This is a genomic window from Chryseobacterium sp. GQ58, assembly GCF_059758895.1.
Genome location: NZ_JCAXEH010000001.1, coordinates 230,686 through 288,356 on the forward strand (window position 1 = coordinate 230,686; position 57,671 = coordinate 288,356).

Below are 57,671 nucleotides of genomic sequence, written 5' to 3' on the forward strand. Positions count from 1 at the left end.
AAATCCCGCTATATTTACATTTATTGCATCTGCTGGAACATCACTTCCATAATGGAAAACTGGAATGCCTGTTTGTCCTTGAAATTCATCTTTGATATTATATGAGTAATTAATATGATAGCACCACGTCATTTGATCATTATAAGGATTACGGATCCCACCACTAACTTTTTTTAATTCATTACGAGACATTTTTTTTAATTTTTTCATAAATCTTTGTTTATTTTTTTCCTACTCTATTGGCTTTTCAGATTCCGCCATAATTATATTTCAAATATAAGAGAAATATTTTTATGATTAAAAAAGAATGATTAAACAATAATTTTAATTAATTGCATGTTTATCAATTAATTAAAATCCTCATCTTCTATCAATTCACTTATAAAATAATAAATATCTTCGCGATCATACTTTTCAGGAAACTGATGTCCGTTTAGCAAAAATATTGGCGTAAAGCTTAATCCTGCTTTATTATTTTCTTGTGACATATTTGCCATCGGACTCAAATCTTCTATTTCTAAAGCTCCGGATTTTTGATGTATTTCGTTTTCGTCTTTATTTTCAAACCAAATTTCTACCGTTTTTAGAAATTCTGATTGAGACTTATTTTTGTAAATATTTGTAAAATCTGAAAGCAGCTGGGTATATTTTTCATTGGTTTTCTCCAGAAAATAGTTGAATCTTAGCTGTGCAGAAATTTCGTCCGGATACTTGGCCAATAAATCTTCCATGATTTTATGAGCACCTTTGCAAAATCCACAATAAGGATTGGAAACCACTGAAATATGAAGTTTCGCAATTTTGTTTCCTAAAAAGAATGTTTGGTTGTCTGTAAATTCAATTTTTGGATTGTCTAAAAGCTCTCTTTTGAAAAGATCATAATTTCTTTTAAATCTGAGGTTTTTAGCATTTGACTTTTTCAGCTCTTCTTTTTGATTCAACAAATTATTAATAAACACAAGACTTAAAAATAACGCCGAAAACAAAATTGCACTTATAAAAATGATTTTTGAAGATAAAATCCAATTAAAATATAATGAGCTTATTGCTATTTGGGATAATAAAATCAAAATAATGACAAGGCAAACACGACAAAGAGCCTTTTCAACAAAAGCCTGGATATATAAAGAATACAAAATAACGGCTATTGAAATCACAGAAATAGTCTGAAGAATAAATTGTGAATCAGGCAACAATAATCCTATTATCGTGATTCCTAAAAAATAGATCAAACTGAAATCTGATAATTTTAAACCTAAAATATCTGTTTTATCTGAAGAAAAAATCTTCGTACACGAACTTTGAGACTGCACATTCGCCGAGCCTCCGCAAATATTACTAACAACAGCAGATACATTTCCGAATTTTTGATTGAAGAGCTCCATCGAAACATATACGCCCAATAATGACAATATATTAAAAACAATTTCGTACCACGCAAGTTCTACAACTGAAAACAACAATATTATTGCAAAAAGAGCATATAAAAATGGCCTAAAATTAAAAAACGAAGAGCTTTTTACAGCTTCCATTTTTTCAAACAAAAGAACAAAATCACCCGAATTTTTGTAAAGTTCATCTTTATTCAGGCTTTTTACTTTATCCGAATAAATCGTATAATAATCTCCTTTTTTCTTGACCAACGAAAAAGAATTATCAACCAAGGCCATAAATTCGTCGGGCAACTCGTCCCAATATTGTTTTTCGAGTTCATAAGCATCATTTTGCAAACCCATAAAATTTAGGGTATCGCTAAAAGCCAATGCAGAAGGGTAATTGGGGTGAGAATTGAACTGGAAATAAAACTCCTGTTTGTCCAGTTTAAAATAGTCTATTAGTTTGTCGAAATTCATGAAACTTATATTATTATTTTATAAAAGCTAATTATTTCAGATTTTTCTCTAAAAAGTCTGATAATTCTTCCGGAGTAATATCTTTTTGGATTATTATTCCCTCTGAATTTAAAAGAAAAGTTGTGGGAAATGTATTGATATTATACTTTTTTGATTCATCTCCATTTTCATCAAGAAAGTTTTGCCAAATTAAGCCATTCTTTTCAATTACTTTCTTCCAATTGTCTATATCTTTCGTTCGATCCGTTGATATATTAATTATCCCGAAACCTTTATTTTTATATTGATCATATAACTTTCTGTATTTTGGAAATTCATTTATACAAGGTGCACAATATGAAAACCAATAATCTATCAATATAAACTTTTTATTTTTTAGACTTTTAAAAAAACCTAAATCACTTTTTATTAATTGAAAAGGAAATTTCTTTGTTACTTGAATTTGTTCAAGTTTATTAATTTTCTCACTAAGCATAATGCCAGCTTTTGTTTTTTGTATCTTTAAAGATAATGCTTGGAATATACTCTTATATTTTGTTGAATAGTCCCAGTCATATGATATTTTATAAATTAGAAACCATAAAACTGAATATGAATCAGGATTATTAACAGTAAAGTTATAAATTTTATGGTTTTTAATTTCTTCATTTGCTTTAATTAACTGTGAAAAATATTTTTTTTCATTTTCAGAAAGACCGTCTTTTGAATCAGTCGCAATTTGGTCTAAAATCTTCTTTTTCTCATTTTCATATGTATACAAGATTTTATTAAATTCTTCTTCAAAATTGGAAAATAAAGAAGTTGGTTTTTCTAAATCATAATTGTAATTTCCTTCCTGCAATATATATATACCATAGTTTTTACCACATTCTTTTGAAGAGAGTCTATAAGCTTGAGGGTAACTAATTATTCCAGAAAATTGAAATTTCTTATTGATCACTTTTATGGATTTGGGGATAAATTCATAATAAATAGAATCACTTACAATTTTATCAAAATTAATTGTTTTACATTGTAAATTAGCAATTTTTCCGGAAAATGTAAAGTTATTATTTTGAGCAAAAAATAAGTATCCAAACAAAATTGAGAGAGCAACAAAACTTTTTTTCATACTTTTTTATTTTTTGATTATTAAATCTTTGTTTCACTATAAAGTTAAAAAAACGTTTAACAGTTTGTTAAACGTTCTCCATATAGCCTATTAGCAAAAGTTAGCTACGGCAGTGAGTCTGCCAACTTCCTTTGTCATCTTGACAATTCATACAACGTGAAGGCCAAATGCATTTTGTATCACATGGAGCTCCACACCATCCACCATCCATACTTTCTAAATATTTTAGACTTCCGATAAGTTCCTTTAATTCATTTCTAGAAAGTTTTTTTAAGTTTTTCATAAAAAAATAATTTTTAAATATTCTGTGTCATTATTGACTCCCTAAACTAAAAAACTATTTTAAACAAAACTACTTAAAATTATTGCTTTTTATAGCCTATAATATGAAAAATATTAAAATTTTTAATATATTTAACAATGAAACACAATAAAAATGAAAAAAGAAAAACTAATTCTTGCCAGAAAGTCAAAGAAAATCTCACAAACTGATGTTTCGGTTTATCTCAAAATCAGCCAGACACAATATCAAAAAAGAGAAGCGGGAAAGATAAAAATTCAGGATCAGGAATGGCAGAGAATTGCACAGCTATTGAATGTTCCTTTTGAAGATATTTATGAAGATCACTACGATCGACCATTCGGGATAAGTTTAAAGGAAGAATTAGAAAATTTAAAAAAAATGATTGCAACTTTAGAACAAAAGGTTGTTTGATTAAAACAATCTCAACTGCTGTTCTCTTGTTCCGGTAAAATTTTCTGTAGAAAGTTTTGGAAATTCTTTACCTTCAAAATATTTTTTTCTTCCTATTTTAAAAATACTATGTATCATTTCTGCAATATTTCCTTCTCCTTTATATCTTTCAAAATATCTTTTTTCGCCGAGTTTTCCGCCGCGCATAGAGCGGATCAGGTTTAAAACTTTTTGAGCTCTGTCGGGGAAGTTGGCTTCGATCCATTTTACAAATACAGGCTCTACCGTGTCATTTAATCTTACCAAAGTATATCCAAAACTTAAAGCTCCCGCGTCTGAAACAGATTTTAAAATAGATAAAGATTCGTCACTCGTCAATCCCGGAATAACAGGAGCAACCATTATATTGACCGGAATTTTATTTTCAGAAAGTATTTCAACCGCTTTGATCTTATTTTTTGCAGAACTTGTGCGTGGCTCCATTTTCCTCCTCACTTCTTCATTCATTGTCGGAATACTTAGCGAAACGGAAACTAAATTTTGTTCCGCCATTGGTTTCAAAATATCCAGATCTCGTAAAACTAAAGCATTTTTTGTAAGAATATTCACCGGATGCCTGTAATCTCTGCAAAGTTCGAGCAGCTTTCTGGTAATTTCAAAGGTTCTTTCGGCCGGCTGATAACAATCTGTATTCCCTGAAAGAAGAATTGGCGCCGGTTTGTATCCTCTTTTCTTAAAAAATTTCTCTAAAAGTTCGGGAGCATTTTTCTTGACCATTATTTTTCTTTCAAAATCAATTCCCGCACTGAAACCCCAATATTCGTGAGTTGGCCGCGCAAAGCAATAAGAACAGCCATGCTCGCATCCTTGATATGGATTCATTGAATATTCCATCGCCAAATCTTCGCTTTTTACGTGATTTACAATGGTTTTAGGAAAAACTTCGGTGAAAGACGTTTTTACAGTTTCGAAATCTTCATCTTCAGGCTCAAAAGTATATCTGTCGAAACGGTTGATTACATTTCGCTGTGCGCCTTGTCCTTTTATGATATTTTCGTTCTGCATTTCTGATGTAAAATTAAAATGCTTTGCTTTAAAAATAATAAGTTTTAACACTAAAGTTTTCCACAAAAAAAATCCAACACCGAAAAAATGGGTGTTGGATTTTTGAAAAAATTTATATTCTTACTATTTATTATTTGAAAGCATAAAACTCTATTCCGTGATCGTCATCGTCATATTTTTTGTCAAAATGTCTGTGGTGATCAGAATAATAATCACTATACTTTTTATGTTTTTTACTCAAAATTTTTTTAACGCCTATAAAACTTAATACTGCCAAAAGACCAATTCCTCCTGCCAGTAAAACTCCTGCTTCTTTTTTCATATCAGATAATTTTTCAAAAAAGGTTAAGCAAATAGTATACCTTTTTTAATTAATGAATTATAAATTTTGTTAGCAAAAGAAATTATTATTAATGATAAAACAATTGAATACTGCAAGAGATTGTGGTTTAAAAATTGTAGTAAAAGTTGTAAATTACAGCTAAATAAATAATATTATGGAAAATTCAGAGAACAACATTGACAGAATGACTACCTTAACGAGCGTGATGGAAACATTAAGACAAAGAGGTATCCACAAAGAATTCAGGATGAATGAAGAATGCGAGATGAAATACGAAGGATCCGATAAAAACTATCGTCCGGAAGAACTTACCATTGTAAAAACCTACCGCTTCGAAGGACCAAGCAATCCTGATGACAATGCCGTTTTGTATATTGTGACAGATAATGAAGGTAATAAAGGAATGATTTTAGATTCTTACGGAGCAGAAAGCAATTATCCCGGTGAAGAGTTTGACACTTTTTTGAGGGATATTCAAATTAAAGAAACTGACGAATTTGATATTTAAATAATAAATTTTCAAGCCTAAAACTACTCGGTTTTAGGCTTTTCTTTTTTGTTGAAAATCCTTTTAAAAAATCCTTTTTTCTTTTCTTCTTTCGGCTTTGGAGGCGAAGTGACAGCAGAAATTTCTTTCGTGGTTTCTTTTACAGCTTCTTTCACTTCTTTTACTGTTTCCACCGTATTTTTTACGCTCTTTTCTGTTTTACCGCTGATTCCGATCAGGGTTTGTTTCAGACCGTCTTCTATACCTTTCCAAAATAAATTAAAGAATGATTTTGTGGGATCTCTTTCCACGCCTTCCACGACAACAGATTCCGGAAATTTATCCGAGTCCGTTTTTACGAAAACATTGGCTACAGCACTCAAAAGCCCTTTTTTCTCTTTACTTTCTTTATCTAAAATTGATATTTTCAGATTTTTATGTTTCAAATTAAAAGTGCCTCCCAAACCTTTTGGATTTCCTTTAAAGTTAAAAAGCATTTGTTGAATCGTTCCCGAAGCAGAAACGCTCAAATACGGAATAATAAAAGCATTCATCGAGGTCGCCGGAATATCTGTCACACTACCTGAAATTACAAAACTGTCACCCCGATCCGCCGTATTGAAATGCCAGTCGACAGAAAGCGGCGAAGTCTTCATAAAATTACAGTCAATTTTAATATTTACCTGAGTCGGCTTTCCTTTCATCTTTGCAGAATTGAGGTTTTTAACGTCCATATTAAAATTGGTGAACGTCAGTTTTCCCGGTCCGTCACTTTGCGGCGTATCTTCTTCATACTCCAAAAGAGAGTTTTTAAGGTGAAGCTGATCAATAAACATCGGGATTTTTATATTTCTCAGCAATCTTGAATAAAGAAGTTTTTCTTTCGGATCATCAGCCGGAAGTTTACTTCTGAAAATATTGGCATCAGCCGATAAGATGGTTACATTTTTTGCATGAAAAAATTTATTTTCCGAAAACAGATCCCAGTTTCCGACGGCAGTTATTTGGCTGGCCTTAAGATTATACAAATCACTTTCCACAGGAATCATTCTGATAAATTGCGCTCTCGAAACAACCGGTTTCATCGCAAATTGATCAATCCGGATTTTATTTTTATTAAATTCTAAAAACCCGGTTGACATATTATAAAATCTGGTTTTGTAAGCCATATTATTGGCGGTCAGCCTGTAATCTTTTACTTTTACAGCCAATCCTTTATTGCCGGGTTTTTCGTTGAGTTCAATATCTTTAATTGTTGCATTCAGATTTTTAAGGCTTAAAGGCTGGCTGCCTTTATCATAAACAATGCTTGAATTCTTCAAAGTCACATTCCTTACTATAATCGGAAACTGAATTCCTTTAAAGTTTGATTTTTTGGTGTTTTTATTTTCTCCGGCTTTGATGGTTCCGTTTACATTATTTACCAAAACATTTTTCACATCAAGATTAAGCTTTTTTTCAACAATTTCCCACTTATTGATATTGAAAGCAATCTGGCTGGCTTTTAGATTCATTGAGTTTTTCCCTGAAGTATTTTTGGGAACAATGCTGATGTTTTTCAGATCACCTTTTTGTGGATTTAATGTAAAGCTTTTGACGCTGTAATCCTGATGATTTGAGTACAGAATTTCCCGTCCGGAAAACTGAAAATCTTTATATCTTATCGGAATTGTTTCTTTCGCAGTCTCTTTGCTGAATTCAAGATGATTGATATTTAAATTGACCTGTTTTGCAGATAAAAGCTTGCTTCCATCGGGTTTGTTTACCAATATTGTTGTGTTATTCAGCTTGATATCATCTAAATTTATTTCGTAATTAAAAGGCTTTTTTACCTCATCAGGAATCGCATTCGTGGTATAAACCAACAAATCCGGATTTTGAAAAACTGCATTGACAAGAGATATTTTATTTTTTTTCAGAACCACATCTTTAAAATCCATTTTCTGAATATTAAAGCGATACAGCTGAGTTTTTTTAGGATATTTACTTTTGAATTCGTCAAAGGTAACCAAAGGAATAAGCTTAAAATCCTCCACGGACATTTGGCCGTTTTCGGTCGTAATTTTACTTATATTTAAGGTATAAATATCATCCGGCTGAAAAAAGAAATTTTCCCCTTTGATGCTGTATTGATCAAAAACAACAGGAAGCTTGTCTTCAACAGATTTTTCGGTCATTTGCAGGTTTTCCACATAAAGATCCAACTGATTGACTGCTAAAAACTTCTGTTTGGTATGCTTGAAAATAGTAATGGTTCCGTCGTTGATTCTTATATTTTCAAAAACGGGCGGATTGGGCTTTTTACCGGTTTTTTCATCGACCGGTTTTGCTAAAATAATATTGAGATTCGGCTTTGATAAAAGCAAATCGGTTGAGCTTATTTTTTTATTAAAAATTGCATCATAAATTCCGAAACGACTTATTTTCAACGTGTCAATTGTACCTTGAAGCCCGACAACATCAATATTTTGCGGATTTTTACTGTTTACGGTAATTCCTGTTGCCAGAATATTTCCTGTTCCCAAATCTACATCCAGCCCTTTATAAGAAACTTTATAATCGGTGTTTTTCTTAATATAATTCGGAAGCTGGTATTTAAGCCAAATATTTAACCCGAAATTGGCAAGCAAAACAATTCCCAGCAAAATCCCGAAAAAAATCACTAATTTTTTAAACCATTTTTTTTTCATCATTGTGTTTAATTATAATTTTATCTCTTCACATTCATCTCAATAAAATAACCTTCATGTCCTCTTACATTCATAAAATTTCCGCCTTCAAATCCTAAATATTGTCCTTTAATTCCTGTTAATCTTCCTGTAAATTCCGGCTTTTTGTCTAAAGTAAAAGACGTTATTTTTTCGGGCTTGTCAAACGGATAATCGAATTTCCACAAATTTTCACCTTCCGAATAAAACTTCTGAAAATCATCAGGGAAATATTCTTTAATTTTTTGCTGAAAATCTGCCAAATCAACTTCATCTTCAAAATCGTCCTGAAGCATTTTTCTCCAGTTGGTTTTATCGGGAAGATGATTTTTTAAAGCAACTTCTATCATTCCCGCTTCATATCGATTCTCGGTTCTGGCGATGGGTAAAGCAAATGTCGCGCCCTGATCGATCCAACGTGTCGGAATCTGTGTATTTCTTGTCACGCCTACTTTCACGTCTCCCGTATACGCTAAATATACGGTATGCGGCTGTAATTGGATTTCTTTTTCTACATCAAGATCGCGCTCGCCAAGTCCCAAATGTGCTGTTGAAAGCTCCGGACGAATGATTGTATCGCTTGCGTAAGGACTTTCAAAAAAACAGCTTTTGCAGAATCCCATTCTATAAATCGTTTTGTCCAAATTACAATTCACACACTGAAATCCTGTATGCTTAATGCTTATTTCTTTCCCAAACAATTCGTTCATATGAATCAGATCGCCGGAAAGATTGAGATAATATTGTATCGGCTGATCATTGAAAGTTGTCATTTTTAAAATTTGTCCCTGAAACTGCATAATATATTTTTGTTACTTTTTAAAGTAAATTTAATCAAATATACATTTCAAAAGCTTAAATTTATACTTTTGTGCTATTAAAAAAACATTGATGACTTATCTTATAACCGGAGGAAGCGGATTTATTGGTTCTCACTTAGTTGAAGAGCTCCTAAAAAATGGACATTCTGTCATAAATGTTGACAATTTTGATGATTTTTATGATTATAAAATTAAAATTAAAAATACATTAGAAACTGTAGGAATTACTGATGATTTTGTGTTCACCAATGATAAAGAAATCGACATCAAAAAACTTATTAACAATTCAGAATCAAACAATTACAGTCTTCATTATTTGGATATTAGAAATAAGTCCGGTTTAAAAAATATTTTTGAAAATCATAAGATTGAGTTAGTAATACATCTTGCAGCGCTTGCCGGCGTTCGTCCTTCTATAGAAAGGCCTTTAGAATATGAAGAAGTTAACGTACGCGGCACAATGAATCTTTGGGAATTATGTAAAGAATTCAATATTAATAAATTTATTTGCGCCTCATCTTCAAGTATTTACGGAAATAATAAGAAAATACCTTTTTCGGAGACAGATAATGTAGATCACCCGATTTCTCCTTATGCAGCCACCAAAAGATGCGGAGAGATTTTAGGCCATGTTTATTACAGTTTATATGAAATCGATATGATTCAGCTGAGGTTTTTCACCGTTTACGGGCCGAGACAAAGACCTGATTTGGCGATACATAAATTCACAAAACTTATTTCTGAAAATCAGGAAATCCCTTTCTATGGCGATGGAAATACAGCAAGAGATTATACTTATATTGACGATATAATCGAAGGAATTATAAAATCTATACACTATTTAGAAGCCAATTCTAAAGTATATGAAATCATCAATCTTGGAGAAAATGAAGTAATAAGGCTTTCCGAAATGCTTTCTTTCATTGAAAAATATCTGAATAAAAAAGCAAAAAAGAAGCTGCTTCCCATGCAACCCGGTGATGTACATAAAACCTGCGCAGATATTACAAAAGCAAAAAGTTTAATTGGTTACCAGCCAACCACTGACTTCCAAAATGGCATAAAAAAATTTGTGGAATGGTTTTTGAGAAAATGACAGCAATATCCTGCAATTATGCTTAGAAAAGCATGCATAGTCAGCGATAGATAAAATTTTATAAAAAGAATTGAAAATCAAGTGATAAAAAAAGTTTATAATATAACCTATTTTTATACTTTTGCAAAAAAAATAAAATTATGTACTGGACATTAGAATTAGCTTCATATTTAAGTGACGCACCTTGGCCGATGACAAAGGCAGAGCTTATCGATTATGCAATCAGAACTGGTGCACCGATGGAAGTGGTAGAAAACCTTCAGGCGATTGAGGATGAAGGAGAGGTTTATGATGCAATTGATGAGATTTGGAGTGACTATCCAACAGATGAAGATTACCTTTGGAATGAAGACGAATATTAAGTAAAACATTGAGCTTTAAGCATAGCTTAGAGCTTTTTTAAATATTATTTTTGCGCAATTGGCGCATATTAAAAACGCTTAAAGTTTTCTTTAAGCATAAAGCAAAAAATTTATGAGTTTTTTAAACAAAGTTCTTAAAGGGTTTTTGGGAGACAAAAAAGCGCAGGACCTAAAGGAAGTAAAAAAAGTTGTAACAAAAATCAAAGCTGTTGAGCCAAGCATTCAGCAATTGTCTGATGATGGTTTAAGAGAAAAGACTGCTGAGTTTAAAAATAAAATAGAATCAGCAACAAGTAACATTACTTCTCAGATAGAAGAAATCAAAGAGCAGATCAAAAATTCAAAAAATGTTGATGAAAAGGAAGCTCTTTTTTCTAAAATAGAATCTTTGAAAAAAGACTCTTACGATATTGAAGAAAAAGTTCTTGCTGAGATCCTTCCGGAAGCTTTTGCACTGATCAAAGAAACATCCAGAAGATGGGCAGAAAACGGTGAAATCCGCGTAACTGCAACTGAAATGGATAAAGAACTTGCTGCTACCAGAGATTTCGTAGAAATCCAGGGAGATCAGGCCGTTTGGAAAAACTCATGGAATGCCGCCGGAACTCCTATCGTTTGGGACATGGTGCATTATGATGTTCAGTTTATCGGAGGAGTTATTCTTCACAGCGGAAAAATTGCCGAGATGGCAACCGGTGAAGGTAAAACTTTGGTAGGAACATTGCCTATTTACTTAAATGCTCTTCCCGGAAGAGGCGTTCACGTGGTAACAGTGAATGATTACCTTGCAAAAAGAGACTCCGCTTGGATGGGGCCATTGTATCAATTCCACGGAATGTCGATCGATTGTATCGACAATCATCAGCCGAATTCAGACGGAAGAAGAAAAGCATATAATTCAGATATTACTTACGGAACAAACAACGAATTTGGTTTTGATTATCTGAGAGACAACATGGTGACTTCACCTTCAGAATTGGTGCAGAGAGAATTAAACTTTGCGATTGTGGATGAGGTTGACTCTGTATTGGTGGATGATGCAAGAACTCCATTAATTATTTCGGGACCTGTTCCTCAAGGTGACAGACAGGAATTTGACCTTCTTAAACCTTCAATCGACAGAATTGTTGAGGTTCAGAAAAAAACAGTTTCTGCAATTTTTAATGAAGCTAAAAAATTAATTGCTGCCGGAAATACTAAAGAAGGAGGATTCAAATTGCTTCAGGCTTACAGAGGTTTGCCAAAAAACAGACAATTAATTAAATTCTTATCGGAAAGCGGAAACAGAGCATTGCTTCAAAAAACTGAAGCGCAATATATGCAGGACAACAACCGCGATATGCCGATTGTAGATAAAGATCTTTATTTCGTAATCGAAGAAAAAAACAATCAGGTTGATTTGACAGACAAAGGTGTTGATTACATGTCTCAAGGAAATTCTGATAACAACTTCTTCGTTTTACCGGACATCGGAACAGAAATCGCTGAATTGGAAGCTAAAAATTTATCTAAAGAAGAAGAATTTGAAGCTAAAGAAAAATTATTCTCTGATTTTGCAGAAAAGTCTGAAAGAGTTCACACCATGAGCCAATTGCTGAAAGCATACACATTATTTGAGAAAGATGATGAATATGTGGTAATTGACGGTGAAGTAAAAATCGTTGACGAGCAAACCGGCCGTATCATGGAAGGAAGACGTTATTCAGACGGTCTTCACCAGGCGATTGAAGCTAAAGAAAATGTAAAAATCGAAGCTGCAACACAAACTTTTGCAACTGTTACGCTTCAAAATTATTTCCGTATGTACAACAAACTTGCGGGGATGACGGGTACAGCGGAAACAGAAGCGGGAGAACTTTGGCAGATTTACAAATTAGACGTTGTGGTAATTCCTACCAACCGTCCTATTCAGAGACACGACAGACAGGACTTGGTTTTCAAAACCAACAGAGAAAAATATAATGCCGTAATTGAAGAAATCGAAAAATTAACAGCAGCCGGAAGACCTGTATTGGTGGGAACTACTTCTGTTGAGATTTCACAATTGCTTTCAAAAGCACTTCAATTAAGAAAAATTCAGCATCAGGTATTGAACGCGAAGCTTCACAAAAAAGAAGCAGAAATCGTTGCCGGAGCCGGTCAGCCAGGAGTTGTAACTATTGCAACCAACATGGCGGGTCGTGGTACCGACATTAAGCTTTCTAAAGAAGTAAAAGAAGCGGGTGGTTTGGCAATCATCGGAACCGAAAGACACGATTCTAGACGTGTTGACAGACAGTTGAGAGGTAGAGCGGGACGTCAGGGAGATCCGGGAAGTTCGCAATTCTATGTTTCTTTGGAAGATAACTTGATGCGTTTGTTCGGTTCTGAAAGAATTGCAAAAATGATGGACAGAATGGGCCATAAAGAAGGCGAAGTAATTCAGCATTCTATGATCAGCAAGTCTATCGAAAGAGCTCAGAAAAAAGTAGAAGAAAACAACTTCGGGGTAAGAAAAAGATTGCTTGAATATGATGATGTGATGAATAAGCAGCGTGACGTTATTTATAAAAGAAGAAAGAACGCATTATTCGGAGACCATTTGAAGTATGACATTACCAATATGATCTTTGATGTTTCAAATTCTATTGTGGCTAAAGGTAAAGCAACCGGAAGCTATAAGGATTTTGAATTTGAAATCATTAAAAATTTCACAATGGAATCTCCTATTTCTGAAAACGATTTTAAAAATAAGCAAATTCCGGAGCTTACAAATATGCTTTTCAAAGCGGCTCAGGATGATTATAACATGAAACTGAACCTTTTAAAGGAAAAATCATTCCCTATTATTGAGAATGTTTATCAAAATCAAGGTTCGATGTTTAAAATGATTCAGGTACCTTTCACGGACGGAACGAAAACATTAACGATCGTTACAGATTTAAAAGAGGCTTTTGAAACTCAATGTGACAGCCTGATCAATGATTTTGAAAAGAATATTACTTTATCTATCATCGACGAAAACTGGAAACTTCACCTTCGTGAAATGGATGATCTGAGAAAATCTTCTCAGGGTGCCGTTTATGAGCAGAAAGATCCGTTGGTAATTTACAAGCAAGAATCTTTCCACCTTTTCAGCGAAATGGTAGACAAAATGAACAAAGAAATTATTTCTTTCTTATACAGAGGAGAAATTCCTGCATAAAAAAATCAATTTAAAATATTGTAAAAAACCACTTCAAATGAAGTGGTTTTTTGTTATTTAATGAATAAGAATAGTAAAATAATATGACAAATATCAATTCGTTATTTTATTTAGAATAATTAAAAAGAATATATTTGCAAAAAAAATTATTTTCATGAATAAATTATTGATTTGCGCTTCAATGTTGGGAACTATGTTGACGCTGGCTCAGGAAAGAGATACTATAAAATCTGATAATATTGAAGAAGTTGTTATCAACGGGAAATATTATAAAAAATATGTAGAAAAAGAAGGCTCTTCTTCCATGCGTTTAGATGAAGCTTTAATCAAGATTCCTCAGAATGTTTCCATTATTACCAACAGAGCTTTAGAAGATCAACAGGTGACGACTTTAAGCGACGGTGTTCTTCGAAATGTTGCCGGAGCTCAAAGGCTGGAACATTGGGGTGATATGTACACAAGAGTAAATATGCGCGGCTCAAGAGCAGCAGCGTTCATGAACGGTGTAAATGTGACTTCAAACTGGGGCCCATTAAGTGAAGATATGAGTTTTGTAGATCATATCGAATTTATCAAAGGTCCTTCAGGATTCTTAATGTCAAATGGAGAGCCGAGCGGTATTTATAACATTGTTACAAAAAAACCTACAGGAAATGCTTTAAATGGTACAGCCAGAGTGACTTTAGGAAGTTTCGATATGTACAGAGGTGAAACCGATATTGATACAAAAATCACCGACAAAGTGGCTTTCAGATTGAATTTAATGGCTCAAAACAAAAAAAGTTTCAGAGATTATGAATTCAACGACAGATATATAATTAATCCATCATTAAAAGTAAATCTTTCTGATAAAACAACTTTAACAGCGGAATATATCTACCAAAAAGCAAAAATGTCTGAAGTAGGTTCTGCTTATGTTTTCAGCTATGACGGTTATGCGACGAAGCCTGTAGAATATACTATGACTGATCCTGGTATAGATCCGACAAATGTTGACAACAATACTGTAAACGTTAATTTACAACACAAATTTAATGATAACTGGAAACTAACAACTCAATTAAGTTATATCAACGAATATACATTAGGGAGTGATATTTGGCCTTCATCATTTTCACCAAATGGCGAAATGATCAGAACACTTTACTTTTGGGAAGCAAGCAATGTCATGAAATTTGGGCAGGCGTTTTTAAACGGATATGTTAGAACGGGATCTGTATCTCACAAAATATTAACTGGACTAGATTTGGGTTCAAAAAAATATCTTGCAGATTGGAACCAAAGCCATGATTTAGATACTGAAGAAAATCCATTTAATATAAATTCTACTACATATACTCCTCCAAGTAATGGGTATGCAAATTTTGACACGAGCACTTCTTTACTTCAAAGGGCAACACCATTTGGTACCATTGAACAAAATTACACCGGCTTATATGTACAAGATGAGCTTGGTTTCTTTAATGATGCTTTAAGATTAACACTTGCGGCGCGCTATACCAACATTAAAGAAAATTCCTATGGTACGGTAGCCGAAGCAGAAAAGATAACGCCAAGAGTTGGAATTAGCTATTCTATTGATGATAATACTTCTGTTTACGGGCTATATGATCAAGCATTTGTTCCTCAAACAGGCTTATTCAGAGACGGCAGTACGGCAAAGCCATTGACCGGTAATAATTTTGAAGTAGGTTTTAAAAAAGATTGGTTTGCAGGAAAGTGGAATACGACTTTATCATTATATAATATTAATAAAAATAATGCTATTACAGGAGATCCAGACCAAACTGATAATCCTAATGGAAGATATTCCATCTTGCTTGGGAAAACAAGAGTACAAGGAGTGGAGTTTGATCTAAAAGGGGAAATTGTAAAAGGGTTTAACGCTATCATCAATTATGCGTTCACAGAAAATAAATTTACAGAAACCACTGCCGTGAGCAATGAAGGGGATAGAGTTCCGGGATACGCAAAACATACAGCAAACGGATGGTTAAATTACACATTTACAGATAACATTTTAGAAGGTTTCGGACTAAGCTTCGGAGGCACATATCTTGCCGACAGAAGCAGCTGGGATTGGGGTGGAAGCAATACCCAACAAATGAATGATTATGTAAAATTCGATGCCGGTGCTTCATGGGAAAATTCAAAATTCAGGGTAAACTTTAATGTATTTAATGTTTTCAACAGATATTTATATTCAGGATCGCCTTACGGAGAATATTACTATTATCAAGCGGAAGCTCCAAGAAACTTCAGGTTATCAATAGGATATAAATTTTAAATAAACAAAAGTTAGCCGTAAAGGTTAACTTTTTGATATGAAGAAAAAGCATCATCATAAGAAGAAGCCTTCATTTACAAAAAAATGGTCTGCCAAGCTGCATTTGTGGTTTGGCTTGTCCATTGGTATCATTGTTTTCATTGTTTCCTTAACGGGGACTATGTATGTTTTTAAAGATGAAATACAAAATGTGCTTCGAAAAGATGCAATTTATTTAAATCAAGAAACAGTAAACGATAAACCTTTATCAATAAATATTCTTCAGGAAAAAGTTTCTTTGGTTCTTCAGGAAAAATTTCCGGTAAGTTCTGTTGAGATCCCTTTAGATAAATCAAAATCCTATAAATTTTTATATTACGAAAAAGATAAAAAAGCCTGGAATTATTTTGATGAAGTAAAAATCAACAAATTAGTTTTTGTCAATCAATATACAGGAGAAATAATCGCGGTTTATAATGAAAAATATGATCTCTTCCCTATTTTAAAATCCATTCATTGGAGTTTATTGCTAAAAGCGGGTTGGGGAAAATATGTAATCGGAATTCCTGTTGTTTTATTCATTATTATGCTGATCACCGGAATTGTACTTTGGTGGCCAAAAAATAAAAAAGGACGAAGAGGACGTCTCACTTTCGACTGGAAAAACGTAAAAACATGGAAGCGCAAAAATTATGATCTCCACAATATTTTAGGTTTTTATGCTTCATTTATTGCTTTATTAATGAGCCTTTCGGGAATTTATTTTGCTTATCCTTGGGTAAAAAACACTTTTAATCTTGCTTTATCCGGCGCGATAGATTTACCGAAAGAAAAGGAAATAAAATCTACGGATTCACTTTTAGCAAAAACCAATTCTGTATTTGATCTTGCGGCATTTGAAACAAGAAAATTATATTCAAACTCTTCAAGTTTCAGAATTCAGCTCAACGGAAAAAATAAAAAAGGAAAAGAACTGAAAAATATCCCGGTAACGGTTTATGGAAAAGACGGAAGATACAGTGAAAGAAACCAGGTGATTTTCGATAAATATTCAGGAAAATTACTGGCAAATAAACCTCATCAAAAACTTAACAACGCAGAAAAATATGCCAATGCCAATTATGACATTCACACAGGGTCATATTTCGGGTTATTCGGAAAAACAATTTGGTTCATCACCGGATTAGTCTGTACATCATTGCCCGTGACAGGTTTTTTGGTATGGCTGGGAAAACAAAAGAAAAAGAAACTAAGGATATAATGAAAAGAATAACTCTATCTGTAGCCTGTTTGGCTGCCATTTCAACATTTGGGCAGCAAAAAGACAGCATCAACACAAAAGAAGTAGAAGAAGTTGTATTGACGGCTTCTAGAAAAAAAGAAAATATCAAAGAAGTTCCAAGCTCGATCACAATTGTTGGTGAGAAGCAGGTTCAGTCACAATTAACGGTTAATTCAGATATTACAAGCATTTTACAATATACGGTTCCCAGTTTGGGAACAAGCTCCGGGCAGACTTCAAATACCGGACAAACTCTTCGCGGACGCCAGGTTTTGGTATTAATTGACGGTATTCCGCAGTCTACTCCACTTCGAAACGGAGCAAGAGATTTAAGAGTGATCGATCCTTCCGCTATTGAAAGAATTGAAGTCATAAAAGGAGCTTCATCCATCTACGGAAACGGCGCAGACGGAGGTATTATCAATTATATTACACGAAGAAGCAAATCTGACAAAAAAATATCGGGTATTTCGCAGGTTGGAATCACAGGCCAGCAATATGGTGGAACTTTAGGTTTCAGAGCGAGTCAGCTTTTATCGGGTAAGGTTAATAAATTTGATTATGTCCTTTCATTGGCATATGAAAAAACAGGCTACATGAAAGATGCGGACGGCGTTTACATGAGCCCGACATACAGCACAGCCAAAATGAATAATTACAACGGAATGTTGAAATTAGGCTACAATATTAATGAAAACCAAAGAGTTGAAGCATCTTACATCGGTTACGCAACAAAATCTGATTTAAATTTAGGTTTAAAAACTGGAAAGTACGGCGTAACACCGACAATCGGTGAAGGTGAAGGAAAAAACCTTGAAACAACTCCGCAGGGAACACCAAGAAATCATAATTTCAAGGTAAGTTATGATAACCAAAATCTGTGGAAAGGAACCTCTTTCAACGCCAATCTTTATTTACAGGATTTCAGAACGGTTTATGGATATAGCGATACTTTTTTCAACGGCGGTCAATCGAATGTAATTTCTAAAAAATCCGGAGCCAGAGCCAATTTCGATACTCAATTATGGAATGCTGAAAATTCTCAAGGTGAAATTATTTATGGTTTGGATGTTCTGAACGATCAAACGGTTCAAAAGCTGGAAGATGGCCGTTTCTGGACTCCCGATATGAATATGACCAATATTGCGCCTTTCCTTTTGGTTAAAATCGATTTAATGAAAAAATTAACGATAAAAGGAGGACTTCGTTATGAAAATATCTCGGTCGATGTCGGAGATTTCAATACACTTTCCACCATCAAAAGTGACGGAACTTTTACTCAAAGTATTTTTGTTACGGGTGGAAATCTAAAATACAATGCATTAGTTGGAAACATCGGAGTTCGCTATAATATTGAAAATTATATTAATCTTTTCGGAAGCTTTTCACAAGCCTACTCTATCAATGAATTAGGAAGAATCTTAAGAAACTCAACAGAAGGAACAATACAGAATCTTGAAACAAAACCAATTATTGTTAATAATTATGAATTGGGAGCAACAGGACAAATTGCTAAATGGATCAATTATGAAATCACGTCTTATGTAAGCACTTCAAAATTGGGAGCGACTTTCGTACAAAGTGCAGACCGCGCATTAACCATTCAAAGATCACCTGAAGTAGTGTATGGTGTGGAAGGATTTTTACATTTTACTCCAAAAAAATGGATCAATTTCGGAGGAAGCTACAGTTGGATGGAAGGAATCACTTCTGTAAAAGACGACGGAGATTATTCAACAAAAATCAACAACAGCAGAATTTCTGCCCCGAAAATTTTGGCGTATGTTCAGGTGAGGCCAATCGAGGCTTTATCAATTGGCTTAGACATGCTTCATTCTTTTAGTCAGGACAGATTTTCGCCAAATGCAAAAGGATTGTACGCTTATGGAGAAGGTAAAGTTCCGGAATTCACTGTTTTTAACCTAAAATCCAGCTACGAATTTGATCAAAACTGGAAATTGTCTTTAGGAATTGAAAACTTATTTAATAAGAAATATCAGCCAGCAATTGCTTGGTGGGCAGCAAGAGACAGCGACTTTACCAACTCTTTGGGAATGAGAGGAACGTTTATGATTGAGTATAAATTTTAATAAATAAATAAAAAGTAAACCATAATTTGCAAAACTTTCTCTAAAACATGAAGAAAAAACATCATTATAAAAAGAAGCCAAGTCTTTTCAAAAAATGGACCGGAAAGCTGCACCTTTGGTTGGGATTGTCAATCGGACTGATCATCTTTATTGTTTCCGTAACGGGCGCTTTGTATGTTTTCAAAGATGAAATTGAAAATATTACCCGAAAAGACGTCATTTATCATCACGAAAAAAATATCGAACAGAAGCAGGTGCTTCCGATTCGTGTTTTAGAAAGATCAGTTGACGCTCAGGTAAAGGAAAACTATAAGATTCATTGGGTAAATGTGCCTATTGACAAGGCAATGTCTTACCAGTTTTATTGGTATGAACACAATACCGATGCGTGGAATTATTTTGATGAATTTCCTATTTATAAAGTCGCTTACGTAAATCCTTACGATGGAAAAGTTTTAAGGACTTATGACGAAAAAAACGGTTTTTTCAACATTGTAAAAATGATTCACTGGAGCTTTTTATTAAAGCAGGATTGGGGGAAATATGTGGTGGGAATTCCTGTGATTATATTTATCATCATGCTTATTTCAGGGATTATTTTGTGGTGGCCAAAAAACAGAGCTGCAAGAAAGCAGCGTTTTTCATTCAAATGGAAAAACATCAAAAGCTGGAAAAGAAAGAATTATGACCTTCATAATGTTTTAGGCTTTTATGCTTCAATATTTGCTTTGATTTTCTCAATTACAGGCTTATTTTATGCTTTTTTTATTGTTCAGGCGATGATTTATGTTGTTTTTTCAGGCGGAAATACGGTTTATCCGGACTTTTCTCACATTACAACCAAAGCGCCGATAGAAGCCCGTACGGAAAGCACATTGGATAAAGTAATCAATACCGTTCACTTAAAATATCCAAACTCTTTCGGATTTTCTGTTGATTTGGGGCATCCTCATATGGACGATCACGAGCATCCGAATTTTTCAGTTTTCGTAAAGCATTTATCTTATTCTTATCATAAAAACAGCAGCCTTATTTTTGATGAAAACTCCGGAGAGCTTTTGCATACACGGGATCATAAAGATAAAGACCTTGGTGAAAAAGCTGTAGCAGCCAATTATGACGTTCATGTCGGATCAATTTTAGGTTTGCCGACAAAAATTATTGCCTTTATTGTGAGCCTTATTTGTGCCTCACTTCCGTTAACAGGATTTTTGATCTGGTGGGGAAGAAGAAAGAAAGCTAAAAAAACAGTGCGCTCCATTTAAATATTATTTGATTAATCCTTATTAATACAATCTTTTTTATAAATTTATTGCCTCGAAATTATACAATAAGAAAATGTCAGTAGTAGATTTGTCAAAACAGGTTGCATTAGGTATCGATATCGGTGGGACCAATACTAAATTCGGTTTAGTAAATCATAGAGGCGAAATTTTAGTAAAAGGCTCTTTGCCAACCGATCAGTTTGAAAGTCCTGAAGCATTTGTTGATGCTCTTCATGAAAATATTCAGCCTTTGATCGACGAACATTGCGAAGGAAAGCAAATCAAAGGAATCGGCGTGGGCGCTCCAAACGCAAATTACTACAGAGGCACCATCGAATTGGCTCCTAACCTGCCCTGGAAAGGCGTTATCAATTTTGCTGAATTAATGACTGCGAAATTCGGGCTGCGTTGCAAAATGACCAATGATGCCAATGCCGCCGCTCTTGGTGAGATGATGTATGGCGCCGCAAGAGGCATGAAAGATTTTATCATGATTACTTTAGGAACCGGTGTAGGAAGTGGAATTGTTTCCGGCGGAAATTTAATTTACGGTCATGACGGTTTTGCAGGAGAATTGGGCCACACTATTGTAAAGCCCGGCGGAAGAAAACACTGGAGCACAGGCTCAGAAGGAAGCCTTGAAGCTTATGCATCGGCAACGGGAATTGCCATTACAGCAAAAAAAATGAGAGCAGAATTTCCAGATTCTATGCTTAATCAATATCCTGAAGAAAAAATAGACTCTAAAACAGTTTTTGAATGTGCTGTAAAAGAAGATCCTGTAGCAATAGAAGTTTTCAGATACACGGGACAGAAATTGGGCGAAGCGCTGGCCAACTTCGTCATGTTTTCTTCACCTGAAGCTATTTTATTATTTGGCGGAGTTATCAAAGCCGGAGATTTTATTTTAAAACCCGCCAAGCTTCATATGGAAAGGAACCTTCTTCCAATTTTCAGAAGCAAAGTAAGACTGGTTTTCAGCGAGCTGGATGAAGCTGATGCCGCAATTCTCGGAGCAAGTGCTTTGGTCTGGGAAAATCAATAAGAAATTTAAAAATAATTATTAAGCATCCTTTTCTGGATGCTTTTTTACTTAAATCAATTTTAAAAGCCAAGAATTAAAATTATAAATAGAATGAACAACAATAATTTGGAAACAATAATTTTCGGAGGCGGATGTTTTTGGTGTGTTGAAAGCTGTTTCAATATGCTGAAAGGTATTGAAACAGCAATTTCAGGTTATTCCGGCGGCCACAAAGACTATCCCACTTACGAAGAAGTTTGTACAGGTGAAACAGGACATGCAGAAGTGGTACAGATTACCTATGATCCACAAATAATTTCTTACGATCAATTAATGGATGTATTCTTTTTTCTTCATGATCCGACACAGCTAAACAGACAAGGAAACGACATCGGAACGCAATACCGCTCAGTAATTTATTATAAAGATGATGTTGAAAAAGAAAAGGCGGAAGATGCCATCAAAAAATCTCAGGAATCCGGAAAATGGCAAGGAACATATGTTACAGAATTAACAAAATTCGAGAAATTCTGGCCTGCCGAACAATATCATCAGGGATATTATAACGAAAATCCTACGCAGCCTTATTGCAGCGCAGTTGTAGGTCCTAAAATTCAGAAATTTAAAAAATATTTCGAGGAATTGGGAATGCTGAATCCTGATTCAGAATAAGCAAGCGGAGAGAAATCTTCGCTTTTATTTATTATTCCTTTTGAAGTCCTGCGTAATTGTTTAATATTCTTTCAGTTACGTCTCTTAATGCTTTTCCGTTTTCGGGATGTTTGCCATAACTCGTAAAAAATTCTACATTATTATTACTCTTGTCATACCATACTTTCCCTATCGCTTTTTCGGGTGTAAGCGTATCTGTTCGGGTTATTTTTTTTAAATTTCTTAATGTGAATTCGTGGATTGCAATTAATTCATGCTGAGGATTATTTTCATCACAAAAAGCAGCCTTATATTCGATACCATTCCAATACATACATTCTTTTTTCTTTTTATAAGCCGGTGGAATCGTTTCTTTTGAAAGGTCTTTATGAGTTTCCTGTTTCAACTTTAAATCTGCAAATCCTACAGGAACTGTCGATTCACTACCTTTTCTTTCAGAAGTTTGAATAATATTTTCGTTTCGTGTAATTTCATTCTGATTACTAACCACTTTATTTCCGGCCCAAACTCCACAAAATAAAAGAATTCCCAAAATTCCCAAACTGCTTTGTTTGGTCAATTGAGGCATTGTAAAAATAGGTTTGTTGACAACTGTTATTACAAGTTTAGAGAGTGCCTGATTGATTTGATATTCAAAGCTTTTCCAACCAGAACAGTAATCGCTAAAGCTGTCGAATCCTAAATATCTGCTCAGATTATCCAAGATTGGTGTTTTAATCTTATAATCTTCATCATTTTCCACTAAAGCCTTATAATAATTTTCAAAGGTTTTGTAACTAAGTGCCTCAAAATCATCTTTTAATACTTGCTCAAGATGAAGTAATATTCCACTAAAGGATGTTTCCGGTGTTTCGTTTGAGGCTTTTTCAAAAACCTCTTCTAACAGCTTTTTTTTCTGAGGTAAAAATTTTGACATAATCATGCATATTATTGTGAAAAATAAGAAGTTTTTATAAAAGACCATTACGGTTTTCCGTATTTCAAAGCAAAAAAAACTTTCCAAAAACTTTCCAGAAACTTTCTAACCCTTGCTCTGTTTTGCGTCGTTAATTTGCCATAGAAATCAGTGACAAACAAACAATTACAAAAACAGATTTACGAAACTGATTTCAAAATCACCTGATAAAACGGAAGTAAATATCCGGGTTGGGAAGCAGATGTTTCTCTTCCGTTTTTGAAGGTTCACTTCCCAAAAAATTAAGAAGCGCTTCGAAATTTTATGTGTACAGCTCGGGATCTATATCTGCGAGAGGAAGAAAAACAATTTCAACTTCAAAAATTTAAAGGAAATGATCCAATTAATATTGATGCTATTAGGTTTAGCATTCTCAAACAACAATGCAAATACAACAGATAATAACAACGGAAATCCGATAACAACTCAAAACGATCCGGGAGAAGGTGTCGATCCGGGAACGGGAACCGGCGGAGGAGACGGAGATACGGGAGGAAATACAGGGCAATTACCTCCACCATTTACAAATCCATAATTGGTAGAAAGGGCAGATTTTATTAATCTGTCCTTTTTTATTACTTTGCAGTAAACTATTATCATGAAAATTTTCCTAATTCTTATTTCACTCTTTACATTAATTCATTGTAAAAAAAATAATATTCCAGATGCTATTGTTACATCAAATTCGAGTTTCGAAAAAGCAAAAAATTTCAAAAACACAAATTTAGATTCAGCTTTTACTTATTTTAATTTAGCTAAAAATGATTTTCTCACTAAAAATGATTCTGTTGGAGCAGCAAGATCATTGGTGAATATGGCAATAATACAATCTGACACAGGTGATTTTTACGGAAGCATTGAAACTTCTTTGGAAGCTGATAAATATTTGAAAACAGCTATAAAAAACGAATTTGTTAACAACTTGTATTCGTCAAACTATAATAATCTTGCAATCTCTTCTAAATCACTAAAAAACTATAATGACGCTGAAAAATATTATCAAAAAGCATTAGAAACAACAAAAAAAGAAGATTATAAATCAGTAATCAATAACAATATTGGTGATGTATTGATTTTGCAAAATAAAACAGATTCAGCAATAAAATTTTTAGAAAAGCTTAAACACACAAAAGACAGTATTGATTATGCCCGAGTTTTAAATAATTTGGCAAAAGCGAAATTTTTAAGTAATGCAAATTATTATGCATTACCAGAATTAGAGGAAGCATTAAGAATTAGAAAGGCACAAAAAGATTCTTTGGGACTAAATTCAAGTTTTGCAACTATTGCAGATTTTTTCAGCAATAAAGACAAAAATAAATCTTTGTTTTACTCAAAACTTATGCTAGACAGGGCAAGACAAAACAAAAGCCCTGACGACGAACTTGAGGCATTGCAGAAAATAATTAATCATGACAAAGAAAATTATTTAAAGTTTTTTACAAGATTTCAAAAGCTAAATGACAGCGTACAAACCTCAAGAAACAAGGCAAAAAACCAATTTGCCATAATCAGATACGATGTTGAGAAATTAACAGCTGACAATGCAAAAAGAGAAGTTCAGGTTTTGCAGCGAAATATTGGTTTAGGTGCTTTAGCAATAATCTTAATAACCGGCTTTTTCTGGAATGAAAGAAGAAAGAAAAACATCAGACGTGAAAAAGAACAGGAAAAACAACTCGAAGTAAAAAATACAGAACTTAAATATTCCAAAAAAGTACATGACGTTGTCGCAAACGGACTTTATCATTTGATGACAGATATAGAAAATAATCCGGAAATCAATAAAATAAAAATTCTCAATGATATAGAAAAGATGTACGAAGAATCCAGAGATATTTCGCACGAAAAAACTTTTGAAAAAGACTTTTATGTTCAATTCGGCAATATGATTTCTTCTTATTCCACGCCCGGACAAAAGATTGTGCCAGTAAAATACTTGGAAAATATTTGGGAAAACATCCCTCAAAATGTACAATCAGAATTATTTTATATTGTAAGAGAAATTTTAGTAAATATGAAAAAACACAGCCAGGCAGAACTTGTTTTTTTAAAATATGAAAAAAATGATACCGCTTTAACAATAAAATATACAGATAATGGCGTAGGAATTAAAAATTTAGAAACTCAAAAAGGAGCCGGAATTCATAATACGGAAAACCGTATTGCTACAATCGGAGGAGATATTACTTTTGAAGAAAATCCTAAAGGCGGATTGATGATCCAAATTACTGTTCCTATAAATTTTAATTATGTTTAAAAAAATTATCATTGCCGAAGACCACGAAGTTAGAAATCTAGGCGTTATAAATGCTCTTACAGAATTGCAGGTTTCTGCTTTCGATTTTGTAACTTATTGTGATGAAGCATTGCAAAAAATAAAAAATGCAGCTGCAGAAAACAATCCTTACGATTTGCTAATTACAGATTTATCTTTTGATAAAGACCATATAAAGCAGGTAATAAAATCCGGACAAGAATTGATAACCGAAGCCAGAAAAATACAGCCAAATCTGAAAGTTATCGCTTTTTCCATTGAAAACAGAGCAAAAGTAATTAATGATCTTTATGAAATAAACGAAATCAATGGCTTTGTAAGTAAAGGAAGAAACGACGGAAAAGAGCTTAGAAATACCATGAATAAAGTTTTCAAAGGTGAAAAAGTTATTCCGCAAGAAATTTTAAACTCGATCAGAAATATATCTTTCGAAATTAAAGAATCTGATGAATTGCTTTTAAAACTGCTCGCTAAAGGCTTTACTCAAAACGAAATAGAAGATCATTTTAAACAAAACAACATTACCCCGAATAGCAAAAGCGCGATCGAAAAAAGATTAAATGAACTTCGTGAAAACCTTAATGCCAAAAATAATATTGAAATGATTGTAATCTGCAAAGACTACGGCATTATATAAACTTATCAATTTAGATTAAGTCAAACCTTTCAAATATTGAAAGGTTTTTTGTTTTTACGGTTTTCCGTAAGGATTGGTTTTGAAAGGGTTATACTTTTGGAATATTAAATAATAATCAAAATTTTCAGAAAAAGTTTAAACAAAATATTATTATGGGAAAATTTATAATCTCTCAAAGAGTAAACAAAGAGTATCAATTCAACCTAAAAGCCGACAACGGAGAAATCATTTTAATGAGCGAAGGATACATTCAGAAAGCATCTTGTCACAAAGGAATAGAATCTGTCCGTGTAAACTCAGAAGATGATTCCAGATACGAAAGAAAAATTGCGGTGAACAGCAAAGATTATTTTGTCTTAAAAGCAAAAAACGGAGAAATCATCGGAAAAAGCCAATTGTACAGTTCAAAATCTTCTATGGAAGTTGGGATTTCATCTGTTAAAACCAACGCTCCGACAGCTGAAATCGTTGATGAAACTCTTTAAAAAACTTAATTATGGATCTTAAAATTAAACTTGAACAGTTGCATCAAAGAGTTGTCGGCCTAAAAGACCAGATCGGAACCGAAGAAGCTACGAAAAATGCTTTTGTAATGCCTTTTATTCAGATTTTGGGTTACGACATTTTCAATCCGACCGAAGTAATTCCAGAACATATTTGTGATATCGGAACCAAAAAAGGTGAAAAAATAGATTATGTCATCAGAAAAGATGATGAGCCTATTCTTATTATCGAATGCAAACATTGGAAAGAAAGTGCAGACGCTCACAATTCTCAACTTCACCGTTATTTTCATGTTTCAAAATCACGGTTTGGAGTTCTTACAAACGGCATTGTTTACAATTTTTATACTGATCTTGAAAAGCCTAATATTATGGACGAAAAGCCTTTTTTTACCATAAATATTGATGACCTGAAAGACAGCTCGATCAAAATCCTTGAAAATTTTACAAAAAAAGGCTACAATCTGGAAAGCATCCTCGATTCTGCCGAAGCATTAAAATATATAAAAGCGATAAGAAAAGAATTTGAAAAGGAAATCGAAAACCCTTCCGATGAACTGGTAAAACTTTTGGTGAACCGCTTTTTTGAAAAGCCTTTAACGGCAAACCGGATGATTTCTTTTAAAGAATATGCCAAAAAGGCTTTGTCAACTTCTATTAACGAATCTATAAGTTTCAGATTAAAATCTGCTTTAAGCATTAATGAGCAGATCGTAAAACAGGAAAATGACATCAAAACTTCGCAGCCGGTCGATGAAAACAATGATTCTAAAACCATAACTACTGAAGAAGAACTGGAAGCTTTTCAGATTGTAAAAGCAATTCTAAGAGAAAAAATCCCTTCTGAAAGGATCGCGCACAGAGATACTTTGTCATATTTCGGAGTTTTGCTTGATGACAACAACAGGAAGCCACTTTGCAGATTCCATTTTAATACTTCAAATAAATATTTAGAAATTTTTCACAACGGAAAAGATGCAGGAGAAAGGGTTTTATTAAACAGCCTTGATGATATCTATAATTTTAGAAATGAATTACATCAAACATTAGAAAACTATAACTAAATTTCTAAAAAACTAAACACAATCTTATATAATAAAAAGGCGAAGCTTTATTCTTCGTCTTTTGATATGAAATAGGCCAGCCAAACATTTACAATCTTTTTCCTATTTTTGTGAAAGTGGTTATTGTATGAAAAAAATTGTTCTGATCGAAGATGAAACCAGCGTTGTTTCTTTCATTAAAAAAGGACTTCAGGAAAAAGGATATGAGATTTCGGTGGCATTTGACGGCCTTACCGGAGTAAGTCTTGTACAGGAAAATGATTTCGATCTCGTTATTTTAGATATTATGCTTCCGGAAATGAACGGATTGGACGTCTGCAAAGAAATCAGAAAAACCAACAAACATGTGCCTATACTTTTTTTAACGGCATTGGGAAGTTCAGAAAATATAGTGCTTGGCCTGGAAAGTGGCGGCGATGATTATCTGGTAAAACCTTTTAAGTTTATTGAACTTGTCGCAAGAGTGAAATCTTTATTAAGAAGAAGCCACCAAAATCCTACTCCCGAAATTGCAGAAACTGAGCTTGATAACGAACACGTTTTTCAGTTTTCAGACTTGATTGTGAACGATTATACCAAAAAAGTGAGCCGCGCAGGAGAAGAAGTTTCGTTGACTTCCACAGAATATAAATTGTTAATTTATTTCCTTAATAATCCTGAAAAAGTAATCTCAAGAGCAGAAATTTTGGATGCCGTCTGGGGTGTAAATTACGAATTGGGAACTAATGTTGTGGATGTTTACGTCAATTATTTAAGAAAAAAGATTGACAATCAAGAAGATAACAAACTGATACACACCGTTATAGGAATGGGATATGTTCTGAAAAAACCTTAGGCTGATGTTTAATAAAGTAGTTACCAACCAAACAAAAACCATGATCCTTTTAATGGTTGTTTTCACCACGGTGATTTTAATTTTTGGAGGTTTGGTTTATTTTTCTATTGTTAATTTTTCGCATCAGCGGTTTTATGAGCTTCTGAAAATACGAACGACCACGATTGTACAGATCGAAAAAAGTAAAAAGCATCTCGATCTTCCCGAAAATTATATTCTCAACAGCCTCAATGGCGAAGAGCTTCCAATGGAACGTGATTATGTTTTTGCGGTTCCGGCAGATTCAAATTTTAAAAAAATATCGCAAGATATAAAAATACCCGATACTTTTTTTAAGAATATTGTAAGAAAAGGCGAAGCAAACTACAACGACAACGAATTTTACTACATCGGCCAGTCATTCAAATTTAATAATAAAGAATATATTGCTATTGCCTCCGCAAAAAACCATTATGTGGTTCATTACCTCGGTTTTCTGAAAAGGACATTAATTACATGCATGATTCTTTCGATCTTTTTCAGCATGATTTTTTCTTTTTATTTATCTAAAACTTTATTTAAGCCAATCCTTAAAATCACCGGAAAAGTAAAAGAAATAAGCTCAGAAAACCTTCATTTACGACTGGAACCGCAACCCGACAACAGGGAACTTAACGAATTGGTTGACACTTTCAACACCATGCTTACGCGGATAGAAACTTCATTTGAAACACAAAACCACTTGATTGGAAATGTTTCTCATGAACTCAGAACTCCGCTTACTTCGATTATGGGCGAAGCTGATGTTGCGCTTTCTATCAACAGGACGGCCGAAGAATACAAAGAAACTCTGGAAATCATTTTGGACGAAGCAGAAAAGCTTGATAAAAAAATAAAAGCGCTGCTCATCATTGCACAAACCGGTTTTGACGGAAAAATTCAGAAGTTCGATAAAGTCCGGATGGATCAGCTTTTGTGGGACGTTATCGAAACCACAAGAAAAATAGATTCCAGGAACAATATCTATCTCGATATCAGCATGTTGCCGGATAATCCAAAAAAACTCAAAGTTCAGGGTAACGAGCAGCTTTTGCATCTTGCAGTTGCCAACATCATTAATAACGGATGCAAATATTCTAATTTTCAGCAGGTGAAAGTTTCGATTGGCGCTACATACCGATGTTTATATTATTGTAAAAGATACAGGAATCGGTATTCCCGAATCTGAAATGAATAAAATCTATGATCCTTTTTTCAGGGCTTCCAACACCCGAAATTATGAAGGATATGGCATTGGCCTTCCGTTGGCAAGAAATATTGTGAGAATGCACAACGGCGAATTGATTGTAAGCTCGCACGAAAATCAGGGAACAACCGTGCAGTTGCGTTTCCCAACAATTTTCGGCATTCAGGAGGAAGGAAAACCTACTTAGTTTCAAAAAGAAGCAATTCTAATCTCATTTTAATCTCTTTAATTACATTTTAATTTTATTCCAAATTACTTCTAATCTGGCGGATATAGTTTTGTATTATCAAAAAAGATAATCAACTAAATCTAAAGATATGATCAAAACAATTTTAATCGCGACAGACTATTCTCTTGAATCATTAAACATTCTGAAAAAAGTATTAAAAGAAAAAAATGCTACAGAAGACAACACGCAATACAAGATTCTGCTTGTATCAGGTTATGACATGGGAGATTCTATCAGAGACCTATTATTTAACACCAAAGGAACGGTTTTCAGCAAAATCAGGACTAAAGAGTTTTGCGATGCGTGCAGCATTATTGAAAACAAATATTCGCATTTGGTCGACAAAATTGTTTGCGATGTCTTTACCGGAAGTTTCCAAAGAGTTTTTAACAATTATCTGAAAGCAGAAAATGTGGAAGAAGCCTATTATTCGCCTTCATTAAAAGATAAAAACTCCAAAGGGAAATTTGATATCGCTCCTTTCATTAAAAAAGCAAAAGATATCAAAGCACACGAAATCTTGGTTGACGTTCCGGAATTCATGCCTGAAAGAGGAAGACTGGCAGAGGTTTTCGCAGAAGTTTAAAAATGGAATTAAACGATTAAAATTAAAAAATGTTAAGAAATTATAGTAACAGCAGGACATTGGGAGACAATATAAAACTGGGGACGCTGACTGCATTTACGGCAGGAACTATAAATATTGCATCACTTTTGATATTTCTCTCTTTTACTTCAAACGTAACGGGACATTACGCTGTTTTTGCAGCCGAAATCAGCAAAGGAAACTGGACACAGGTTGCAGTAGTTGGCGCATGGATATTTTTATTTTTCTTCGGAAGCTTTACCGCCAATTTTTTTGTAATTAATTTTAACAGGAAAAGTAAATATTTTGCGCACGCAATGCCGCTTTTCTTAGAAATAATATGTCTTTTGAGCGTCGGAATATACGGCCAGTTTTTTTACCGAAAAACAATGGAAGAAGCTGAAGCTCTAGTTGCGATTATGCTTTTTGCGACAGGTTTACAAAATGGTTTAACGGCAAGTATTTCAAACTTTCTTGTAAAAACCACTCACCTTACCGGTACAACAACGGATTTGGGTATTTTAGCTTCAATGTTTACGCACAAAAAATACAGGAAAAACCCTGAACTTATTGCCCGGGCAAAACTTTTAATGAGCATCATGCTTGCTTATGTTTTGGGAGCTGTTTTTTCAGGCTTGGTGTATTATTCACTAGAATTCCGGGTATTTTATTTCATCAGTTTATGCTTGACGATCGTGATCGGATACGATTTTTATAAAATAAATTTAAGGCATTTCAACACCAATTACAGATATGTTAAAATCTACAATAAACCGAATTTTATGGCTTATTTGTACGAAAAAGTTCACGGAAATGCTGTAAAAGGTGACAAAAGACAAGAAAAAGGAAAGCTCGTTTTTGATGATTAAACATTAAAAGAAATTTCATGACAACGTAATATCAGTATTATTTTTTTCAACCCCTATTTGTTGATTTCACATTTAGGGGTTTATAATTATTTTATATTTTTACCTAAAATTTAAATAATGGATAATAAAGAGATCTCAGAATTTTATGATGACTTTTCCAATCAGCAACTCAAAACAGGGGTTAACGAAAGGCTGATTTCTCTTTACAGAAGATTAATAAAACTCGGATTGTCGAAAAAATCAAATGTTTTGGAACTTGGTTGCGGCGTCGGAGCTTTTACTTCTCTTTTATCTAAAAAAGTAAAAAAAGGCAAAATAGAAGCTGTAGATTTAAGTCCGAAAAGTATAGAATCTGCAAAATTTGCTTTGCAGGAAAGTCATATCAATTTTGAAACCGCAGATGTTGTAAAGTACATTCCGAAGCTTAAAAACATTGATTTTGTGACTTTAATGGATGTTATTGAGCATATTCCGTTAGAAATGCACGAAGAGCTTTTTAGCAATATCAGCAGCTATATTTCTGAAAAAACACTTTTGGCGATCAATATTCCAAGTCCGGAATACATTGATTATGTGAGGAAAAACAATGCAGGCAAATTGCAGATTATAGATCAGTGTGTAGAATTGCCTTTTATCATTAAAAATCTGGAATCGGCAGGTCTTGAAATTATTTATTTTGAAAAATACAGCATTTGGGAGCAGGACGATTACCAATTTATGGTCATCAGGAAAAAAAGAGATTATCAATTGATTCATATTTCAGATAAAAGAAACACAAAGCAAAAAGCAATACACAAGATCAATAAAAGTATCGATCAACTTAGATTTAAATAAAATTGCAGAATGCAAAGCTTTGGTTTTCATAATTAAAACTTAATTCACGGCTTTCCTATTTTAATTCTTATTTGCTTTGACTATTTTTGTAAGTTGATTATAAAATTATGTCAGATATCATTCAGCTTTTACCGGATCATGTAGCCAACCAAATTGCAGCAGGCGAAGTGGTGCAAAGACCTGCATCGATCGTAAAAGAACTTTTGGAGAATGCAATTGACGCTGAAGCAACGAAAATAGAGCTGATCATTAGAGACGCCGGAAAAAACCTGATTCAGGTTGTAGACGATGGAAAAGGGATGTCCGAAACCGATGCCAGAATGGCGTTTGAGCGACATGCAACTTCAAAAATAAGAGGTACAGACGACATTTTTAAAATATCGACGAAAGGGTTTCGGGGTGAGGCTTTGGCTTCTATTGCAGCCGTTTCTCAGGTTGAGCTTAAAACCAAGCTTAAAGAAAATACATTAGGAACAAACATTTATATCGAAGGCGGAACTTTTCAGTTTCAGGAGCCTGTACAGACTGCGGAAGGTTCCAATTTTTTGGTGAAAAATCTTTTTTACAATGTTCCGGCACGAAGAAAATTCCTTAAAAATAATAATATAGAATTTCGTCATGTCATTGATGAATTTCAACGTGTAGCCTTGGCGCATGAAAGTTTGGAGTTTTCTATGTTTCATGACGACGATCCTGTTTTCAGGCTGAGAAAAGGAAGCCAGATGCAACGTATTGTTGATATTTTCGGGAGAAAACTGCAGCCGCAGCTTATTCCGATCAAAGAAGATATTTTGTGGTGCAAACTTCACGGTTTTGTTGCTAAGCCTGAAGGTGCTAAAAAAACACGGGGCGAACAGTTCCTTTTCGTCAATGGAAGATATTTTAAAAGTGCCTATTTCAACAAAGCGGTTCAGGAAGCTTTTGAAGGATTGCTTTTGCCCGGCTACATTCCGACATTTTTTCTTTTTCTGGAATTAGATCCCGAAAAAATTGATGTCAATATTCATCCGCAAAAAACGGAAGTCAAATTTGAAGACGAACATCTTATTTTCGCTTTGATGCGATCCACCATCAAAAGATCTTTAGGGATTTACAATATTGCGCCAAGCCTTGATTTTGAAAGAGATCCGCAGCTGGACGAGATGATGCAGAAAAGTTTTCCGAGCAAAAGCAATTCGGGCGGAAGTCTGAAAATGCCAGAAATAATCGTAGACAGAGATTACAATCCTTTTTTACAAGAAAGGGAAGTAACAAAAACCGAAATACAGAATCTTACGGAAATGTATCATCAGAATATTTCTGCCGAACCTTCAAAAATCAATTTATTTGAAGATGAAGATTTTGATGAAGATCTGATGCGGCTTCCCAACGGATACTGGCTTTTCAACAAAGGCGACAGAACCTTAATGCTCGATTTGGGAAGAATGCACCGCCTTGTGGTTTCAGAAAATAATAAAAAAATAAAAAAAGGAAGCACAAGCCATGCTCTACTCTTCTCTTTGGAGTATCACATGAACGAAATTGAGAAGAATAAATACAAATCGATCAAAAAATATCTTCCCGAACTTGGGTTTGACATGAAAATTGCACATGAAAATGTTTTAAGGATTGATACCGTGCCTGAAGGCTTGAAAGAAACTCAGGTAATGAAGTTCCTTGAAAATCTTTTTGATGTTTTAGAATATAAAACCGAAGACGAATTTATGCAGTATTATCATAATCAATGGGCAAAACTGCAATCGAAATCAAGGTTTGATTTTATATACAAAGCCGATGCTGAGCAACTTATCAAAGACTTCACTGCATTGGGCTTCCCGGAATTTTTACCAAACGGCAAAAGATGCTTTTATGAAGTTCCGTTTAATGATTTTAAAAATAAATTTTAATTAGATGTTTAACAGTATACCGCCGATTACAAGAAATCTTATTATCATAAATGTTGTTGTTTTTATAGCGTCATTTCTATTACCTCAACTGAATAATATTTTTGCGGCATATTATCCTTTTTCCCCCAATTTTAAGTCATGGCAGATTATCACGCATATGTTTATGCATGGTAATTTTATGCATATTCTTTTCAATATGTTTACGCTGTTCAGCTTTGGTCCTATTTTGGAACAATCTTTAGGTGATAAAAAATATTTGATTCTTTATTTTTTAAGTGGTTTGGGCGCCTTTTTTCTTTTTAATTTATGGAATTTTGTTGAAGTTCAGCAAATTACAGCCGGCTTACAAAGTTTAGGATTAAATCCTTCAGAAATTTATACCAAGGCTGATATTAATTATAACGGCAATCTTAACATCAGCGCAACAACACAAGAAGGAAAAGACCTGTCTCAACAGCTTTATTTAGCATTAAGGATTCCCATGGTTGGTGCTTCCGGAGCCATTTTCGGCGTCATTGCAGCTTTTGCCACTTTATATCCAGATGCGAAAATCGGGATTATGTTTATCCCTGTTCCTATCAAAGTAAAATATCTGCTTCCTATTATCATTGTTGTTTCTATATATTTAGGAGTTACCGGAAATGCAGGCGGAATCGCCCATTTGGCGCATGTTGGTGGCGCAATTGTAGGCTATATTCTGGCAAAAATCTGGGGAAAACATTTATATAGATTTAATTAAAACATAGTGAAAATATTCCGTCTCATACTTTTTATACTGCATTTAGGAATATTGTTTCTATTGCTGGGAACATTGTTGAATTCATTGGTTCCGCCGAAAGTTTTTCCTTGGTTTAATTTGCTCTCTTTAGGCTTTCCGGTTTTAATTACAGGATACATTTTGCTTACTTTTTTCTGGATTCTTTCATGGAAAAAAAGAGCGTTTCTCTTTATGTTTTTAGGATTATTTTTCCTGAATCCTGTTAAAAGATGGATCAACTATTCATCAGAAAAAAAAGAAGTTCCTAATCTTAAAATTGTTACTTTCAATATAAAAGGCGGAAAATTTGGTATTAAAAACATTGAAAACTTCATTGACAGACAAAATGCGGATATCGTTCTTTTACAGGAAGATTCGGGGTATCATTTTAAATTTAATAATCTTAAAAAAGAAAATACCGATCCGATTGTTTCACTGTACTCAAAATACAAAGTTGTTGAGCACAAGGAATTATTTGCAGGATTATACAGTGAATACTTTAATGCTTATGCAAGCCAAACCGATCTTGAGATAAACGGTAAAACCTACCGTGTCATCAATGCATACCTTCAACCGTTCAAGTTTGAAAAAAATATGGTAAAGCTGAACGGAAACACTGAAGAAGACGAGCGGAAAGTAAAAGATATCGTTAAAAGGCTTATTCCCACATTCAAAATGCATCAGGAACAGGTAAATATTCTTAGAAAAAGTATTGACGAATCTCCTTTTCCTGTGATTTTAGCTGGCGATTTAAACTCTGTTCCAAATTCTTACGAATATTATCATTTAGGAGCCGGTTTACAGGACGCTTTCTTTGAAACCGGAAGAGGAAGCGGAACAAGTTTTCATGATTATAAGTATCCATTGAGAATTGATTATATTTTTACATCAAATTCTATACAGCCAATATCTTATAAAGTTGACCGCTCGGTACAGCTTTCCGACCATTTTCCGGTGATTGCAACTTTTCATTTGGATTAACTTTATAGAAACTTTATGATTTAGAAACAACGCGTGGCAAATTTATTGTTATGAATCCCTAAATTGTGTTTTCATGAAGTCAGGCCGTGTATTTTTAGTTTTACATATCGTTTTAATTATTTTATTGCTAAGTACATTTGCCAATGCCTGGATTGCTCCAAATCATTTGGGAAATCTCAATCTTCTTTCATTAAGCTTTCCTTATCTTTTTTTACTTCATCTTTTATTTACATTAATTTGGATTATAAAATGGAAAAAAATTGCTTTGGTTTTTGTGCTTTCAACATTTCTTTTTTATAATCCGGTAAGAAGATGGATCAATTTTTCGCCTCAAAAAACAGCTTCTTCACATCAAAAAGATATTAAAGTACTTACTTTTAACGTAAAATACGGAAGCGCCGGCTGGGCAAATGTGAAGAAATATATTACTGTTCAAAACGCGGATATCATTCTTGTGCAGGAAAAAGACAACAATCACGCTTTAAGAAAAGACTTGGTAAAATACCCTTCAGTTATTTTAAAAACCAAGCATAAAATTGTAAGACAGGCCGATCTTTTCAATGATCAGTCAAAAGGTAATTCTTTTTATGCAGATATTGATATCAATGGAAAAATTGTACGCGTAATAAACGTTTATCTTGAGCCTTTCAGATTAAATAAAAATATGCTCGGCATGCAGGATGAGCATTGCGGAAGGGAAGAAAAAAATAAAATATACGCTCTTTTTTCACGACTTATTCCTACTTTTAAAACTCATGAAGATCAGGTGAAAAAAATACGCAAAGCCGTCGATCGATCTCCTTATCCTGTTATCATGGCCGGCGATTTCAATTCTGTTCCCAACTCCTGGGAATATTATAATTTAGGGAAAGACCTTGACGACGCTTTTGTAGAATCGGGCAATGGAAGTTCAACAAGCTTTCACGATTACAAATTTCCTTTAAGAATTGATTATATATTTACATCAAAAAGCATTAAATCTTTAAGTTATAAAGTAGATTATTCTGTAAAATTATCAGATCATTACCCTGTAATTGCAGAATTTCTACTAAATTAGTTCCATGAAAAATGTATTTGCCGCAGGAGCTGTAATTTTAGTTTTTTTGATGGCCTGCTCTAAAAAAGAACCTGTAAATACAGACCGTACACAAATGATTCAGCCACATTATGATACCACCGCTATTGACTCTTTTTCAGCCGGAGCAACTTCAGTAGATATTGTTCGCCAGATCAGAATGTCTTCACAAAAATATCAGGATTCTTTAAAAGAAGCCTTAAAGCTGGAGCAGGAAGAAAAACGCATTAAAGAAGAGCTGGAAAAAGAAACCAAGAAAAAGTTGGAAGAGGAAAAGAAGCAAAAAGCAAAAGAAAATGCCACAATAGCAGAGCCGAAAATAGATTAATAATTTAATTTTTAAAAAAATATCAAGTATGAAAAAACAAATTTTAACAGCAATTGCAGTTTCTATTATTGCTGTAAGCTGTACAAAATCTACAACAAAAACGGAAACGACTGAAAACCCTGACGGAAGCGTTACGACAACTACAGTTACAGAAAGCCGTACGGGCCTTGTAGATACTGCAAAAATTGATGAGGCAAGAGATAACCTCAAAACTACTGTAAATAAAACCGGGGCTCAGATAGATGATGTTGCCGATCAGGCAAAGCATGATCTGAAAAGAGCCGGAGACGACATTAAATCAAGTGCAAAAGAAGTGGGCCAAGATGTAAAAGATGCAGCCAGAAAAGGCGCTCAAAAAGTTGAAGAAGGTGCTCAAAAAGTACAGGACGATCTTAAAAAGTAAACAAAAAGCCGCAGAATTTCTGCGGCTTTTTATAATTTATTCATTTCCAGTAAAGGATCGATATATTCTCTGTCGTTGCTCAATCTCGGCACTTTGTTTTGCCCGCCAAGCTTTCCTTTAGATTCCAACCAGCAATAGAACAGATTGGGTCTTGCGATATGCACAACAGGCCTTTTAAGGGTAATATTATTGTATCTTTTAGCTTCGTAATCGGAGTTGATAGATTTGAGCTGCTTATCAAAAATATCAATAAATTCTTCTAGATTTTCAGGCTTTTCACTGAACTCAAAAATCCATTCGTGGGCACCGCCTTCGTTTTCTTTCATAAAAATAGGCGCGCCTGTAAACTCTTTCACGGCCGAATTGGTTTCTTCACAAGCTTTTGTAAGCGCAGATTCTACATTGGTAATCATTAATTCTTCACCAAATGCGTTGATATAATGCTTCGTTCTTCCCGTTATTTTTATTCTGAAAGGATTTGTTGACGTAAAGATCACCGTATCGCCAATCAGATATCTCCACAATCCGCCGTTGGTGGTAATCACCATTGCGTAATTCTTGCCGACTTCTACATCTTCAAGACTTACGACTTTCGGATTTGAAAAATGAAACTGATCCATCGGGATAAATTCATAGAAAATTCCGTAATCAAGCATTAAAAGCATTTCATCACTATTCGATCTGTCCTGAATTCCGAAAAAGCCTTCCGAAGCGTTGTAGATTTCGTAATAATTGATATTTTTCCCTACAATTTGCTTGTATTGTTCTTTATAAGGTTTAAAGCTAATTCCGCCGTGAAAAAACACTTCGAGATTTGGCCACAATTCTGAAACATTTGCAACATCAGTTTCTCTTAAAACCCTTTGAAGAAGTACCATCATCCAACTTGGAACTCCCAAAATACTTCCGACATCTTCGTTTTTAACCTCAGAAACAATTGCATTCAGCTTACTTTCCCACTCTCCCATCAAAGAGACTTTCTTACTTGGCGTCGTTGTAATCTCAACCCAAAACGGAAGATTGTCAATCAGGATTGCCGAAAGATCACCGAATTTTGTATTAAAGTCTGCATATAATTCAGAGCTTCCGCCCAAGCGTAAATTTTTATTAGTAAAAAGCTGATTTTCAGGATGATTATTTGCATAAATGGAAACCATATCTTTTCCTGCTTTCATGTGGCAATATTCCAGGCTTTCAGAAGAAATAGGAATGAATTTGCTTTTGGCATTTGTCGTTCCGGAAGATTTCGCAAAATGCTTAATGTATCCCGGCCAACTGACGTCTTTATGTCCTTGCCTCGCTCTTTCGATATAAGGCTCGAAGTCTTCGTAGCTCACAACAGGAACTTTATTTTTAAAATCCTGATAACTGGAAATAGAATTGAATCCGTATCTTTTTCCATATTCGGTATCTTCTGCATGAAACAGCTGGGAAAACAAAATTCCTTTTTGTGTCTCGATCGGATGATCCATAAAGTTCTGTATCTGATCTATCCTTTGGCGGATAAACCAGTTGACCACAGTATTGAAAAGTGCTTTCGTTGCCATTTCAACAAATATAATAATAATTGAAATTGCAGGGAAGCACTTTGTCTACAATCACAAAAAAAACCGTCACAAATTTTGTAACGGCTTTATTATGAGTTTAATGCTGATTAGCAATATTCATCGTAAGCAGCCTGAAGGTTTGCGGCAATAGCACCGGCAGGATTTCCTTCAATATGATGTCTTTCCAGCATGTGTACCAATTCTCCATCTTTAAAAAGAGCTACACAAGGCGAGCTTGGAGGAAAAGGAGCTAAATGCTTTCTTGCCTCAGCAACAGCTTCTGTATCAAAACCTGCGAAAACAGTTGTCAAGTGATCTGGTTTTTTATCTCCTGTCAAAGAGTAAACAACTCCCGGTCTTGCTGCTCCCGCTGCACATCCGCAAACAGAATTGATTACTAAAAGCGTGGTTCCCGATTGTTTTAAAGCTTCTTCTACCTGAGCTGGTGTTGACAAATCTTCAAAACCTTTATCTGTAAGTTCAGCCTTCATCGGCATTACTAAATCTGTTGGATACATTTTTAAATTTTTAAGTTCTATGCAAATTTACAACATTTATAAAGACATTTCAATTCATAAAAACTATTGCCGAATTTGTAAAACATAATAAAATTAAGACGTTGTATAAACATATTGCAATTTTATTTGTTTATTTATGATAAATATTCTTTAATATTGAAAAATATTTATTAATTTTGAAATGATTCTAAAAGCAAGTTTCCATGAAAAAAAACTTTATTAATTAAATTAGGAATTATATCAGAATCTGATATAAGGTTCAGTTCCCTAATCTTATTGACATTTCCAGGCTGTTTTAGAATTATTGCCAATAAGATCAAAATACATGAAGCCCGAAACGTAATGTTTCGGGCTTCATTAATCAAATCGATATGCAAAGGTTGAATATCCTTTTTTAAATTGGTTGATGGTTTTGGTTTTCAGTTGATAATTTTATTAAGCTATCAACCAATAACTGTCAACAATCAACTATGAAAGTAACTTTTTAGCCATCTCGGAAATACTTTTCCCGTCAGATTTTCCGGCTAAATTTTTTGATGCAATTCCCATCACTTTACCTAAATCTTTCATAGATTCGGCTCCTGTTTCAGCGATGATATTTTTCATTTCAGCTTCCAGTTCTTCTGTAGAAAGTTGCTTTGGTAAAAACTGCTCGATAACTTTTATCTGAGCTTCTTCCACTTCTGCAAGGTCATCTCTTCCCTGCGCGGCAAACTGATCGTAAGAATCTTTACGCTGTTTTACCATTCTCTGAAGAATAGCAATCTCCTGCTCAGCCGAAACCTCAGCTCCAAGAGATTCTTTTTTCAGCAGCAATATTTGTGATTTTACAGCACGAAGAGAATCTAAAGCAACTTTATCTTTAGCTCGCATTGCAGTTTTTATAGCTTCGTTTATTGTATTTTCTAAACTCATTTTTATTAAATTTAACAATGTATCAATGTAACAGTTTACCAATGTGAGATGCTTCGACAAGCTCAGCATGACAAAAGTGATTGTTACATTGGTACATTTCTACATTGTTATATTATTAATTTAGTCTACGTCTTTATTCAAAAATCTGTTTTCTCTGATCTGCATATTTCCGTTTTTATCAGACAAATAAGTATTTATATTTTGATCTGAAGCGTTGGACCCGTCAATAGAAATATTTTTTCTTTTGAAAGCGGGAACAGATTCAAATTCATTTACATTATCAAAATTCTGGTAACGCGAGTTGAATTCTTTCAGTTTATTTCTTCTTTCCAAGACCCTTTCCTGATCAGCAGATTTATTAACGAAAGTAAATTCTGATTCCGTCTGTTTTGGAACTTCAGCTTCAGTTTTATTTTCAAAGGCCTTTTTTTCTTCAGTTTTTGGAGATTCTTCTGTTTGAAAATTTTCAGCTTTTGGTTCTTCTTTCTTTGCAATATTCAAAAATTCAAACTCTTTTTTTGGTTGCTCAACATCTGCTTTTGGCTCTTCGATCGGCTCGTTTACAAAAAAACTGAATTCAACAGACTTCTCATCAGAAAATGAACTTCCTTGCGCGTCTGATTGCTCTTCTTTTTTGCTTTCAAAATCAAATGAAAAAGACTGAATTTCTAAATCGTTCGGATCATTTTCAACCTCTTCATCATAAGAAAACAGATTGTAAGCTTCCTCCTGATCTGCATCATCATTTCTCCAGCTCTGAACAGGGTTGTCTAATGTATCTTGCTCTCTGTCAGAGAATTTAATTTCAGTTTTTACATCTTCATCTTCGATCATCATTTTTTTTTCAGAAGAAGACATTTTAAACTTTGACGAATCCTGATCTTCATCATCCAGTCTGAAAAGGCTTTTTCCACCAAAATCATATCCTTGTTCAGGAGCCACTTCTCTTTCGTCTCTTGTTTTGAAAGGTGAAGCTTTTGGCGTCTCCAATGCATCATTTAAACCAATTCTAATCTTTTCAGTAGGCCCGGAAAATTTCTGGTTATCATTTGAAAAACCTGTAGCAATTACCAAAACGCTTACCGCATCGCCCAATTCTTCATCTGCACCAACACCGAAAATGATGTCCGCTGTGTGGCCGGCTTCTTTCTGGATATAATCCATGATGATTCCGATTTCGTCCATCGTTGCTTCTTCCACACCACTTCTGATCAACAATAACACATTTCTCGCGCCTGTAATTTTGTTGTCGTTCAATAATGGGGAATCCAATGCTTTTCTAACTGCTTCTTCGGCTTTATTTTCGCCTGAAGCCATTCCGGTAGACATTAATGCTGTTCCGGAATTCTGAAGCACAGATTTAGCATCTCTAAAGTCAATGTTTACATCAAAATAACCGGTAATAACTTCCGCCATACCTTTTGCTGCGTTTGTCAAAACCTCATCGGCTTTAGAAAAACCCTGCTTGAAACCAAGATTTCCGAATTGCTGTCTTAATTTATCATTGTTGATTACAATTAAGGAATCAACATTATTTCTTAATTTTTCAAGTCCGCTTTCAGCCTGCTCCAATCTTCTTTTCCCTTCAAAACTAAAAGGAACAGTAACGATGCCTACCGTCAAAATCCCCATATCTTTGGCAACTTTGGCAATAACAGGAGCCGCACCCGTTCCGGTACCACCGCCCATTCCGGCTGTGATGAAAACCATTTTGGTATTTTGTCCCATTGCTGCTTTGATATCTTCGATACTTTCAATCGCAGCTTTTTCGCCAACTTCAGGATCAGCTCCCGCACCAAGACCTTCGGTAATGGTAACTCCCAACTGAACTTTGTTGGAAACCGGGTTGTTATCTAAAGTCTGAGCATCCGTATTACAGATCACGAAATCTACCCCGTGAATTCCTTTTTCGTACATGTGTTTCAGAGCGTTGTTTCCGCCACCGCCAACACCAATTACTTTTATGATCGATGAATTTCCTTTTGGCAAATCAAATGAAAATCCTTGTGTCCCTATATTTTCCATACCTTTTATTTTTAATAATTAATAATTGATAATCGATTAATGACAATTGATAAATCATTTATCTCTTATCATCTATCATTTATATTTTACTCTACTTCTTCAAAGAATTTTTTTACTTTTTCCATCAAAGACTGTCCGAAAGTAAGTCTCATCTTTCTCTGCTGCTGTTCTGCCGGAGTTTCCTGCTGCTGAACTGCATGGTGATTGTTCACAAGAGATTCTGCGTCTGCAACAGGCTGCTGATCTGTTTGTTCAGACATAGCTTCAGCTTCTATTTGTACTTCATCATCATTTGCGGACATTGTTTTTTTGTCTCTTATTTTTAAGCTTTCCATCAGCAAACCAATAGACGTTGCAAATTCAGGGCCTTTTAGATATTGGTTTTTATCATTGGCGACATATTCATTAGCAAAACCAATTCTGCTGTCGAAACCTGTTGTATAATTTGCCAATTGACGCAGGTGCTTCAGATTTGAGCCACCGCCCGTCAAAACGATTCCTGCAATCAGTTTTTTCTTCTGTTCGAATGCTCCGTACGCTTTTAATTCTGTGTTTACCATTTCCAGAATTTCCTCCACTCTTGCATTGATAATCTGCGCTAAAGTTTTCAGAGAAATCTCTTTATCCGGTCTTCCGTGAAGTCCCGGAATGGTAACAAATGTGCTGTCTTTTTCCAACTCAGGAACTGCAGAACCGAACTTAACCTTTAATTGCTCGGCATGCTTTTCTATAATTGAACAGCCTTCTTTGATATCTTCTGTGATAATTCCGCCTCCGTAAGGGATGACGCAAGTATGACGAATGATATTATCTTTAAAAATAGCAATATCTGTAGTTCCACCTCCTATGTCTACAATTGCTACTCCAGCTTCTTTCTCTTCTTTGGTGAGAACGGCTTCTGAAGATGCTAAAGGCTCTAAAGTAAGCGCTTCCATCTCCAAACCGGCTTCTCTTACGCATCTTGCGATGTTTCTGATGCTTCCCATTTGTCCGACGACAACATGGAAATTGGCTTCCAGACGTTTTCCGTGCATTCCGACAGGCTCCTGAATTTCGCCTTCAGAATCAACCTTATATTCCTGCGGAAGAACATGGATAATTTCCTCGCCCGGTAACATGACCAGCTTTTTCACCTGATCTTTTAATGCTTCGATGTCATCATCTGTGATGAATCTGTCCGGATTTTCGCGCATAATGTAATCGGAATGCTGCAAAGAACGAATGTGTTTCCCTGCAATACCAACCGTTACTTTATGAATCGGAACTCCTGCGCTTGACTGTGCTTCTGCAACAGCCGCTTTGATTGAGTTGATGGTTTGTGAAATATTATTCACGATCCCTTTATGAACTCCAAGACTTTTGGCCTTCCCAACACCGAGAATTTCTATTTTCCCGTGTGCATTCCTCCTTCCGACAATGGCGACAATTTTGGTTGTCCCGATGTCCAGACCTACTGAATATTCTTGATTTTCCATTGTGTATATCGATTTGATTTAATTACTTATTTAATTTGATAGGATTTTATCCTATCCTTTGTTGAGTCGTCCCTTCGGGACTTTTTCTATTCTATTTTAACCTTTGCTTTTGTTTTCGGCTTTGCTACAGGTTTCTTTTCTAGTGTTGCTTTCTTCTTAACAACGGTTTTTGGTTTGGTGCTTACTTTAGGCTTTACAGTTGAGGAACTTGTTTTCTTTACTGCGACAGGCTTTGGAATTGTTTCCTTTTTCCTGACCGTTGGTGCTGTCGGAACCTTTACCAAATCTTTATGTCCTGATTTTAAAATGCTGTCATTTTCTTTAAAGTAAGGATTCAGAGTTGTTACGATCTGATTCTGATATTTTACAGAAATCATATTGTATTTTTCAGGATCCTGATACACCAAATATTTTTCAACAAAAGTTTTAAAGCCTTTTACTTTAAACTCAATATTATCCAGATCTCCGATTTCTACTTTATAATTTCCTTCACTTGTTAAAAGATTGTAATCGCCATTTCTTTTCGAAATTCCTATAAAATATTTTTTGCTGAAATCATCCTTATCAATTTTTTCTATAAGCTCCGCAAGTTTTTGATATTCATTGGGTTTCACATTTCCTGTCACCAACATACAAGGGTGCGAATAGGTTTTGGAAATTGGGAACTCAGTCCCTTTTTCATCAACATAAAAATCTCTTCCGTCGTTATTAAGCCTGAAAACAGGAACTCTTTGCTTAATGTCCAAATTTAGCTTACCATTTAGATTCAAATAAACATTTGCGCTGTCAACAGCCGGAAGCGCATTGATCTTTTTTTCCAATTCCGGGATATTGAGATTTCCTACTTTTCCGGAAGGATTTTCTTTGTTTACAATCTCTTTAATGTCTTTTTCATCAATAAAATATACCGGAGATTTTTCATTCATTTTTACAGAAATCTTATTATCCGTAATCTCCTGACCGCTGAATTTTTTCAAAGAAAAACTCAACAGGAAACCAAGAATGATCACCGTGACAGCAATTTTTAATATTCTGTATTTATTTTTCATTTAATTTTAAGCTCATTTTTATTCATCCAATCACAAATCGGATCATAAAGCGTATCAATATTTCCTGCGCCAACCGTAAGAAGAATATCAAACTCTTTTTCTTTTATTTTGGTAAAAGCCTCGGATAAATTTGAAACTTCTTTTTTACCTAATTTTATTTTTTCTAATAACCAATCTGAAGTAATTCCTTCAAAATTTTCCTGAAGTTCTCTTGCAGGATAAATATCAAGCAGGATCAATTCATCAGAATTATCTAAGCTTTCTGCAAAACCGTCTGCAAAATCTCTCGTTCGGCTGAACAAATGCGGCTGAAAAACAACCAAAAGCTTTTTTTCCGGATAAAATGTTTTTATTGAACCTACAACAGCATTAATTTCCGTTGGATGATGTGCGTAATCGTCAATATAAATTTTCCCGCTCGGATAAATATGCTTTGTATATCTTCTTTTAATCCCTTTAAAATTGGCAATTGCTTTTTTCAAAATTTCGAAGTCGACTCCTAAATTGTGCAGAATCGCCAATGCAACCGTCGCATTTTCTACATTATGAATTCCCGGAATTTCCCAGATAAAATCTTTTTTCGTTTCTGTTGGCGTATGAAAATCAAAATAGATTTTATCATAATCCATTCTAAGGTTATCTGCGTAGTAATCAGCCGTTTCGTTCACTGCATACGTAAGATGAGGCCTTCCTATTTCAATTCCTTTTCTTACAAATAATTGCTCGTCATTTGGAACTAAAGCAGCAAATTGTCTGAAACCTTCTTCAATCGTATTCTTATCACCATAAATATCCAAATGATCTGCATCTGTGGAAGTAATCACTGCCCAATCCGGAGAAAGATTCAGAAAACTTCTGTCGTATTCATCGGCTTCCACAACAGAATATTCTGTCCCGTTATACAGGAAATTTGACTTAAAATTTTCAGAAATTCCACCTAAAAAGCATGAAAAAGACAAATCTGCTTCTTTACACAAATGTGAAATTAAAGTAGATGTTGTCGTTTTTCCGTGTGTGCCTGCAACGGCGATGCAATCTGTATTTTCGGTAATTAACCCTAATACTTTTGCACGTTTTTTAACTTTAAAGCCATTTTCATTAAAATAATCTAAAATTCCGAGTTTTTTGATCGCCGGAGTGTAAATTATTAATGTATTTTCTTTTTCAAGACTTGTAATATTGTCATTAATGATATCTTCAAAAACAATATCAATTCCTTCGCTCATCAATTGCTGAGTAAGCTTTGTATTGGTTTTATCGTAGCCCAAAACTTTCTTGCCTGAAGCATGGAAATAACGCGCTAAAGCGCTCATTCCGATACCTCCGATTCCGACGAAGTAAAAATTTTGATATGTTTCTAATTTGTTCATTCTTATTTATTGTATTGATGTATTTATGTACAAAGTATTTATGATTTTTTTAATACATTTTACAATTATACTTTTTACAGTTTATTAAATATCTCATCCACAATTTCTTTTGCCGCATTGGGTTTAGCAAAATATAGCAGATTTTTAGACATTTCTTTTCTCACGCTTTCATTTTCGCAGATTTCTGATAATGTATTCCAGAATTTTTCCTGCATTTCAGAATCTTTTACCATTCTGGCTGCGTTTTTTTCAACCAGATTCATCGCATTTTTGGTTTGATGATCTTCTGCTGCAAACGGAAACGGAACCAACAAAACCGGCTTCTGCGCAACAGCCAACTCTGAGATGGCAATCGCACCCGCTCTTGAAACAATGACATCGGCAGCTGAATAAGCCGTTTCCATGTCTTTGATGAATTCTTTTATTTGGATTTGAGATGCTTCGACTTCGCTCAGCATGACATTTTTAGAAATTTCTTTATAATCTAATTTTCCTGTTTGCCAGATTAATTGATATCCTTTTTCTTTTAGTTTTTCTAAATTTTCTTTCCAGGCATTATTTAATGTTCTCGAACCTAAAGATCCTCCAACGGAAAGAATCGTAAGTTTTTCTTTATTGAGTCCAAGCTTTTCTTTTGCTTCCGAAGTTTCCAGCATTCCCGAAATAATCGTTGAACGGATAGGATTTCCTAAAAACTTTATCTTTTCAGCCGGAAAACCTTCAACTTTCGGATATGCCGTAAAAACTGCTTTTGCTTTTTTACTTAAAATTTTATTAGTCACTCCGGCATGTGCATTCTGCTCCTGAATGAAAATCGGAATTCCCAGCTTACTTGCTTCATATAACGCCGGCCCGCTTGCGAAACCGCCTGTTCCAATCGCAAAATCCGGAGCGAATTCTTTAATAATTCTTTTTGATTTAGATAAGCTTTTCAGGATTTTAAAAGGCAAACCTAAATTGGAAAGCAAATTTCCTCTGTTGATTCCGGCGATATCAATTCCTTCAATTTTATAGCCTGCTTGCGGAACTTTTTCCATTTCCATTTTTCCGTTGGCGCCAATGAACAAAAATTCTGCATCAGGAAATCTTTTTTTGATCTCATCTGCAATAGCGATAGCCGGGAAGATGTGACCTCCTGTGCCGCCGCCTGATAATAATATTTTTAATTTTTTGTTCATCTAAATTGACTTTTAATTATGAGATTGCTTCGTCGCTTACGCTCCTCGCAATGACATTATGCTATATCATTTATTTCTGCTACACTTTGTCTTTTGCCCATTCCTTCTTCATCATAGATTTGAATTCTTGAACTTATATTTAAAATAATTCCTAATTGTAGATAGGTGACCAACATCGATGTTCCGCCGTAACTTATCAACGGTAAAGGCTGTCCCGTAACAGGAATTAAGTTTACAGCAACTGCAATATTCACCGAAAGCTGTATAAAAATCATCACCCCGAGACTGAGAACGAGCAACGACCCGAAAAAGGCGGGCATCTTGCTGGCAATCATTACGATACGAATCATCATAATCAAATACATACTGATCAGAAAGACCGCTCCGATCACTCCATATTCTTCAACAATTACGGCAAAAATAAAATCGGATGCAGACTGCGGGAGCATTTGTTTTAAAGCACTTTTTCCAGGTCCCATTCCGGTAATTCCGCCGTGAACGATGGCTGCTTTTGCCTGCATTACCTGATAATTTTTTGCCTTTACGCTTTCATCATCCACATCGGCAGTTTTTGCCTTGCTTGATGTAAATGTCTCGATACGACTCATCCAAGTGTGAACACGGTTTCCGCCGATCATATTGGTATTTAAAGCAATCAATAAGAACAAAACAATCGCGACAACTGATGAAGAAATGAATCCTGCAATGTATTTCCAGTGAAGTTGACCGATAATTAAAACAATCACGGAAACCATTAAAATCATCAATGCGGTAGATCCGTTATCTTTTGCAACCAATACGAAAACCAATAAAATTGGCCCGAAAATGTACATAATGTTTTCAATCGGAAGCCTTTCTCTTGTTATTTTTTTGGTTAAATATCTGCACAGATAAATGATTAACATCAAAAAAGCAAACGAAGACGGCTGAAACGAAATCGGCGTTCCCGGAATTTTCAACCATCTGGAAGCACTGGCTCCATCGATTGTTTGTCCTGTAAACATGGTGATAATCAGCAAAACGATCATTAAAGCAAGTAAAATACTGCTGAGCTTGCCGATGTATTCATATTTTACAGTTCCTGCCAGCCTCATAATTCCTAAGCCCAAGATCACAAAAAACATATGTTTGATAACGTGACCGGTTGTGGTTCCGTTATTTACGATATATTCCAGGTTCGAACTTGCAGAATATACAGGGAAAATAGAGAAAATGGAGATCACAAGAATGACCATCCAAAGTACTTTATCGCCTTTTAGAAATTCGAATCTGCTTTCTGTGTCTTGTTCGTTCATACTTTAATTTGTATTCATATAAAATGTACTTTTACAACCGACATTTTATAACTAATCTTTTAAAACCTGTTCTTTGAACTGGCGGCCTCTGTCTTCATAGCTTTTAAATAAATCAAAACTTGCGCAACATGGAGATAATAAAATCGTGTCTCCTTTTGCAGCCAATGATTTTGAAATTTTTACGGCTTCACTCATACTTGAAGTGTCATATATATATTCTTTCTTATCTTTAAAGAAGTCTATAATCTTCTGATTGTCAATCCCTAAACAAACTATTGCTTTTACTTTTCTTTTGACAAGATTCTCGATTTCTGAGTAATCGTTTCCTTTATCCTGTCCGCCAACAATCCAAACGGTTGGTCTTTTCATGCTTTCTAAAGCGTAATAAGTCGCGTTTACATTCGTGGCTTTGCTGTCGTTGATGTATTTTACGCCATCAATTTCAGTTACAAACTCCAGTCTGTGTTCAACCGCCTGAAAAGTCATTAATGAATTCCTAATACTTTCATTGTTGATTTCCAATATTTTACCGGCAATTGAAGCCGCTAAGCTGTTGGCAACGTTATGATTTCCTAATAATGACAATTCTTCAAGTTTCATAGAAAATTTATCTTTTAGTTTTACAACAAGCTTATCACTGTCAACAAAACCTCCTTCCGATAAGCTTTCTTTTGTCGAAAAAGGAACCATTTTCGCTTTTATTTCTAATTTTTCAAGAATATTTTTGCTCATTTCATCATCTTTATTGTAGATGAAAAAATTATCATTTTCCTGATTTTCAGCTATTCTGAATTTTGCCATTGCATATTCTTCATAGTTGTAATTGTATTGATCCAAATGGTCTTGAGACAAATTCAATAATAAAGAAATATAGGGTCTAAAGTTCTGGATATCATCCAATTGGAAAGAACTTACTTCCAAAACATAATATTCATGGTTTTCGTCGGCAACTTGTTTTGCAAAGCTGTATCCTATGTTTCCCCCCAAACCTACATTCAATCCGTCATTTTTCAGGATATAATAAATCAGGGAAGTTGTCGTTGTTTTTCCGTTGCTTCCTGTGATCGCAATGATTTTGGCGTCCGTAAATTCTGAAGCAAATTCTATTTCGGAAGAAAGCCTGATTCCTTTCGAATGAATTTTGCTGATAATTTCTGCTTTTTTCGGAATTCCGGGGCTTTTTACAATCCAGTCAGCATTTAAAATCTTTTCTACGTCATGTTTTCCTTCTTCAAAATCAATTTCATTTTCGGTCAAAAACTGCTTATAGTTATCTTTAATGGCTCCTTTATCTGAAAGAAATACTTCCAAACCTTTCTTTTTAGCCAAATAAGCAGCTCCGCATCCGCTTTCTCCACCTCCTAAAACAACTATTTTCATATTAGTTTTTTATTTAATGATTGAAAAGATTTAAGATTAATCTTTCAATTTTTAAATTATTTTTCTATCTCATTTTCAATGTGATAAGACATACAATTGCCAGCATTACACCGATGATTATCATTCTGTTGACGATTTTACTTTCGTGAAAACCCTCTTTTTGATAATGATGATGCAAAGGTGACATCTTAAACAATCTATTGTTTTGGGCATATTCCAGCCCATATTTTCTTTTTCTGTATTTGAAAACAACAACCTGAAGCATTACAGATATGTTTTCGATCAAAAAGATTCCGCATAAAACAGGAATCATCAATTCTTTTCTTAAAATAATCGCTAAAACTGCAATTACTCCGCCCAACATCAGACTTCCGGTATCGCCCATGAAAACCTGCGCCGGATAAGTATTGTACCAAAAAAAACCAATCACGGCACCCACCATTGCGACGACAAAAATGGTGGTTTCCCCCATGTTGGGAAGAAACATAATGTTGAGATAATCTGCAAAAATGATGTTCCCTGAAACGTACGTGAAAAATGCCAAAGCAAGCAATATGACTGTACTTGTGCCTGCTGCAAGACCGTCGATTCCGTCAGTAATATTGGCTCCGTTTGAAACGGCTGTTACAATGAAAATTACGATCGGAATGAAAACAATCCAAGCCCATTCATGTGCATCTTTGTCATTCATCCAAAATAAAATTCCACTGTAATCGAATTCATTATTTTTAGCAAAAGGAACGGTAGAAACTGTGATGTTTTCTGTAGGCATAAAATTCTGCTCTACATTGTTTCTGTTCACCACTTTTGCATCAGCATATTTTCTTTTAACTGTAATATCCGGGTGGAAATACATTGTAACTCCGACGATTAACCCCAAACCGACTTGTCCTACAATTTTGAATTTTCCACTAAGACCATCTTTATTTTTCTTAACCTTTTTTAAATAATCATCCACAAAACCAATCGCACCCATCCAAATGACCGAAACAATTAAAAGGACAATATAAATATTCGTAATTCTCGTAAATAACAAAACCGGTATAAGCGTTGCCAAAATAATGATAAGTCCGCCCATTGTAGGAGTTCCTTCTTTTTGCTTTTGTCCGTCTAAACCAAGGTCACGCACCAACTCTCCCATCTGTTTTGCCCTCAAATAATTAATGATTCTTTTCCCGTAAATAAGAGCAATTGTCAAAGAAAAAAGCACTGATATTCCCGCCCGGAAAGAAATGTATTTTAACATTCCAAGTCCCGGGATATGAATTCCTTGACTGGTTAAGTATTCGTATAAGTAGTATAGCATGTTTCTTTAATTTAAAATTTACTTACTCATTAACTTCCAAAGCTCATTAATTACTTCTTTGTCGTCAAAATGATGTTTCACACCATTTATCTCCTGATAATTTTCGTGGCCTTTTCCGGCTACCAAAACAATATCTTTAGGTTCTGCAAACTTTATCGCCATTTTTATGGCTTCTCTTCTGTCCGGAATTGAAGTGTATTTGCTGAAGTTTTGAGGTTCAACGCCTGCTTCAATTTCTTTTATAATCTGTGTAGGATCTTCCGTTCTTGGGTTGTCTGAAGTGATGATCGCCAATGTCGATTTTTTGCTGGCTATATTCCCCATTTCAGGTCTTTTGGCGTGATCTCTGTCGCCGCCACAACCAAAAACGGTGATCAGTCTTTCGTTTTTAGTTCTTATGTCGTTGATGCTGTCCAAAACATTTTCCAGCGCGTCCGGAGTGTGTGCATAATCCACAATGAAGAAAATTCCTCCGTCTGATTTGAAAGTTTCGAATCTTCCGGAAACTCTTTTTAATTTGCTGATTGCCTGGAGAATTTCATCCTGCTCGAAGCCTAACTCAGAAGCAATTCCAAAGACTAAAAGTAAATTGTAAACATTGAATTTTCCCGTCAATGTTGTCCAGAATTCTTTTCCGTTAAAGTTGAGCAACATTCCGTTGAAATCGGCTTCCAACAATCTGCCATGGAAATCTGCCATCGTTTTCAAAGCGTAAGACTTTTTTGTAGCCTTTGTATTTTGAAGCATGACATTTCCGTTTTTATCATCAAAATTGGTGATAGCAACGGCTGTATCCTGAAGTTCATCAAAAAATCTTTTTTTCGTTTTTAAATATTCATCAAAAGTTTTATGATAATCTAAATGATCGTGCGTAAGATTGGTAAATCCTGCAATTTTGAAAGTCAGACCCTCAATTCTGTTTTGAGAAATCCCGTGAGAACTTACTTCCATAAAGGCAAATTCGCACCCTTTTTCAACAGCTTTTGCTAAAGTTTTATTAATGGTGATTACATCCGGCGTTGTATGTGTTGCCGGAATTATTTCGTCTCCAATTCTGATCTCAACCGTAGAAAGTAATGCAGAATCGTAGCCTAAATTTTTGAAAACATCAAAAAGCAGCGTCGAAACAGACGTTTTTCCGTTGGTTCCTGTAACTCCGATCAACTTTAGTTTTTCAGAAGGATTTCCGTAGAAATTTGATGCTAATTGACCTAAAGCCTTGGACGAATTTTTTACCTTGACATAAGTAATATTTTCATCTAAATTTTCAGGAAATTCTTCGCAAACAATTGTTGCTGCGCCCTTTTCAACAGAATATACAATAAATGAATGTCCGTCTACAACCGTTCCTCTCAATGCGATGTAAAGAGATTTTTCGGTAACCTTTCTGCTGTCGAAAACCAATTCGGAGACTTCACGGGTTTCGTCACCGTGAATTTCTAAAACTGGAATTCTGTTTAATAATTCAATTAATTGCATTTCTTTGATGCTTTATATTTTAATTTTGCAGAGACAAATAAATTCTCTGGTTCTTGCTAATCGTTGTGCCTTCAAGCGGGAACTGTTCTCTTATTCTTCCAACCCCTTTATAATCAACACGATAACCCAAATTTTCCAATTGCGGAATGATATTTTTACCGATCAATCCAACTACGCTTGGCATTTGCTTATTTTTAACTGCTATTTTCACATTGGGCTCAACCATTTTATTAAGGTTTACCTTTTTGTCGACAAGCATTTCTTTTTCAATATTTTGTGGCGTTTTTAAGAATGTTTTTCCTGCAATTTCTTTAAAAACGGGCGCTGCAACCGTTGAACCATAAAATCCTATTGATGTATTTGGCTCGCTAATCATTACATAGCATGTATATTTCGGTTTATCGGTCGGGTAAAATCCTGCAAATGAAGCGCGATATTTTCTCGGACCGGGCAGCCAATATTCAAACCTTGCAGTTCCTGTTTTTCCTGCCATTTTTAAATTTGGTGTGAAAATACTTCGTGCTGTTCCTTTTTCTACAGCCTTTGTCAAAGCGCTTGTCATCATCTGAATAGCTTTTTCTGAAGCCATTTTTTTAACGATCACTTCTTCTTTAGCTTCGAAAATAGTCTTTCCGTCTTTCATTATTTTATCAATGAAAAGTGGTTTTACCATTCTTCCTTTGTTGGCAACTCCGTTGTAAAAAGTTGTAAGCTGCAGCAGATTTATATTTGTTGAATATCCGTAAGAGATTGAAGCTAAAGTTGCTGCGTTCCATCTTTTGTTGTCCGGTGTTACAATTTTTGGCTTTGTAATTCCCGGAAGCTCGATCTCCATTTTATCAAATAATTTCCACCTTCTTAAATGATCAAGAAAAATTTGAGGCTTATCTGCATAATATTTTGTAATCAATTTTGCTGTTCCAACATTACTTGATTTTGCCAAAACATCGCTGATTTCGTAAGCTCCGCCGCCGTGATCGTCGGAAATTCTTTGTTTTGCATAAACCCAAACTCCATTTCCTACATTTACGGTTGTGTTTTCATCAATGAAACCATCGTCCATTGCCGCCAATAAAGAGATTGTTTTAAAAGTAGATCCCGGCTCGATATTATCTTTTATCGCATAATTATAAGCATCTTCATAAACTCCGGGCTCAGTTTGTCTTAAGTTTACCAAAGCGCGGACCTTCCCCGTTTCAACTTCCATTACGATAACAGTTCCGTGTTTTGCTTCAAAATGGATAAGCTGTTTTTCTAAAGCGGAATGCGCAATATCCTGAATTCTAAGATCTAAAGTCGTATAAACATCCTGCCCGTCAATGGGCTCTTTTACTTTCCAATAATCAATCGGTTTCCATTGTGAAGAATTGATTCTCTGCTCCAATCTTTTTCCGTCGGTTCCTGTCAAATATTTTGAAAAAGCACCTTCCAGACCGGATTTAAGTCCGTTTTTGTCTATCCCGATTGTTCCGGAACCAATTTCCGAAGTCGCAAGTTCTCTTTTGTAATTTCTGTCTACAATAAAACCTCCTTTATTTTTGCCTTTCTTAAAAATCGGAAACTTTCTTATTCTGTCATATTCATCAAAATCCAGCCCTCTTACCAAAGAATAATATTGGTTTTCCTTTTTTCTTTGCTCATCAAATCTTTTTCTGAATTCAGCTCTCGGTTTTCCAAACATTTTGCTTAAAGAATCTGTAAGCGCACCGATATTATTGGTGTATACCGTATCTTTCATTGTTTTAAAATCAAGAAAGATATCATATCGCATCACCGTGGTTGCCAAAATTGATCCGTCTGAAGCGTATAGATTTCCACGCGCTGCTTTTAAAGTCGCCGTACGGTAATTATTATTAATGTAATCATCCTTTATCTCCTGAACATTCGTATTCTGAAGAACAATAATTCTCCCGATGAAAAGCACAAACACGCACAAAGCCACCACTGCAAAGAGGTAGCCCCATCTTAACGTTTTTTTACGTTTGTTATCGTATTCATTTTGCTTTTGCATCTGTACTATCCAGTTTTATTAAGAGTTTGTGAGGATGGCTTTCTAATGTCATTAAAGAATCTGCGGCAACTTCTTTTCCCAGTTCAGACTCCATTTTTACTTTTATCAGCTTACTTTGAGCGTAGGCGTTTCGTGATTTATATTCTTCTGTTTCTTCTTTTAAAGCGTTTACAATTTCAATTTTTTGGTTGACCAAATGGTTGGAATAAATCATCACCATCATCAAAATAAACAACAGCAAAAAAAACTTGTAATGCGTTTTTATCTCATCACGATTCAGGAAGTTTCCTTTTATAATATCTATAAAAGTGAGCTTTTTCTGAGGACGATATGTTTGTCTTTTTGCCAATGGCTTGTCTTATTTTTTATTTGTCAATTTGCTACGCTTGCGAATTCACTTCGTTTGTCAATGATTAATTTAAATATGTCGAACACCAAATTGACTATTCACAATTCACTTATTCACCTTTATAATTTAATTCCCGTTCTCATTTTAGCACTTCGGGCCCTTGAATTTTCTTCAATTTCCTTATCATCGGGAATGATTGCTTTACTTTTTATAAGCTCAAATGTTTTTTTATAATTTCCGAAAATATCTCTTGCTGGCTCACCTTCAAACATTCCGTTTTTCAGGAATCTTTTTACCAAGCGGTCTTCCAGAGAATGATAAGAAATGACAACCAATCTTCCTCCAGGTTTTAAGACATTATGAGCCTGAACCAGCATTTCCTTTAAAACGTCCAGCTCCTGATTGACCTCAATTCTTATCGCCTGAAAAAGCTGGGCATAAAATTTATTTACTTTATGCGGCGGAAGATAGCTGAACAGTTTTTTCAAGTCTTCCGTCGTATTGATGCTTTTATTTTTTCTGTGATGAACGATATCTCTTGCCAGTTTTCTTGCTTCTCTCAATTCGCCATAATAATAAAAGATGTCTGCCAAAGCCTCTTCATCATATTCATTAATTACCTTTTTAGCATCGAGGCTTTGCATTACATTCATCCTCATATCCAAAGGCGCATTGCTTCTGGTGGAAAAGCCTCTTTCAGCCTCATCAAACTGATGCGATGAAACGCCAAGATCGGCCAAAACACCATCAACCTGAGAAACGCCATACATTAGAAGAGAATTTTCTAAAAACCTGAAGTTTTGATTGATTAAAGTGAATTTCGGATCATCAATTGTATTTTTAAGCGCGTCGAGATCCTGATCAAAGGCATACAACTTTCCTTTTTCAGAAAGCCTTTCCAATATTTCTCGCGAATGACCTCCACCTCCAAATGTGCAGTCCACATATGTTCCGTCTGGATCCGTCACCAAATCATCTACACTTTGTCTTAACAAAACGGGGTTATGATACATGCTTAATTTGTGTTTAGTGTAAGTTATTCTTCATCAAAAGTTCCCATGACCTCTTCCGCAAGACTTGCAAAGTCGGCTTCGTTGGTAGAAATCACTTTCTCATATGCTTCTTTATCCCAGATTTCAAACAATTCTCCTGCGCTTGTAATCACAATATCTTTCTGAAGATCTGCAAAAAGCGTAAGGTCTTTTGAAATCTGGAGTCTTCCGGCATTATCCAATTCTACTGTTTTTACTCCGGCTGTAAACATTCTGATGAAATCGGCATTCTTTTTAATGAATCTGTTCAGTTTATTTATCTTTTCCATCAACTTATCCCAGGCTTTCATAGGATAAACTTCCAGACACGGTTGAAACACGGAGCGTTTTACCACAAAAGTATTCTCCTCAAAGTTCTCCATCTGCTTGATAAGCGAAGACGGCACCTTAAGGCGACCTTTGTCGTCTATTTTGCACTCATATGTTCCAATGAAATTTCTCATTTGGGACAAAATTATACAAAAAATTCCAAAACCTCCCACTTTTTCCCACTTTTTGACTTAATGTTAATAAGTTTTGAACACAATTGAGTATTTAAAGGATAAACATTTGATATAAAAACAGTTAAGCATCTCCTATTCATCGAATAATAAAAAGATTTTTAAAAAAGATTTCCTTAAAATGAATATTATATTATTTTTATTTTAAATTAGAGATATCAAAATAGTTTTGGTGTTTAATTTGTATTTTTGCAAAGCTTTATTAAGGCGACTTTATGATATTTAGTACAAAAAAAGAAAAGAAATATACCTTCATTGAAGCTGGAGAAGGGCACCCGCTGGTGCTTTTGCATGGTTTGATGGGCGGATTGAGTAATTTTGACAAGATGGTGAATTTTTTTTCAGGAAAAGGCTTTAAGGTTTATGTGCCTCAATTGCCTATTTATGATTTGCCGGTACTCAATACCAATCTTACCACGATTGCCAAATATGTTATCAAATTTATTGAGAGCGA

The 57,671-nt window shown here is 34.6% G+C and carries 54 protein-coding genes (2 of these 54 only partly in view); 29 read left to right on the plus strand and 25 right to left on the minus strand.

Features of this window, described 5'->3' with window-relative positions; translation table 11 throughout:
* The 4 genes from AC6CHK_RS01085 to AC6CHK_RS01100 all read right to left on the minus strand — a co-directional run.
* Nucleotides 1-210, minus strand: partial view of a bacteriocin-like protein gene (locus AC6CHK_RS01085; RefSeq protein ID WP_498092742.1) — the 5' portion only. It extends 33 nt beyond the left edge of the window; 210 of the gene's 243 nt are visible here — the first part of the coding sequence; the start codon lies at nt 208-210; its stop codon lies off the left edge, out of view.
* A gap of 137 nt (nt 211-347) precedes the next feature.
* Nucleotides 348-1,853: a vitamin K epoxide reductase family protein gene (locus tag AC6CHK_RS01090; RefSeq protein ID WP_498092744.1), complete on the minus strand. Its 1,506-nt coding sequence runs from the start codon at nt 1,851-1,853 to the stop codon at nt 348-350.
* Between the two features lie 31 nt (nt 1,854-1,884).
* Complete coding sequence (locus AC6CHK_RS01095) at nt 1,885-2,964, minus strand: TlpA family protein disulfide reductase (protein ID WP_498092746.1); 1,080 nt, start codon at nt 2,962-2,964, stop codon at nt 1,885-1,887.
* Nucleotides 2,965-3,064: 100 nt separating this feature from the next.
* Entirely contained in the window at nt 3,065-3,247 is a 183-nt protein-coding gene (locus AC6CHK_RS01100; RefSeq protein WP_498092748.1) for a bacteriocin-like protein, read from the minus strand.
* A gap of 153 nt (nt 3,248-3,400) precedes the next feature.
* On the opposite strand from AC6CHK_RS01100, the gene AC6CHK_RS01105 reads away from it, so the two are divergent.
* The gene (locus tag AC6CHK_RS01105; protein ID WP_498092750.1) at nt 3,401-3,679 is read left to right on the plus strand and encodes a helix-turn-helix domain-containing protein; all 279 of its coding nucleotides are present in this window, start codon (nt 3,401-3,403) and stop codon (nt 3,677-3,679) included.
* Here the strand turns inward: AC6CHK_RS01105 and AC6CHK_RS01110 are convergent, their stop codons facing one another.
* Together AC6CHK_RS01110 and AC6CHK_RS01115 are read right to left on the minus strand one after the other, a co-directional pair.
* Nucleotides 3,680-4,723, minus strand: coding sequence for a PA0069 family radical SAM protein (locus AC6CHK_RS01110; protein ID WP_498092752.1), 1,044 nt, complete (start codon nt 4,721-4,723; stop codon nt 3,680-3,682).
* A gap of 130 nt (nt 4,724-4,853) precedes the next feature.
* Nucleotides 4,854-5,045: a hypothetical protein gene (locus AC6CHK_RS01115; protein ID WP_498092754.1), complete on the minus strand. Its 192-nt coding sequence runs from the start codon at nt 5,043-5,045 to the stop codon at nt 4,854-4,856.
* Between the two features lie 175 nt (nt 5,046-5,220).
* Here AC6CHK_RS01115 and AC6CHK_RS01120 point away from each other — a divergent pair, with 175 nt between their 5' ends.
* Nucleotides 5,221-5,574 carry a hypothetical protein gene (locus AC6CHK_RS01120; protein WP_498092756.1) on the plus strand — a complete coding sequence of 118 codons (354 nt, stop codon included), beginning with the start codon at nt 5,221-5,223 and terminating at the stop codon, nt 5,572-5,574.
* Between the two features lie 23 nt (nt 5,575-5,597).
* Here AC6CHK_RS01120 and AC6CHK_RS01125 read toward each other — a convergent pair whose 3' ends face one another.
* Together AC6CHK_RS01125 and AC6CHK_RS01130 are read right to left on the minus strand one after the other, a co-directional pair.
* Nucleotides 5,598-8,246: a hypothetical protein gene (locus AC6CHK_RS01125; RefSeq protein WP_498092758.1), complete on the minus strand. Its 2,649-nt coding sequence runs from the start codon at nt 8,244-8,246 to the stop codon at nt 5,598-5,600.
* A 17-nt stretch (nt 8,247-8,263) separates the two neighbouring features.
* Complete coding sequence (locus AC6CHK_RS01130; RefSeq protein ID WP_498092760.1) at nt 8,264-9,061, minus strand: DUF2797 domain-containing protein; 798 nt, start codon at nt 9,059-9,061, stop codon at nt 8,264-8,266.
* 91 nt (nt 9,062-9,152) lie between these two features.
* On the opposite strand from AC6CHK_RS01130, the gene AC6CHK_RS01135 reads away from it, so the two are divergent.
* From AC6CHK_RS01135 to msrA, 9 genes are all read left to right on the plus strand, one after another.
* A complete protein-coding gene (locus AC6CHK_RS01135; RefSeq protein ID WP_498092761.1) occupies nt 9,153-10,178 on the plus strand; it encodes a GDP-mannose 4,6-dehydratase in 1,026 nt (341 codons plus the stop codon).
* 140 nt (nt 10,179-10,318) lie between these two features.
* Complete coding sequence (locus tag AC6CHK_RS01140; RefSeq protein ID WP_034709134.1) at nt 10,319-10,540, plus strand: DUF2795 domain-containing protein; 222 nt, start codon at nt 10,319-10,321, stop codon at nt 10,538-10,540.
* Between the two features lie 112 nt (nt 10,541-10,652).
* The gene (gene secA, locus AC6CHK_RS01145) at nt 10,653-13,724 is read left to right on the plus strand and encodes a preprotein translocase subunit SecA (RefSeq protein WP_498092763.1); all 3,072 of its coding nucleotides are present in this window, start codon (nt 10,653-10,655) and stop codon (nt 13,722-13,724) included.
* 154 nt (nt 13,725-13,878) lie between these two features.
* Nucleotides 13,879-16,011: a TonB-dependent siderophore receptor gene (locus AC6CHK_RS01150; RefSeq protein WP_498092764.1), complete on the plus strand. Its 2,133-nt coding sequence runs from the start codon at nt 13,879-13,881 to the stop codon at nt 16,009-16,011.
* A gap of 37 nt (nt 16,012-16,048) precedes the next feature.
* Complete coding sequence (locus AC6CHK_RS01155; RefSeq protein WP_498092766.1) at nt 16,049-17,251, plus strand: PepSY-associated TM helix domain-containing protein; 1,203 nt, start codon at nt 16,049-16,051, stop codon at nt 17,249-17,251.
* Nucleotides 17,251-19,362 carry a TonB-dependent receptor gene (locus tag AC6CHK_RS01160; RefSeq protein WP_498092768.1) on the plus strand — a complete coding sequence of 704 codons (2,112 nt, stop codon included), beginning with the start codon at nt 17,251-17,253 and terminating at the stop codon, nt 19,360-19,362. The genes AC6CHK_RS01155 and AC6CHK_RS01160 overlap by 1 nt, the downstream gene beginning before the upstream one ends.
* 47 nt (nt 19,363-19,409) lie before the next feature.
* Nucleotides 19,410-20,627: a PepSY-associated TM helix domain-containing protein gene (locus AC6CHK_RS01165; RefSeq protein WP_498092770.1), complete on the plus strand. Its 1,218-nt coding sequence runs from the start codon at nt 19,410-19,412 to the stop codon at nt 20,625-20,627.
* Nucleotides 20,628-20,700: 73 nt separating this feature from the next.
* Entirely contained in the window at nt 20,701-21,672 is a 972-nt protein-coding gene (locus AC6CHK_RS01170) for an ROK family protein (RefSeq protein WP_498092772.1), read from the plus strand.
* Nucleotides 21,673-21,762: 90 nt separating this feature from the next.
* Nucleotides 21,763-22,323: a peptide-methionine (S)-S-oxide reductase MsrA gene (gene msrA / locus AC6CHK_RS01175; RefSeq protein ID WP_498092773.1), complete on the plus strand. Its 561-nt coding sequence runs from the start codon at nt 21,763-21,765 to the stop codon at nt 22,321-22,323.
* 31 nt (nt 22,324-22,354) lie between these two features.
* On the opposite strand, the gene AC6CHK_RS01180 is transcribed toward msrA, so the two are convergent.
* On the minus strand, nt 22,355-23,239 hold the full coding sequence (locus AC6CHK_RS01180) for a hypothetical protein (protein ID WP_498092775.1): 885 nt from the start codon (nt 23,237-23,239) through the stop codon (nt 22,355-22,357).
* Between the two features lie 373 nt (nt 23,240-23,612).
* On the opposite strand from AC6CHK_RS01180, the gene AC6CHK_RS01185 reads away from it, so the two are divergent.
* The 17 genes from AC6CHK_RS01185 (at nt 23,613) to AC6CHK_RS01265 (ending at nt 37,768) form a co-directional block, all read left to right on the plus strand.
* Nucleotides 23,613-23,813, plus strand: a complete 201-nt coding sequence (locus AC6CHK_RS01185) for a hypothetical protein (protein ID WP_498092777.1) — start codon at nt 23,613-23,615, stop codon at nt 23,811-23,813.
* 63 nt (nt 23,814-23,876) lie between these two features.
* A complete protein-coding gene (locus tag AC6CHK_RS01190) occupies nt 23,877-25,538 on the plus strand; it encodes a tetratricopeptide repeat protein (RefSeq protein ID WP_498092779.1) in 1,662 nt (553 codons plus the stop codon).
* Entirely contained in the window at nt 25,531-26,193 is a 663-nt protein-coding gene (locus AC6CHK_RS01195; RefSeq protein WP_498092780.1) for a response regulator, read from the plus strand. The genes AC6CHK_RS01190 and AC6CHK_RS01195 overlap by 8 nt, the downstream gene beginning before the upstream one ends.
* Before the next feature lie 152 nt (nt 26,194-26,345).
* Nucleotides 26,346-26,678: a YegP family protein gene (locus AC6CHK_RS01200; RefSeq protein ID WP_498092782.1), complete on the plus strand. Its 333-nt coding sequence runs from the start codon at nt 26,346-26,348 to the stop codon at nt 26,676-26,678.
* 11 nt (nt 26,679-26,689) lie between these two features.
* Nucleotides 26,690-27,760, plus strand: coding sequence for a type I restriction endonuclease (locus AC6CHK_RS01205; RefSeq protein WP_498092784.1), 1,071 nt, complete (start codon nt 26,690-26,692; stop codon nt 27,758-27,760).
* Nucleotides 27,761-27,887: 127 nt separating this feature from the next.
* Nucleotides 27,888-28,595, plus strand: a complete 708-nt coding sequence (locus AC6CHK_RS01210) for a response regulator transcription factor (protein WP_498092785.1) — start codon at nt 27,888-27,890, stop codon at nt 28,593-28,595.
* 4 nt (nt 28,596-28,599) lie between these two features.
* The gene (locus tag AC6CHK_RS01215; RefSeq protein ID WP_498092787.1) at nt 28,600-29,802 is read left to right on the plus strand and encodes a histidine kinase dimerization/phospho-acceptor domain-containing protein; all 1,203 of its coding nucleotides are present in this window, start codon (nt 28,600-28,602) and stop codon (nt 29,800-29,802) included.
* Nucleotide 29,803: 1 nt separating this feature from the next.
* Nucleotides 29,804-30,007 carry a sensor histidine kinase gene (locus AC6CHK_RS01220; protein ID WP_498092788.1) on the plus strand — a complete coding sequence of 68 codons (204 nt, stop codon included), beginning with the start codon at nt 29,804-29,806 and terminating at the stop codon, nt 30,005-30,007.
* Between the two features lie 130 nt (nt 30,008-30,137).
* Nucleotides 30,138-30,635 (plus strand): hypothetical protein, encoded by a 498-nt coding sequence (locus AC6CHK_RS01225; RefSeq protein WP_498092789.1) that lies wholly within the window; start codon nt 30,138-30,140, stop codon nt 30,633-30,635.
* Nucleotides 30,636-30,664: 29 nt separating this feature from the next.
* Complete coding sequence (locus AC6CHK_RS01230) at nt 30,665-31,504, plus strand: YoaK family protein (protein ID WP_498092791.1); 840 nt, start codon at nt 30,665-30,667, stop codon at nt 31,502-31,504.
* 117 nt (nt 31,505-31,621) lie between these two features.
* Nucleotides 31,622-32,338 (plus strand): class I SAM-dependent methyltransferase, encoded by a 717-nt coding sequence (locus tag AC6CHK_RS01235; RefSeq protein ID WP_498092793.1) that lies wholly within the window; start codon nt 31,622-31,624, stop codon nt 32,336-32,338.
* Nucleotides 32,339-32,445: 107 nt separating this feature from the next.
* Nucleotides 32,446-34,224 carry a DNA mismatch repair endonuclease MutL gene (gene mutL / locus AC6CHK_RS01240; RefSeq protein WP_498092794.1) on the plus strand — a complete coding sequence of 593 codons (1,779 nt, stop codon included), beginning with the start codon at nt 32,446-32,448 and terminating at the stop codon, nt 34,222-34,224.
* Between the two features lie 4 nt (nt 34,225-34,228).
* A complete protein-coding gene (locus tag AC6CHK_RS01245; protein ID WP_498092795.1) occupies nt 34,229-34,963 on the plus strand; it encodes a rhomboid family intramembrane serine protease in 735 nt (244 codons plus the stop codon).
* Nucleotides 34,964-34,969: 6 nt separating this feature from the next.
* Nucleotides 34,970-35,962, plus strand: coding sequence for an endonuclease/exonuclease/phosphatase family protein (locus tag AC6CHK_RS01250; RefSeq protein WP_498092797.1), 993 nt, complete (start codon nt 34,970-34,972; stop codon nt 35,960-35,962).
* Between the two features lie 73 nt (nt 35,963-36,035).
* On the plus strand, nt 36,036-37,019 hold the full coding sequence (locus AC6CHK_RS01255) for an endonuclease/exonuclease/phosphatase family protein (protein ID WP_498092799.1): 984 nt from the start codon (nt 36,036-36,038) through the stop codon (nt 37,017-37,019).
* 4 nt (nt 37,020-37,023) lie between these two features.
* Complete coding sequence (locus tag AC6CHK_RS01260; RefSeq protein ID WP_498092800.1) at nt 37,024-37,365, plus strand: hypothetical protein; 342 nt, start codon at nt 37,024-37,026, stop codon at nt 37,363-37,365.
* 28 nt (nt 37,366-37,393) lie between these two features.
* Nucleotides 37,394-37,768, plus strand: coding sequence for a hypothetical protein (locus tag AC6CHK_RS01265; RefSeq protein ID WP_498092802.1), 375 nt, complete (start codon nt 37,394-37,396; stop codon nt 37,766-37,768).
* Nucleotides 37,769-37,797: 29 nt separating this feature from the next.
* On the opposite strand, the gene AC6CHK_RS01270 is transcribed toward AC6CHK_RS01265, so the two are convergent.
* From AC6CHK_RS01270 to mraZ, 16 genes are all read right to left on the minus strand, one after another.
* Nucleotides 37,798-39,315, minus strand: a complete 1,518-nt coding sequence (locus AC6CHK_RS01270) for a GH3 auxin-responsive promoter family protein (protein WP_498092804.1) — start codon at nt 39,313-39,315, stop codon at nt 37,798-37,800.
* Nucleotides 39,316-39,422: 107 nt separating this feature from the next.
* Complete coding sequence (locus tag AC6CHK_RS01275) at nt 39,423-39,833, minus strand: BrxA/BrxB family bacilliredoxin (protein ID WP_498092805.1); 411 nt, start codon at nt 39,831-39,833, stop codon at nt 39,423-39,425.
* A gap of 468 nt (nt 39,834-40,301) precedes the next feature.
* On the minus strand, nt 40,302-40,748 hold the full coding sequence (locus AC6CHK_RS01280; protein WP_498092807.1) for a GatB/YqeY domain-containing protein: 447 nt from the start codon (nt 40,746-40,748) through the stop codon (nt 40,302-40,304).
* Nucleotides 40,749-40,868: 120 nt separating this feature from the next.
* A complete protein-coding gene (gene ftsZ / locus AC6CHK_RS01285) occupies nt 40,869-42,773 on the minus strand; it encodes a cell division protein FtsZ (RefSeq protein WP_498092808.1) in 1,905 nt (634 codons plus the stop codon).
* Between the two features lie 86 nt (nt 42,774-42,859).
* Nucleotides 42,860-44,248 (minus strand): cell division protein FtsA, encoded by a 1,389-nt coding sequence (gene ftsA / locus AC6CHK_RS01290; protein WP_498092809.1) that lies wholly within the window; start codon nt 44,246-44,248, stop codon nt 42,860-42,862.
* Between the two features lie 86 nt (nt 44,249-44,334).
* Nucleotides 44,335-45,297, minus strand: coding sequence for a cell division protein FtsQ/DivIB (locus AC6CHK_RS01295; protein WP_498092810.1), 963 nt, complete (start codon nt 45,295-45,297; stop codon nt 44,335-44,337).
* Entirely contained in the window at nt 45,294-46,667 is a 1,374-nt protein-coding gene (murC, locus tag AC6CHK_RS01300) for a UDP-N-acetylmuramate--L-alanine ligase (RefSeq protein WP_498092811.1), read from the minus strand. The genes AC6CHK_RS01295 and murC overlap by 4 nt, the downstream gene beginning before the upstream one ends.
* 74 nt (nt 46,668-46,741) lie before the next feature.
* Nucleotides 46,742-47,845 carry an undecaprenyldiphospho-muramoylpentapeptide beta-N-acetylglucosaminyltransferase gene (gene murG, locus AC6CHK_RS01305; protein WP_498092813.1) on the minus strand — a complete coding sequence of 368 codons (1,104 nt, stop codon included), beginning with the start codon at nt 47,843-47,845 and terminating at the stop codon, nt 46,742-46,744.
* 56 nt (nt 47,846-47,901) lie between these two features.
* Nucleotides 47,902-49,140 carry an FtsW/RodA/SpoVE family cell cycle protein gene (locus tag AC6CHK_RS01310; protein ID WP_498092814.1) on the minus strand — a complete coding sequence of 413 codons (1,239 nt, stop codon included), beginning with the start codon at nt 49,138-49,140 and terminating at the stop codon, nt 47,902-47,904.
* Between the two features lie 51 nt (nt 49,141-49,191).
* Nucleotides 49,192-50,520 (minus strand): UDP-N-acetylmuramoyl-L-alanine--D-glutamate ligase, encoded by a 1,329-nt coding sequence (murD, locus tag AC6CHK_RS01315; RefSeq protein ID WP_498092816.1) that lies wholly within the window; start codon nt 50,518-50,520, stop codon nt 49,192-49,194.
* A 64-nt stretch (nt 50,521-50,584) separates the two neighbouring features.
* Nucleotides 50,585-51,826, minus strand: a complete 1,242-nt coding sequence (gene mraY, locus AC6CHK_RS01320; RefSeq protein WP_498092817.1) for a phospho-N-acetylmuramoyl-pentapeptide-transferase — start codon at nt 51,824-51,826, stop codon at nt 50,585-50,587.
* An 18-nt stretch (nt 51,827-51,844) separates the two neighbouring features.
* Entirely contained in the window at nt 51,845-53,305 is a 1,461-nt protein-coding gene (locus AC6CHK_RS01325; RefSeq protein WP_498092819.1) for a UDP-N-acetylmuramoyl-L-alanyl-D-glutamate--2,6-diaminopimelate ligase, read from the minus strand.
* 19 nt (nt 53,306-53,324) lie between these two features.
* The gene (locus AC6CHK_RS01330) at nt 53,325-55,316 is read right to left on the minus strand and encodes a penicillin-binding transpeptidase domain-containing protein (protein ID WP_498092820.1); all 1,992 of its coding nucleotides are present in this window, start codon (nt 55,314-55,316) and stop codon (nt 53,325-53,327) included.
* Nucleotides 55,300-55,665, minus strand: a complete 366-nt coding sequence (locus AC6CHK_RS01335) for an FtsL-like putative cell division protein (RefSeq protein WP_498092822.1) — start codon at nt 55,663-55,665, stop codon at nt 55,300-55,302. Before AC6CHK_RS01335 ends, AC6CHK_RS01330 begins: the two co-directional genes overlap by 17 nt.
* A gap of 119 nt (nt 55,666-55,784) precedes the next feature.
* A complete protein-coding gene (rsmH, locus tag AC6CHK_RS01340; protein ID WP_498092824.1) occupies nt 55,785-56,678 on the minus strand; it encodes a 16S rRNA (cytosine(1402)-N(4))-methyltransferase RsmH in 894 nt (297 codons plus the stop codon).
* Between the two features lie 23 nt (nt 56,679-56,701).
* On the minus strand, nt 56,702-57,160 hold the full coding sequence (gene mraZ / locus AC6CHK_RS01345; RefSeq protein ID WP_498092825.1) for a division/cell wall cluster transcriptional repressor MraZ: 459 nt from the start codon (nt 57,158-57,160) through the stop codon (nt 56,702-56,704).
* A 272-nt stretch (nt 57,161-57,432) separates the two neighbouring features.
* Here mraZ and AC6CHK_RS01350 point away from each other — a divergent pair, with 272 nt between their 5' ends.
* Nucleotides 57,433-57,671 carry the start of an alpha/beta fold hydrolase gene (locus tag AC6CHK_RS01350; RefSeq protein WP_498092827.1) on the plus strand. Its footprint extends 523 nt past the window's final position, so only the first 239 of its 762 coding nucleotides appear in the window; it begins with the start codon at nt 57,433-57,435; its stop codon lies beyond the right edge, outside the window.

Excerpts from the sequence above, each read along its gene's own strand:
- AC6CHK_RS01265 (WP_498092802.1), top strand. The coding sequence starts at position 37,394 with ATGAAAAAACAAATTTTAACAGCAATTGCAGTTTCTATTATTGCTGTA.
- AC6CHK_RS01165 (WP_498092770.1), top strand. The coding sequence starts at position 19,410 with ATGAAGAAAAAACATCATTATAAAAAGAAGCCAAGTCTTTTCAAAAAA.
- AC6CHK_RS01270 (WP_498092804.1), bottom strand. The coding sequence starts at position 39,315 with ATGGCAACGAAAGCACTTTTCAATACTGTGGTCAACTGGTTTATCCGC.
- AC6CHK_RS01090 (WP_498092744.1), bottom strand. The coding sequence starts at position 1,853 with ATGAATTTCGACAAACTAATAGACTATTTTAAACTGGACAAACAGGAG.
- AC6CHK_RS01185 (WP_498092777.1), top strand. The coding sequence starts at position 23,613 with ATGATCCAATTAATATTGATGCTATTAGGTTTAGCATTCTCAAACAAC.
- AC6CHK_RS01105 (WP_498092750.1), top strand. The coding sequence starts at position 3,401 with ATGAAAAAAGAAAAACTAATTCTTGCCAGAAAGTCAAAGAAAATCTCA.
- AC6CHK_RS01120 (WP_498092756.1), top strand. The coding sequence starts at position 5,221 with ATGGAAAATTCAGAGAACAACATTGACAGAATGACTACCTTAACGAGC.
- AC6CHK_RS01225 (WP_498092789.1), top strand. The coding sequence starts at position 30,138 with ATGATCAAAACAATTTTAATCGCGACAGACTATTCTCTTGAATCATTA.
- AC6CHK_RS01235 (WP_498092793.1), top strand. The coding sequence starts at position 31,622 with ATGGATAATAAAGAGATCTCAGAATTTTATGATGACTTTTCCAATCAG.
- msrA (WP_498092773.1), top strand. The coding sequence starts at position 21,763 with ATGAACAACAATAATTTGGAAACAATAATTTTCGGAGGCGGATGTTTT.
- AC6CHK_RS01140 (WP_034709134.1), top strand. The coding sequence starts at position 10,319 with ATGTACTGGACATTAGAATTAGCTTCATATTTAAGTGACGCACCTTGG.
- AC6CHK_RS01200 (WP_498092782.1), top strand. The coding sequence starts at position 26,346 with ATGGGAAAATTTATAATCTCTCAAAGAGTAAACAAAGAGTATCAATTC.
- ftsZ (WP_498092808.1), bottom strand. The coding sequence starts at position 42,773 with ATGGAAAATATAGGGACACAAGGATTTTCATTTGATTTGCCAAAAGGA.
- AC6CHK_RS01195 (WP_498092780.1), top strand. The coding sequence starts at position 25,531 with ATGTTTAAAAAAATTATCATTGCCGAAGACCACGAAGTTAGAAATCTA.
- AC6CHK_RS01190 (WP_498092779.1), top strand. The coding sequence starts at position 23,877 with ATGAAAATTTTCCTAATTCTTATTTCACTCTTTACATTAATTCATTGT.
- AC6CHK_RS01170 (WP_498092772.1), top strand. The coding sequence starts at position 20,701 with ATGTCAGTAGTAGATTTGTCAAAACAGGTTGCATTAGGTATCGATATC.
- AC6CHK_RS01110 (WP_498092752.1), bottom strand. The coding sequence starts at position 4,723 with ATGCAGAACGAAAATATCATAAAAGGACAAGGCGCACAGCGAAATGTA.
- AC6CHK_RS01205 (WP_498092784.1), top strand. The coding sequence starts at position 26,690 with ATGGATCTTAAAATTAAACTTGAACAGTTGCATCAAAGAGTTGTCGGC.
- AC6CHK_RS01210 (WP_498092785.1), top strand. The coding sequence starts at position 27,888 with ATGAAAAAAATTGTTCTGATCGAAGATGAAACCAGCGTTGTTTCTTTC.
- ftsA (WP_498092809.1), bottom strand. The coding sequence starts at position 44,248 with ATGGAAAATCAAGAATATTCAGTAGGTCTGGACATCGGGACAACCAAA.
- AC6CHK_RS01275 (WP_498092805.1), bottom strand. The coding sequence starts at position 39,833 with ATGTATCCAACAGATTTAGTAATGCCGATGAAGGCTGAACTTACAGAT.
- AC6CHK_RS01295 (WP_498092810.1), bottom strand. The coding sequence starts at position 45,297 with ATGAAAAATAAATACAGAATATTAAAAATTGCTGTCACGGTGATCATT.
- AC6CHK_RS01125 (WP_498092758.1), bottom strand. The coding sequence starts at position 8,246 with ATGATGAAAAAAAAATGGTTTAAAAAATTAGTGATTTTTTTCGGGATT.
- AC6CHK_RS01230 (WP_498092791.1), top strand. The coding sequence starts at position 30,665 with ATGTTAAGAAATTATAGTAACAGCAGGACATTGGGAGACAATATAAAA.
- AC6CHK_RS01245 (WP_498092795.1), top strand. The coding sequence starts at position 34,229 with ATGTTTAACAGTATACCGCCGATTACAAGAAATCTTATTATCATAAAT.
- AC6CHK_RS01150 (WP_498092764.1), top strand. The coding sequence starts at position 13,879 with ATGAATAAATTATTGATTTGCGCTTCAATGTTGGGAACTATGTTGACG.
- AC6CHK_RS01330 (WP_498092820.1), bottom strand. The coding sequence starts at position 55,316 with ATGCAAAAGCAAAATGAATACGATAACAAACGTAAAAAAACGTTAAGA.
- AC6CHK_RS01135 (WP_498092761.1), top strand. The coding sequence starts at position 9,153 with ATGACTTATCTTATAACCGGAGGAAGCGGATTTATTGGTTCTCACTTA.
- mraZ (WP_498092825.1), bottom strand. The coding sequence starts at position 57,160 with ATGAGAAATTTCATTGGAACATATGAGTGCAAAATAGACGACAAAGGT.
- AC6CHK_RS01310 (WP_498092814.1), bottom strand. The coding sequence starts at position 49,140 with ATGAACGAACAAGACACAGAAAGCAGATTCGAATTTCTAAAAGGCGAT.
- rsmH (WP_498092824.1), bottom strand. The coding sequence starts at position 56,678 with ATGTATCATAACCCCGTTTTGTTAAGACAAAGTGTAGATGATTTGGTG.
- AC6CHK_RS01255 (WP_498092799.1), top strand. The coding sequence starts at position 36,036 with ATGAAGTCAGGCCGTGTATTTTTAGTTTTACATATCGTTTTAATTATT.
- AC6CHK_RS01095 (WP_498092746.1), bottom strand. The coding sequence starts at position 2,964 with ATGAAAAAAAGTTTTGTTGCTCTCTCAATTTTGTTTGGATACTTATTT.
- mutL (WP_498092794.1), top strand. The coding sequence starts at position 32,446 with ATGTCAGATATCATTCAGCTTTTACCGGATCATGTAGCCAACCAAATT.
- AC6CHK_RS01215 (WP_498092787.1), top strand. The coding sequence starts at position 28,600 with ATGTTTAATAAAGTAGTTACCAACCAAACAAAAACCATGATCCTTTTA.
- murG (WP_498092813.1), bottom strand. The coding sequence starts at position 47,845 with ATGAACAAAAAATTAAAAATATTATTATCAGGCGGCGGCACAGGAGGT.
- AC6CHK_RS01325 (WP_498092819.1), bottom strand. The coding sequence starts at position 53,305 with ATGCAATTAATTGAATTATTAAACAGAATTCCAGTTTTAGAAATTCAC.
- AC6CHK_RS01100 (WP_498092748.1), bottom strand. The coding sequence starts at position 3,247 with ATGAAAAACTTAAAAAAACTTTCTAGAAATGAATTAAAGGAACTTATC.
- mraY (WP_498092817.1), bottom strand. The coding sequence starts at position 51,826 with ATGCTATACTACTTATACGAATACTTAACCAGTCAAGGAATTCATATC.
- AC6CHK_RS01220 (WP_498092788.1), top strand. The coding sequence starts at position 29,804 with ATGAATAAAATCTATGATCCTTTTTTCAGGGCTTCCAACACCCGAAAT.
- AC6CHK_RS01280 (WP_498092807.1), bottom strand. The coding sequence starts at position 40,748 with ATGAGTTTAGAAAATACAATAAACGAAGCTATAAAAACTGCAATGCGA.
- murC (WP_498092811.1), bottom strand. The coding sequence starts at position 46,667 with ATGAACAAATTAGAAACATATCAAAATTTTTACTTCGTCGGAATCGGA.
- AC6CHK_RS01180 (WP_498092775.1), bottom strand. The coding sequence starts at position 23,239 with ATGTCAAAATTTTTACCTCAGAAAAAAAAGCTGTTAGAAGAGGTTTTT.
- AC6CHK_RS01160 (WP_498092768.1), top strand. The coding sequence starts at position 17,251 with ATGAAAAGAATAACTCTATCTGTAGCCTGTTTGGCTGCCATTTCAACA.
- murD (WP_498092816.1), bottom strand. The coding sequence starts at position 50,520 with ATGAAAATAGTTGTTTTAGGAGGTGGAGAAAGCGGATGCGGAGCTGCT.
- AC6CHK_RS01115 (WP_498092754.1), bottom strand. The coding sequence starts at position 5,045 with ATGAAAAAAGAAGCAGGAGTTTTACTGGCAGGAGGAATTGGTCTTTTG.
- AC6CHK_RS01260 (WP_498092800.1), top strand. The coding sequence starts at position 37,024 with ATGAAAAATGTATTTGCCGCAGGAGCTGTAATTTTAGTTTTTTTGATG.
- AC6CHK_RS01130 (WP_498092760.1), bottom strand. The coding sequence starts at position 9,061 with ATGCAGTTTCAGGGACAAATTTTAAAAATGACAACTTTCAATGATCAG.
- secA (WP_498092763.1), top strand. The coding sequence starts at position 10,653 with ATGAGTTTTTTAAACAAAGTTCTTAAAGGGTTTTTGGGAGACAAAAAA.
- AC6CHK_RS01155 (WP_498092766.1), top strand. The coding sequence starts at position 16,049 with ATGAAGAAAAAGCATCATCATAAGAAGAAGCCTTCATTTACAAAAAAA.